The 57,671-nt window shown below is 33.3% G+C and carries 51 protein-coding genes, 1 tRNA gene, 1 other RNA gene and 4 pseudogenes; 15 read left to right on the top strand and 42 right to left on the bottom strand.

Features of this window, described 5'->3' with window-relative positions; translation table 11 throughout:
• Positions 1-916 precede the first annotated feature (916 nt).
• From recR to lip, 10 genes are all read right to left on the bottom strand, one after another.
• Entirely contained in the window at positions 917-1,513 is a 597-nt protein-coding gene (gene recR / locus N9R04_RS10505; RefSeq protein ID WP_262856723.1) for a recombination mediator RecR, read from the bottom strand.
• A 4-nt stretch (positions 1,514-1,517) separates the two neighbouring features.
• Complete coding sequence (locus tag N9R04_RS10500) at positions 1,518-1,835, bottom strand: YbaB/EbfC family nucleoid-associated protein (protein ID WP_262856722.1); 318 nt, start codon at positions 1,833-1,835, stop codon at positions 1,518-1,520.
• A gap of 223 nt (positions 1,836-2,058) precedes the next feature.
• Positions 2,059-3,792 carry a DNA polymerase III subunit gamma/tau gene (dnaX, locus tag N9R04_RS10495; RefSeq protein WP_262856721.1) on the bottom strand — a complete coding sequence of 578 codons (1,734 nt, stop codon included), beginning with the start codon at positions 3,790-3,792 and terminating at the stop codon, positions 2,059-2,061.
• A gap of 54 nt (positions 3,793-3,846) precedes the next feature.
• Entirely contained in the window at positions 3,847-4,377 is a 531-nt protein-coding gene (locus N9R04_RS10490; RefSeq protein WP_262856720.1) for a GNAT family N-acetyltransferase, read from the bottom strand.
• 235 nt (positions 4,378-4,612) lie between these two features.
• An RNA gene (ffs, locus tag N9R04_RS10485) (signal recognition particle sRNA large type) lies at positions 4,613-4,881 on the bottom strand.
• A 1,143-nt stretch (positions 4,882-6,024) separates the two neighbouring features.
• A complete protein-coding gene (locus N9R04_RS11515) occupies positions 6,025-6,753 on the bottom strand; it encodes an ABC transporter permease (protein ID WP_373316353.1) in 729 nt (242 codons plus the stop codon).
• Positions 6,746-7,657, bottom strand: a complete 912-nt coding sequence (locus tag N9R04_RS10480) for an ABC transporter ATP-binding protein (RefSeq protein ID WP_262856719.1) — start codon at positions 7,655-7,657, stop codon at positions 6,746-6,748. Before N9R04_RS10480 ends, N9R04_RS11515 begins: the two co-directional genes overlap by 8 nt.
• 11 nt (positions 7,658-7,668) lie before the next feature.
• A complete protein-coding gene (locus N9R04_RS10475; protein WP_262856718.1) occupies positions 7,669-8,175 on the bottom strand; it encodes a lanthionine synthetase LanC family protein in 507 nt (168 codons plus the stop codon).
• A 134-nt stretch (positions 8,176-8,309) separates the two neighbouring features.
• Positions 8,310-8,633 carry a hypothetical protein gene (locus tag N9R04_RS10470; protein ID WP_262856717.1) on the bottom strand — a complete coding sequence of 108 codons (324 nt, stop codon included), beginning with the start codon at positions 8,631-8,633 and terminating at the stop codon, positions 8,310-8,312.
• Positions 8,634-9,540: 907 nt separating this feature from the next.
• Positions 9,541-11,919 (bottom strand): YSIRK-targeted triacylglycerol lipase, encoded by a 2,379-nt coding sequence (lip, locus tag N9R04_RS10465; protein WP_262856716.1) that lies wholly within the window; start codon positions 11,917-11,919, stop codon positions 9,541-9,543.
• Between the two features lie 333 nt (positions 11,920-12,252).
• Between lip and N9R04_RS10460 the strand changes: the two are divergent.
• Positions 12,253-12,614: pseudogene (locus N9R04_RS10460) on the top strand (helix-turn-helix domain-containing protein); the annotation flags it as partial.
• A gap of 406 nt (positions 12,615-13,020) precedes the next feature.
• Here N9R04_RS10460 and N9R04_RS10455 read toward each other — a convergent pair.
• From N9R04_RS10455 to N9R04_RS10435, 5 genes are all read right to left on the bottom strand, one after another.
• A complete protein-coding gene (locus N9R04_RS10455) occupies positions 13,021-13,458 on the bottom strand; it encodes a hypothetical protein (RefSeq protein ID WP_262856715.1) in 438 nt (145 codons plus the stop codon).
• Positions 13,459-14,131: 673 nt separating this feature from the next.
• Positions 14,132-14,805, bottom strand: a protein-coding gene (locus N9R04_RS10450; RefSeq protein WP_373316352.1) for an IS6 family transposase whose coding sequence is annotated in 2 segments (ribosomal slippage) — positions 14,132-14,652 and positions 14,652-14,805 — 675 coding nt in all. Because the reading frame shifts where the segments join, the coding sequence is not laid out codon by codon here.
• A gap of 157 nt (positions 14,806-14,962) precedes the next feature.
• Entirely contained in the window at positions 14,963-15,592 is a 630-nt protein-coding gene (locus N9R04_RS10445) for an ABC transporter ATP-binding protein (protein ID WP_262856714.1), read from the bottom strand.
• Positions 15,593-15,594: 2 nt separating this feature from the next.
• Positions 15,595-17,637: a DUF1430 domain-containing protein gene (locus tag N9R04_RS10440; RefSeq protein WP_306439868.1), complete on the bottom strand. Its 2,043-nt coding sequence runs from the start codon at positions 17,635-17,637 to the stop codon at positions 15,595-15,597.
• A 93-nt stretch (positions 17,638-17,730) separates the two neighbouring features.
• Positions 17,731-18,123, bottom strand: a complete 393-nt coding sequence (locus tag N9R04_RS10435; RefSeq protein WP_262856712.1) for a lactococcin 972 family bacteriocin — start codon at positions 18,121-18,123, stop codon at positions 17,731-17,733.
• A gap of 203 nt (positions 18,124-18,326) precedes the next feature.
• Between N9R04_RS10435 and N9R04_RS10430 the strand changes: the two are divergent.
• Positions 18,327-18,746 (top strand): annotated as a pseudogene (locus N9R04_RS10430) (DDE-type integrase/transposase/recombinase); the annotation flags it as partial.
• A 542-nt stretch (positions 18,747-19,288) separates the two neighbouring features.
• On the opposite strand, the pseudogene N9R04_RS10425 reads toward N9R04_RS10430, so the two are convergent.
• Positions 19,289-19,455, bottom strand: a pseudogene (locus N9R04_RS10425) (helix-turn-helix domain-containing protein); the annotation flags it as partial.
• A 338-nt stretch (positions 19,456-19,793) separates the two neighbouring features.
• Here N9R04_RS10425 and N9R04_RS10420 point away from each other — a divergent pair.
• Complete coding sequence (locus N9R04_RS10420) at positions 19,794-20,297, top strand: SA0570 family protein (RefSeq protein WP_262856711.1); 504 nt, start codon at positions 19,794-19,796, stop codon at positions 20,295-20,297.
• A gap of 51 nt (positions 20,298-20,348) precedes the next feature.
• Here the strand turns inward: N9R04_RS10420 and N9R04_RS10415 are convergent, their stop codons facing one another.
• From N9R04_RS10415 to N9R04_RS10405, 3 genes are all read right to left on the bottom strand, one after another.
• Complete coding sequence (locus N9R04_RS10415) at positions 20,349-20,819, bottom strand: ABC transporter substrate-binding protein (protein ID WP_262856710.1); 471 nt, start codon at positions 20,817-20,819, stop codon at positions 20,349-20,351.
• Positions 20,732-21,238, bottom strand: coding sequence for a TroA family protein (locus N9R04_RS10410; RefSeq protein WP_262856709.1), 507 nt, complete (start codon positions 21,236-21,238; stop codon positions 20,732-20,734). The genes N9R04_RS10415 and N9R04_RS10410 overlap by 88 nt, the downstream gene beginning before the upstream one ends.
• Positions 21,239-21,763: 525 nt before the next feature.
• Complete coding sequence (locus tag N9R04_RS10405) at positions 21,764-23,770, bottom strand: helix-turn-helix transcriptional regulator (RefSeq protein ID WP_262856708.1); 2,007 nt, start codon at positions 23,768-23,770, stop codon at positions 21,764-21,766.
• A 437-nt stretch (positions 23,771-24,207) separates the two neighbouring features.
• Here N9R04_RS10405 and N9R04_RS10400 point away from each other — a divergent pair, with 437 nt between their 5' ends.
• The 3 genes and pseudogenes from N9R04_RS10400 to N9R04_RS10390 form a co-directional block, all read left to right on the top strand.
• The gene (locus N9R04_RS10400; RefSeq protein WP_262856707.1) at positions 24,208-26,373 is read left to right on the top strand and encodes a fibronectin-binding protein FnbA; all 2,166 of its coding nucleotides are present in this window, start codon (positions 24,208-24,210) and stop codon (positions 26,371-26,373) included.
• 85 nt (positions 26,374-26,458) lie between these two features.
• Positions 26,459-28,093 (top strand): poly(glycerol-phosphate) alpha-glucosyltransferase, encoded by a 1,635-nt coding sequence (locus tag N9R04_RS10395; RefSeq protein WP_262856706.1) that lies wholly within the window; start codon positions 26,459-26,461, stop codon positions 28,091-28,093.
• Positions 28,094-28,254: 161 nt separating this feature from the next.
• Positions 28,255-28,397, top strand: a pseudogene (locus N9R04_RS10390) (replication initiation protein); the annotation flags it as partial.
• A 477-nt stretch (positions 28,398-28,874) separates the two neighbouring features.
• Here N9R04_RS10390 and N9R04_RS10385 read toward each other — a convergent pair.
• The 3 genes from N9R04_RS10385 to N9R04_RS10375 form a co-directional block, all read right to left on the bottom strand.
• Complete coding sequence (locus tag N9R04_RS10385; RefSeq protein WP_373316354.1) at positions 28,875-29,438, bottom strand: DsbA family protein; 564 nt, start codon at positions 29,436-29,438, stop codon at positions 28,875-28,877.
• Between the two features lie 359 nt (positions 29,439-29,797).
• Positions 29,798-30,133 carry a hypothetical protein gene (locus N9R04_RS10380; protein ID WP_262856705.1) on the bottom strand — a complete coding sequence of 112 codons (336 nt, stop codon included), beginning with the start codon at positions 30,131-30,133 and terminating at the stop codon, positions 29,798-29,800.
• Between the two features lie 20 nt (positions 30,134-30,153).
• The gene (locus N9R04_RS10375) at positions 30,154-30,363 is read right to left on the bottom strand and encodes a hypothetical protein (protein ID WP_262856704.1); all 210 of its coding nucleotides are present in this window, start codon (positions 30,361-30,363) and stop codon (positions 30,154-30,156) included.
• A gap of 369 nt (positions 30,364-30,732) precedes the next feature.
• Here N9R04_RS10375 and N9R04_RS10370 point away from each other — a divergent pair, with 369 nt between their 5' ends.
• Positions 30,733-30,918, top strand: coding sequence for a helix-turn-helix transcriptional regulator (locus N9R04_RS10370; protein WP_262856703.1), 186 nt, complete (start codon positions 30,733-30,735; stop codon positions 30,916-30,918).
• 341 nt (positions 30,919-31,259) lie between these two features.
• Here the strand turns inward: N9R04_RS10370 and N9R04_RS10365 are convergent, their stop codons facing one another.
• Positions 31,260-31,760 (bottom strand): MepB family protein, encoded by a 501-nt coding sequence (locus N9R04_RS10365; protein WP_262856702.1) that lies wholly within the window; start codon positions 31,758-31,760, stop codon positions 31,260-31,262.
• Between the two features lie 272 nt (positions 31,761-32,032).
• Positions 32,033-32,125 (bottom strand) — tRNA-Ser (locus N9R04_RS10360).
• 201 nt (positions 32,126-32,326) lie between these two features.
• On the opposite strand from N9R04_RS10360, the gene N9R04_RS10355 reads away from it, so the two are divergent.
• Complete coding sequence (locus N9R04_RS10355) at positions 32,327-33,439, top strand: YibE/F family protein (RefSeq protein ID WP_262856701.1); 1,113 nt, start codon at positions 32,327-32,329, stop codon at positions 33,437-33,439.
• Positions 33,436-34,212 (top strand): YibE/F family protein, encoded by a 777-nt coding sequence (locus N9R04_RS10350; protein ID WP_262856699.1) that lies wholly within the window; start codon positions 33,436-33,438, stop codon positions 34,210-34,212. Before N9R04_RS10355 ends, N9R04_RS10350 begins: the two co-directional genes overlap by 4 nt.
• Before the next feature lie 85 nt (positions 34,213-34,297).
• Here the strand turns inward: N9R04_RS10350 and N9R04_RS10345 are convergent, their stop codons facing one another.
• Positions 34,298-34,762 (bottom strand): GNAT family N-acetyltransferase, encoded by a 465-nt coding sequence (locus N9R04_RS10345; protein WP_262856698.1) that lies wholly within the window; start codon positions 34,760-34,762, stop codon positions 34,298-34,300.
• A 36-nt stretch (positions 34,763-34,798) separates the two neighbouring features.
• On the bottom strand, positions 34,799-35,179 hold the full coding sequence (locus N9R04_RS10340; protein WP_262856697.1) for an NUDIX hydrolase: 381 nt from the start codon (positions 35,177-35,179) through the stop codon (positions 34,799-34,801).
• A gap of 263 nt (positions 35,180-35,442) precedes the next feature.
• On the opposite strand from N9R04_RS10340, the gene N9R04_RS10335 reads away from it, so the two are divergent.
• On the top strand, positions 35,443-35,724 hold the full coding sequence (locus tag N9R04_RS10335) for a hypothetical protein (protein WP_262856696.1): 282 nt from the start codon (positions 35,443-35,445) through the stop codon (positions 35,722-35,724).
• 93 nt (positions 35,725-35,817) lie between these two features.
• On the opposite strand, the gene N9R04_RS10330 is transcribed toward N9R04_RS10335, so the two are convergent.
• Positions 35,818-36,966, bottom strand: coding sequence for a polysaccharide deacetylase family protein (locus N9R04_RS10330; protein WP_262856724.1), 1,149 nt, complete (start codon positions 36,964-36,966; stop codon positions 35,818-35,820).
• Between the two features lie 303 nt (positions 36,967-37,269).
• On the opposite strand from N9R04_RS10330, the gene N9R04_RS10325 reads away from it, so the two are divergent.
• Positions 37,270-38,028, top strand: coding sequence for a TSUP family transporter (locus N9R04_RS10325; RefSeq protein ID WP_262856695.1), 759 nt, complete (start codon positions 37,270-37,272; stop codon positions 38,026-38,028).
• A gap of 210 nt (positions 38,029-38,238) precedes the next feature.
• Here N9R04_RS10325 and N9R04_RS10320 read toward each other — a convergent pair whose 3' ends face one another.
• The 9 genes from N9R04_RS10320 to N9R04_RS10280 all read right to left on the bottom strand — a co-directional run bounded on the left by N9R04_RS10320 (position 38,239) and on the right by N9R04_RS10280 (position 48,018).
• Positions 38,239-38,370 (bottom strand): hypothetical protein, encoded by a 132-nt coding sequence (locus N9R04_RS10320; protein ID WP_262856694.1) that lies wholly within the window; start codon positions 38,368-38,370, stop codon positions 38,239-38,241.
• 52 nt (positions 38,371-38,422) lie between these two features.
• Positions 38,423-39,304, bottom strand: a complete 882-nt coding sequence (locus tag N9R04_RS10315; RefSeq protein ID WP_262856693.1) for a mechanosensitive ion channel family protein — start codon at positions 39,302-39,304, stop codon at positions 38,423-38,425.
• A gap of 387 nt (positions 39,305-39,691) precedes the next feature.
• Complete coding sequence (locus tag N9R04_RS10310) at positions 39,692-40,675, bottom strand: LysM peptidoglycan-binding domain-containing protein (protein WP_262856692.1); 984 nt, start codon at positions 40,673-40,675, stop codon at positions 39,692-39,694.
• Between the two features lie 797 nt (positions 40,676-41,472).
• The gene (locus N9R04_RS10305) at positions 41,473-42,801 is read right to left on the bottom strand and encodes a sodium-dependent transporter (RefSeq protein ID WP_262856691.1); all 1,329 of its coding nucleotides are present in this window, start codon (positions 42,799-42,801) and stop codon (positions 41,473-41,475) included.
• A 722-nt stretch (positions 42,802-43,523) separates the two neighbouring features.
• Positions 43,524-43,742, bottom strand: coding sequence for a hypothetical protein (locus tag N9R04_RS10300; protein WP_262856690.1), 219 nt, complete (start codon positions 43,740-43,742; stop codon positions 43,524-43,526).
• A gap of 100 nt (positions 43,743-43,842) precedes the next feature.
• Positions 43,843-44,586 carry an alpha/beta hydrolase gene (locus tag N9R04_RS10295; protein ID WP_262856689.1) on the bottom strand — a complete coding sequence of 248 codons (744 nt, stop codon included), beginning with the start codon at positions 44,584-44,586 and terminating at the stop codon, positions 43,843-43,845.
• 429 nt (positions 44,587-45,015) lie between these two features.
• Positions 45,016-45,597, bottom strand: a complete 582-nt coding sequence (locus N9R04_RS10290; protein WP_262856688.1) for a PepSY domain-containing protein — start codon at positions 45,595-45,597, stop codon at positions 45,016-45,018.
• Between the two features lie 426 nt (positions 45,598-46,023).
• Positions 46,024-47,247: a CynX/NimT family MFS transporter gene (locus N9R04_RS10285; RefSeq protein WP_262856687.1), complete on the bottom strand. Its 1,224-nt coding sequence runs from the start codon at positions 47,245-47,247 to the stop codon at positions 46,024-46,026.
• Positions 47,248-47,709: 462 nt separating this feature from the next.
• A complete protein-coding gene (locus tag N9R04_RS10280) occupies positions 47,710-48,018 on the bottom strand; it encodes a hypothetical protein (protein ID WP_262856686.1) in 309 nt (102 codons plus the stop codon).
• Positions 48,019-48,317: 299 nt separating this feature from the next.
• Between N9R04_RS10280 and N9R04_RS10275 the strand changes: the two genes are divergently transcribed.
• Together N9R04_RS10275 and N9R04_RS10270 are read left to right on the top strand one after the other, a co-directional pair.
• On the top strand, positions 48,318-49,754 hold the full coding sequence (locus N9R04_RS10275; protein WP_262856685.1) for an MDR family MFS transporter: 1,437 nt from the start codon (positions 48,318-48,320) through the stop codon (positions 49,752-49,754).
• Positions 49,755-49,998: 244 nt separating this feature from the next.
• Complete coding sequence (locus N9R04_RS10270) at positions 49,999-50,493, top strand: DUF805 domain-containing protein (RefSeq protein WP_262856684.1); 495 nt, start codon at positions 49,999-50,001, stop codon at positions 50,491-50,493.
• Positions 50,494-50,569: 76 nt separating this feature from the next.
• Here the strand turns inward: N9R04_RS10270 and N9R04_RS10265 are convergent, their stop codons facing one another.
• The 6 genes from N9R04_RS10265 to N9R04_RS10240 form a co-directional block, all read right to left on the bottom strand.
• The gene (locus N9R04_RS10265; protein WP_262856683.1) at positions 50,570-50,761 is read right to left on the bottom strand and encodes a CsbD family protein; all 192 of its coding nucleotides are present in this window, start codon (positions 50,759-50,761) and stop codon (positions 50,570-50,572) included.
• Between the two features lie 288 nt (positions 50,762-51,049).
• Positions 51,050-51,538, bottom strand: coding sequence for a TspO/MBR family protein (locus tag N9R04_RS10260; RefSeq protein ID WP_262856682.1), 489 nt, complete (start codon positions 51,536-51,538; stop codon positions 51,050-51,052).
• A 15-nt stretch (positions 51,539-51,553) separates the two neighbouring features.
• Positions 51,554-52,036: a pyrimidine dimer DNA glycosylase/endonuclease V gene (locus N9R04_RS10255; protein ID WP_262856681.1), complete on the bottom strand. Its 483-nt coding sequence runs from the start codon at positions 52,034-52,036 to the stop codon at positions 51,554-51,556.
• 249 nt (positions 52,037-52,285) lie between these two features.
• The gene (panD, locus tag N9R04_RS10250; RefSeq protein WP_262856680.1) at positions 52,286-52,666 is read right to left on the bottom strand and encodes an aspartate 1-decarboxylase; all 381 of its coding nucleotides are present in this window, start codon (positions 52,664-52,666) and stop codon (positions 52,286-52,288) included.
• Positions 52,667-52,915: 249 nt separating this feature from the next.
• Positions 52,916-53,098: a VraH family peptide resistance protein gene (locus N9R04_RS10245; RefSeq protein WP_262856679.1), complete on the bottom strand. Its 183-nt coding sequence runs from the start codon at positions 53,096-53,098 to the stop codon at positions 52,916-52,918.
• 64 nt (positions 53,099-53,162) lie between these two features.
• Positions 53,163-53,912, bottom strand: coding sequence for an HAD-IIB family hydrolase (locus tag N9R04_RS10240; RefSeq protein WP_262856678.1), 750 nt, complete (start codon positions 53,910-53,912; stop codon positions 53,163-53,165).
• A gap of 887 nt (positions 53,913-54,799) precedes the next feature.
• Between N9R04_RS10240 and N9R04_RS10235 the strand changes: the two genes are divergently transcribed.
• A complete protein-coding gene (locus N9R04_RS10235) occupies positions 54,800-55,507 on the top strand; it encodes an ATP-binding cassette domain-containing protein (RefSeq protein WP_262856677.1) in 708 nt (235 codons plus the stop codon).
• A 1,424-nt stretch (positions 55,508-56,931) separates the two neighbouring features.
• Positions 56,932-57,219, top strand: a complete 288-nt coding sequence (locus tag N9R04_RS10230; RefSeq protein WP_262856676.1) for a hypothetical protein — start codon at positions 56,932-56,934, stop codon at positions 57,217-57,219.
• The last annotated feature ends 452 nt before the right edge of the window (positions 57,220-57,671 follow it).

Here is a 57,671-nt window from a genome sequence, read left to right as displayed (position 1 = left end):
TTGGAATTAACGTTGACATATTGTCATTTAGTTTTCAATGTTCATTTCTTTCACCGACAAGAGTTAATTATACTCTTATATAACTTTGAAGTCAATAGTAATTTTAAATTAGTTTGCGGTATCGTCTTAACAGAGGTAACATTAACTTCGTCCGACAAGTAAATACTATACATACATTTAAGTGCTTAGACAACAGTAAAATTTACACCCCAATAGCTTTAAACAAGTAGCTCCGACTAAAAAACCAAACGATAAAACAAGTGTATTTCGTCTCGTTCGTCAATAATATTAATTCTACCTTAATATCTCCTCGACAAACCACTTGCTCACTCCAATTTCCAAACTTTAATTTTTCTTAAATCCTTTAAAATCTTTTTACTCTGTAAATAAACTCACTCTATTCTCTACCGTAAAGGTAAAGAGGTCCGTACAAACGCATTTAAGATTTGAGCACGGGGCCCCAACACAAAGAAACTGGTTCATCAGTTTCCACCAGCAATGCGAGTTGGGGTAGGGCCCCAACACAAAGAAACTGGGACTCCAGTTTCCACAAGCACAGCAAGTTGGGGCGGGCCCCAACACAGAGAAACTGGAACATAAACCCCAGCCTCTTCAACATCTCGGCAGTAGATGACTGATTTGAAAATGCGCTTGTATCAAGCTTTTTTCAATTCTAGTCATCCTTGCCGGGGCGGGAGTACGAAATCTTTTTATTCAAATTAGATTTCTGACCCGCTCCCGAATCATGAGAAGTTTCTGTCGAGAATCCTGCTTGTGGGACGACGTTAATCGGTAGTCCAGAATACAGAAACTTTTTGACTCAATCTCGCCTTCTCTCATTACTTACATCATAAAGCTAAACCTCTTTAAAAAAAGCGACGCCAAGCACTAACTTGCGTCACTTCCACTTTAAATATTACATTTCTGTTCTACCCGAAATAGCCTTCGATAAAGTAACTTCATCTGCATATTCTAGATCGCCACCCACCGAAAGTCCTTGAGCGAGTCGAGTTACCTTTATTCCTAAAGGTTTCACTAATCGAGAGATATACATGGAGGTAGATTCGCCTTCTAAGTTTGGATTCATAGCTAAGATAATTTCCTTAACCCCTTCATCCTTAAGGCGTTCCACTAGCCCAGGGATGTTAATGTCTTCAGGACCTATACCATCCATCGGCGAAATTGAACCGTGCAAGACGTGATACAAGCCATCGTACTCTCTCATTTTCTCCATAGCTATAACATCTTTATCATCTTCAACCACGCATATGATAGAGCGATCGCGATGTTTATCCTTACAAATGTAGCAAGGATCCTCTTCTGTGATATGACCACACTCACTGCAATAGGTTAACTCACGTTTCACGTCAACTAGAGCTTTAGCAAACTGAACGACATCATCTTCTTTCATATCTAATACATGAAAGGCCAGACGTTGAGCCGTCTTAGGTCCAATGCCTGGCAATTTCATGAAACTATCAATGAGTTTCGAAATCGGTTCTGGATAATGCATGATATCACATTCCTGGAATGTTTAAACCTTTAGTATGTTTACCTAAACGTTCTTGAGTTAATTCATCGGCTTTATTCATAGCTTCATTAGTAGCTGCAAGAACGAGGTCTTGTAACATTTCAATATCATCTGGATCAACTGCTTCTTCCTTGATCTGAACGTCTATAACTTCCTTATGACCAGATACAGTCACTGTGACCATGCCACCACCAGCTGTACCCTCAACGCGTTCTTCTTTTAGTTTTTCTTGTTCTTGTCCCATTTTCTTTTGCATTTTCTGCATTTGTTTCATCATTTGTTGCATATTTCCGCCACCGCGCATAGCATATATCCTCCTTAATTATTTGTCTTCTATAATTATGCTTTTGTTTCATTATACATGCCTAAATAATGCTTGTCATGTTTCGGTTTTCTCCAAGCACTTGTCATTTTCAGCGCTTTTAAGAAAATGAAGTTCGGCAATCTACAGCAATACCATCATCCCACATATGAGATGGCTCAGATTGATAGCACCATTAACTCAGACTACTATCATTCCTCAGCAATTACTCTTCATCTTCAATAACACGCACCGTATCTTCACCGAATAGATCCTTCGCTTTTTGAGCTACATCGACTTCAGTTTGGTCTGCATCAGGCGTAATCTCTTCTTCCTCACTCACAACTGCAGCCTCTTTGCCTGAACCGTTTTTACGGTTCCGAATGTAATCTGAACGAACTTGCATCCACTGATTCGAAGGCACGCCAACTACGCGCACTTTCTTCTCAATAATATTGCATACCACATCTTCAATACTCGACCGTTTCTCCTCGTCATTATTAACAATTTCACAATGAATTACTTCGTCGAATTGAACCAAGACTTGTTGTTCACTGGCTGCTACTGGTGTAGAATTTTGAAGCAAGCTAACGAGCGCTTTCTGATTATTATTACGAGCATGACTGATGACTTTTTGCCAGTTGTCTTTTAATAATTTGATGTCTTCTTTATTCGCGTTATCTAACACTTTATAAATATTTTGTGTAGAGAAAGGTTTGTTTGAACCGCTTCTTTTACTAGATCTTGAACGTTGAGGTTGTGCAGGCTTGACGTCGTTCGTTACACCTTGTGATTTAAGTGTTTGAAGCTCGTTCTCAAGTTGTTCCATACGCTGCAGAAGCACTTCATTATTGGGTTCCGTCGCCACACTCGTTGTGGCCACATTTTGCACCGCTTGTGGCTGATCTTTAATCATTTCAGCTATTTTCACTAGTAAGACTTCAAAGTGAACATTTTGATTCACACTAAAACGAATCGATACCAGCGTATCGTTAATAACGTCAATCATTTTATACAATGTATCTAAGTCAAAATCAACTAACGCTTCATGTGCAAATTGGGTTTCTGAAGTCTTCGTCATAATGGTATCACGCACGAAATAAATCATATCATTAATGAGACGATTCACTTCTTTACCCTCAGCAACAAAGTGATGATATGTCTCAAAAGCAGCTCGGACGTCACTATTTGCCACGTGTTCAAAGAGCTGGTTGATCGCTGCTTCGTCTACGCTCCCCGTAACATCTAAAGCGTCTTGCAAGGTTAAGTGTTCGTCTCCAAACGCAATCGCTTGATCCATGATACTTAACGCGTCACGCATACCACCTTCAGAAGCTTTGGCTATAAAGTCTAAAGCATTGTCCTCATAATCAATATCTTGAGAGTCGGCCACATAACGTAAGCGATCAACGATTTGATCGTGACTTATCGCTTTGAAATCGAAACGTTGGGCTCGCGAAATAATAGTAGGAGGTATCTTATGAGGTTCTGTTGTCGCAAGAATAAAGACTGCATGCGCTGGTGGTTCCTCCAATGTCTTTAACAAAGCATTGAACGCACCTGTGGTTAACATGTGAACCTCATCGATGATATACACTTTGTACTTGGACTCACTCGGTGCATATTTGACCTTGTCGCGAATATTACGGATTTCATCGACGCCATTATTACTCGCCGCATCGATTTCAATAACGTCTGAATTAGTGCCACGCGTAATCCCTTTACAAATCGCACATTCATTACATGGTTCGCCATCTGTACTATTCTCGCAATTAATGGCTTTAGCAAACACTTTTGCAATACTCGTCTTTCCTGTTCCTCTTGGTCCACTAAATATGTAGGCATGAGATTGTTTACCTTTAGAAATAGCATTTCGCAGCGTTTTGGTCACATGACTTTGTCCTACCACGTCATCGAAACTCTGCGGTCTAAACATTCTGTAAAGCGCTTGATAATCCATTTGGCACCTCCACTCATATTTAAATCTACCTTTCTATTTTACTGCTTTACTATTTTAATTAAAAGAGACCGGAAATACGACTTCTCCCTTTGGATAGATTTCTAGATGTTCCCATAAGAACTTCACCATAAAGTCTTGCGGAGCTATCTTAAAAGGCACCGTAATGCCGTGATTTGCTGCTGTTTCGTAACCTAGTGAGTTATAATAATTTGGATCTCCTAATACGACTATAGTGGTGTAATCTAGCGTCTTCGCTCGCTCCTCAACAGCTTGTACTAACGCCTTTCCTATACCTTGATGTTGATATTCAGGTATTACAGATAGCGGTGCAAGCAAAAGTGCGATATAACTGTCATCCTCATTGTCAATCTTAACTTCTGATAGCATCACATGGCCGATAATAGAACCTTTATGGTCTTTAGCAACCACCTCTAACTCATAATGATATTCTGGAAGACGCCTCAGTTGAGCAACCAGTTTGTGCTCTTCGTGGTTGCCATATTCTACGCTTTCAAATGAACGCTCAATCGTTTCTAAACTCTCTTCATAATCGTTTTCAGTAATAGTACTCAAATATATTTGCATGAAGCCCTCCAATGATCTGGCATAAAATCTCTCCATCTAATACAGAAAGGGTGAATAGTAGGTTAATTACACCGTCCGCAACTACTTCTCACATCATCACCTTTGTGCAATACGTTTGCCTTTATTCTATAATAAAAAAAGAGTGACTGCTATCATTTCCAAAAGCAGCTCACTCTTAACATATCATCTATTCTCATATTTCACTTATATATCAGCATTGGTAAAAATATAAAAACCGTGCACCTTCGTGTCGAGTGTAACTCATAAACGTTACCAAAGTCGTTAGCTAAATCTCGGCTACCCTACGGCACATACGAGGATCCACTTAATGCTGCTTCCGTCAGGACCTGACATGATTCATGGGTTCGTATTGCATAGGACCGAAATCTTCAAACACTACGTATTTTGGGCAGACTTTACAAAGATACACCCTCGACGAAGGGATTAAGTCTTGCGTAAGCGGATTTCAAGTACAGGGAACCGCTACCTCCCCACCTAGCACGGCAAATTTTATCTTACTATATTTTGCTAACTAAATGCAAGCTTAACGTAAAGTTAATTTTCACCAAAAAAAGTTATAAACCGAAACGGATTAGTTACTTATTTATATACTTCTGAAAGTATTGATGTATAGTTTTTGCAGATTATTATTCAAAGTCAAAGGAACTAAGAATAGAGTACAAATACAGAAAATAAATTAATAACAGCCTTCTTAAAGATGTATAATTAACTAAATTAGGCCTCGCGAAATATATTTTTAAGGAAAGGCGAAAATAAACATTTAAATAGCAATTCTATCTATAAAACAATTAGAGAACTTTATAAAAATAAAGCAGGTAGACCTCTCTTTCGCTGTCTATCTGCTTTGCGCAATTTAAAAAGTAAAATTTATGCCATATAACACCAGAACTTACGTATTAATTAAATAGTAAATTATAAAGAACCATTAGCTATATTGTTTTTAAATTTTAAAAATCCTAGATATAAACACACACAAGTATAAACTATCGAGCCTATAAATAAGAATATATTGTTATAACCATTGTATAATGAAAAAATTAGGTAAGAGTAAAAATACATATAACTTAAATATGTGCCCATAACACCCACGAAAAAATTACCAATAATAAGCATAAAACTAATTAGAGCAGGAGATAAAAAGCTGTTAAATATAGTATTCAAAAAGTAAAGAAAGCTTATAATAGGTAAACTCATAATAAGTGATACTATATAAACATAAATATAACTTAAAGTTAGAAAAGACGTATCATATGTAATCATCCCATAGTAAAACGTCAGGAGTAAATAACCGATCGTTATCATTAAAAACCCTAACAATACAAAGAAAATGAAATTTGTAATATAATATTTTTTCAAACTACTAAAATATATTACTGTGTTTTGAAAAGCCTTATTCTTTCTTTCTATTCGAAAAAGAAGACCAATAGTTAACGTCATGGCAAAAGTAAATCCTATTTGAAAGAAAAGTTGCAAACTAGAAACACGGAAAATTTCAAAATTCATTTGTTTACCCAAATAAGAAAGAACAGTAAAAAATGTTACAAATAAAATAGGAGTCAAAAATACAATAGCCTTTATCGATGTTCTCTTAGTTTTAATGCATTGATTTTTTAAATACCACATAATTTAAAAGTCCTTTCTTTTTGTATATAAGCATGTCAGCGCGTTTATAAATAAAAAAACCAATAAACTATATATTGAATATATTATAAAACCAACATCGAACATAGTTATTCTATTTGTATTCAGAATATTCTTTGAATTTATTAAATGTTCGGGTATTTTAAAGGGTATCCAATAAGATTGAACAAGAATATAAAGGATCGATATGACGAGACTAACTCCAATAATATATACTCTATTAGGTATTGCTAATCCTAGGAAAAATTGTATAGATTGCATAGCTAAACTACCAATTAAAAAACTAACTAAAATATAAAGGTAGGATATTAAATTTGGCAAATGACCTACAATAAGCATGCTGAAGATCATATGGACTATCGCGAAAACAATTATTATAACAATGGATAGTATAAGGGCAACTATATACTTGTTAAATACTACTCTGACTTTATTTTGATCACTAACTAATAACACTGACCACATATTATTCTCATACTCTGTAGAGAGAATATACGATGTTAGCACACCAAAAAGTAAGTAAAACACTGGTGTAAACCAAGATATACAATAAATTAAATATATATTTACCGTAGGTGTTGTATTTGAAAATTTTATGTTATAAAAAAAGAGTCCAGTTGCTATAATTTCAGCAATAATTACAGAAAGTATTATTAACGTAAAAACGGACGACTTCGGCAATTTGTAATATTCAGCTTTAAATAACTTAAACATTTTTCTTAGGCTCTTTCTTTTCTGTAAGTTTTAAAAATATATCTTCTAAAGAAGTTTTTTCGTGTGTGATTTCAAAGACATCCATATTATTTGTTACTAAAATTTTATTTATTTTTGGTATTTCTGACAACTGAGTATTAACGTTAAGCTTGTCTCCTCGAATATTAGTATTATAATCTTTTAAAATATTTTTAGCAGTAGTATTATCACTAGTATTAAAGAAAACATTATGTTGTGCGTATTTATTTAATAAACTTTTTAATTCTCCTTGATAAAGGAGGGTTCCTTTATTGATAAGACATACGTAATTACACATATTTTCAATTTCAAATAGGTTATGACTAGAAACAACTATACTAATTCTTTTTCTTTGCGATAGCATTATTAATAATTCTCTCATCTTTTTTATTCCATTAGGATCTAACCCATTGGTTGGTTCATCTAAAATTAATAGTTTAGGATCATTCATCAAAGCTATAGCAATTCCTAATCGTTGTTTCATACCTAAAGAATAATCTTTTACTTTTTTATTCGCTGCCTCAGTTAACTCTACTATTGAAAGAACTTCTTGAATTTTAGTGTCATCACAATTATGTACTAATTGCATTATTTTTAAGTTTTCGAATCCGCTTAAATGCTCGTAAAATGATGGGGAATCTACTAATGCTCCCACATTGCTCAATATCTCGCTTTTATGTGTTTTTAATGACTTATTAAATAATTTAATATCACCTGAAGTTTTTTCAGCAAGACCTAATAGCATCCTAATTGTTGTAGTTTTCCCAGAACCGTTAGGCCCTAGAAACCCACTAATTTCCCCATTTGGAATTGTTAAATTCAAATTATCAACTGCTTTAAACCCCTTAAATTCTTTTGTTAAGTTTTTCGTTTGAATTACGCACATGTAGTAACCTCCTATATTTTTATATCAGAAAGTAATAATATGTCTGGGGTTTTTTCGTTATATAACCTTAACAGGTGATATTCAATACCAACATCACCAGTCATTAGCCCATGCATTCTATTATAAGTTCCTGCTTGCATTTTCCACCAATCTCCATGAAATTCAACTTCATTGTTTAATTTCTTATTAATACTAGTTAATTTTAAGTTGGGTTTTAAGTTTTTTATTTGAATTAACATATCATTAATACCTATATAACCATGACATAGACACGGTTCTATATTGTAATCAAAATTTTCCAATGTACTAAATATCTTACTGAAAAAAAGAGGTTCATTTATACCACTTAACTTTTGTTTTATTGACGCATATACATAATATATACTCAACAAACCCTTACACCACCCAAAATCTTCAGGTCGGAGCTTTTCCCATTCGCTATACAAGTTGTTTAACGTTTCTGTTTCAAAATTCAAAATTTTTCTGATTGTAAAAGTGTACTGGGTAGAAATATACAATTGGCTACAATAATAATAAGCTCCCTGAAAAGGCCTGAATATAAATCAATCCTATATAAAGAATAATATATTTTCTTACAGTATATTTTTATCTAGATTTTCAACTAGTTAATGCTCGTAGCTCATCCTCCTATTTATTTAGACTTACTTAATTTAATTGTTAAACCAGCAAGAGTTATTGTTACAACAGCATAAATAATTGCAGAGACTAAAATAACTGTTGTATTAGGATTAGATAAATTAATAGGCAATGGAGCCAAACTCATATATATATTTTGATCTGTATGTGCTAAAGCTAAAATCATTTTTATCGTACTCCAAGCTGTAATAAGTGTAACTATTCCTAAAATTATTGCAAAAACCTTTTTCATTATATTATTCATCTCCAATATATTTTCAATTTTTCCATTCTTTATATCTTCACATTTACATACTAAAACAACATCTCTTTCACACATTAATATAGTGGTAATCATTATTTAGATTGTAAAAATTATGTGATGTTTTAATCTTCATAGCTTTTATTTTTTTAGAGATTTATCTATTCCAACTTCATCTTAATATTCTGAAACACTTGCAGTTTCATCTAAAATTATACTTTGGAATTTTTATTAAAGACCACGCGCTAGTTAAACTCTGTTTCTGATCGCCAGATATATTTGTTCCAATTTAGATAGAGGTTTATTAACTTCTTATAGTATAGCCATTGTAATAATTAAATTATTCTCATAATCGTAATAAAGAAAAAATCATTGATAATGAATTTATTTCTTATTCTGTTTGACTCATACATGTCAGCAAAGGCCTTTTCTCTTTTTAATAGTTAGTAGTTTTATTCACAATTCTTAAACACTGAAACTGGTTCAACTGCTAAATCTACTCTACTAGTTACCTCAGAACTAACTATAGTTAGTAAAGATACAATACTTCCTATTTCTTATCAGATACATTATCGATTGCTACAAAGCTAATAATTCTATAATTTTACATGTTTATCACTCCTAAATTTTTATCATACTGTATTTCTATTCAGGTAAAATTAATAATTGTAAAGTTACTAACTATATTCATACTATCGTACTTTTACATAAAAGCAACCTTTTTTATATTTTATAAAATTTTGCAACTTGTTTTTTTAAAATTCCGATACTGAGTTAACTATTTTGTATCTTTCATACATAAGAGAGAAAGCTAAGGGGAATTTCCACCAAAAAAAGCAAGGTTCATTTTAAGCCTTTACACTAACTTAAAATGACCTTGCTTCTTAAAGCATCGTACTAAGTCTAATTAACGGAATAATTCCTTAAGTATTCTAAAGAAAGAACTAATGAGTTGGATTACTGTTCCTGACATATTTTTCACCCCTTATTCTTCTGTACGCACTAAGTCTTCAGCTATTTGATGATAGAAATCAAGTAATTCTGAAGAAGTGCGGTTAGTATCTGCATAGTCTTGTCCAACAAAGTCAGCATGATCCCAACCATGTTTGATAGGTGTAACTTGCCATACACCTTTTTTATTCTTCTTAGTCGCTTTTTCATGAGCTTGATTAAATGGATGTAAAGCTGAAATTGTAGAAACGAGACCGTCATTTAATCTCCATTCTTCTTCTTTAGCTTTACCAATCACGTTACCTGTAATCGTCATAGGAATAAACATATTTAAATCTGACTTGTAACGTCCAGTTAAAGATTTGTGAGTAGCTTCTCCTGTATACGTTTTATAATAGATATTTGGGTTCACAGAAGTGTGTTGATTTAAACGGTCTGCACCTTCACGAGATAAATCATATAGCGCGTTATCTTTAGACTTCCATAATTGATCATTCTTTTTCACGCGTTTTAAATATTGAACTAAGCTTTCATTTTTCTTCTGTTTAAGCCCCCACTGACCTAAACCAAGATCTACGCTTGAGTCTTTATTACCTTGGAATTTAGCGTAGTCGTAAGCTATTTGACGTACGAGCGCTTCATTACCGAGCAAATCAGAAGCATGCGTCCCGTTATGCGGTGTAGCAATAGTAGTTATTGAAGAAACCATATTATCATTCTTACCTGTATAAAGCGGAGATATCTCGCCTCCGTGTTTCTTTTGATAATCAATTTCTTCTTGGCTTCCATTTCTTAATAGCTCTTCTAATTGGCGAACAGTTTGGCCACCCATACTATGTCCAACGAGATGCACTTTCTTACCTGGTTTCCAATCTTTGTATACACCTTCATAAGTTTTACCGTAACGAGCATGACCAGTGCGCGCCGCATGTGCAGCTCCATAATCTACTGTGCCACCTTTAAGGTAGTAATAAAGTTCAACAGCTCGATCATAGTTACTACCGAAAGCACTTATACTTGCTTCAAAAGTTTTGTAACCATTCTGTTCTAAATCTTGAGTGATATTTGCTTTATCTCCACCCCAATAGTGAGTGAGTACCTCTGGTTTGATATCATCTGTAAAACCATTGAAGCCAGAAACTAACACGATCGGTTCTTTGTTTTTGTAATGTTGCTGATCGGCTTTTTTATTTAGTTGTTTCTCTACTTTACTTGCATCACGAGCTTGTTCTTCTTTGTTCGTTGTCGTAGCTTCACTGTTGTTCTTAAGTGTTTTTAAACCTTTTTGTTTATCGCGGTCTTCATCTTTATCATCTGATGTTTTAGCTTTTCTCAAATCCTTAGAGTTTACAACCGAGAACTCTGGATCCACATCAGAAGGTTGACTGTTACTTTCTTTTTTAGCTTCAACATTATTATTCTCTGATTTGTTATCTACTTCACGAGTAGGCACTTCATCTGAAGCATCCTGTGTTAGAGTATTGTCCTTTTGTGCCTCATCTCTAGAAGAATCTTCTCCTGTCTTGTTCTCACGGGACGCTTTATTATTCTTACTTTGAGTTTGATTTTTGTCATATGGACTGCGGTTAAACTCGGGATCAATATATGGGTCGTCGCCTTTAGAATTATTATCAGACTTTGCATCTTGACCTTCTGTAGATTGTTTATCGTTTGAATTAACATCTTGATCTTTTGTAGATGGTTTATCATTTGTATTCACTTCAGAAGATCCATCGTTGCCTTCATCTCCTGATGTTCTATCTGACGAAGTTTGAACATGTTCTTTCTGATCAACATCATTGTTAACTGGTGTATTATTATTTTCATGATTATGTGCTAAAGATTCAGTATCATTAGTCGTTTGTTGTTCGGAAGTTGATGGTTTATCTTTACCATCTTCATCTGCGCTTGATGAAATTTCTTTATTTTCATTATCATTAGTGGAAGGTGAGTCTGAAGTGTTACGGTTTTGCTGAGTTGATTTAGAAGTGTCATTTGAGGAAGAAGTATTCTCTTGTGAGTCATTTGCTTCTGAATTTTGAGTATTTTGATTCTCTCTTTCAGTCGCATTATTAGAAGGCTTAGACTGACTTGAGTCATCAGTATCTTGACTCATTTCTTCATTAGTAGGCGTATGTAAGCTATTAGATTGAGGTTGTTTAGAATCCTCACTACCTTGCTCATTATCATTAGGTTCGGTAGATTGAGATGTTTCTGATTGAGTTGCCTCATCAGAAGCATGTTGTTGTTCCCCGTTTGATTGTGAAGTCTCCCCTGCTGAATGATTCCCTTGTGATTGATCTTCTTGAGCAGCGTACGCTGAACCTCCAAAGAATAAGAGTGAAGCAACGACAACTGAAGAAGCGCCAACAGCTAATTTGCGTATGCTAAACTTTTCTTTCCTTTGCTTCATATTCAACACCTCTTTGTTTAATTTTAAACGTACTCTGTTAGATAAAAATGTTTACAATCATTCTCGGAATAAGTTCAAGTATTTTTAAAAAATACGTTTTAACCATATATTCAACCTCCTTTATGATTATAAAAAGACTCACACTCCCAACACTGGTTATGCATAACAATTAATTGCTAAAGCACAATATTTTGTTAAATATTAACCAATTTGCCGCTTTTTATAAAATATTTAATTTAATTATAATGAGTTAGATGATATATATCAACCTCGTATAAGAAAAATTACATATTTTTAATAAAATTTAAGTGATTATTATTACGCTTATCTGCAGATCAAGACGTGCAATTAATGATTACCAGTTTACCTATGATGAATGAAGTGATTGGCAACCCATTATTAGATAAATTTATGAAAGACTTAATTATCCAAATTTTAGCAATGGTTTCAGAACAAGAACGAAATGAAAATAAACGTAGACAAGCACAAGGTATTAAAGTTGCGAAAGAAAAAGGTGTATATAAGGGAGCCCTTTAATCTATTCACCAAATGCGAAAAATCCTCAAAAAAGTATTATCTATCATCGAGTTGTCGAAACGTTAGAAGAAGGCCAAGCACTTAGTAAGATTGCGAAAGAGGTTAATATCACAAGACAGACTGTTTATAGAATTAAACATGATAGGAAATTATCTTGATAAATGGATTGTCAATGCAAATGAGAGACTTTTACAGCGTCCTGACTTTAATGATTTTCAATAATTATATTGATGTTTGGAAAGAGCCCCCCTCATTTTCTCAACTTGTTAACTGAAAATGAAACATATCAATACTTATTAGCATGATTATACTCAAAAATATATAAAAAGAACCGCAGGTCTCTTCAGATCTGCGGAATTTTCGTCGTGTCGCGCAATCAGTCAGATGTTGGTCAGTTAATAGAAAAAATATTTCAAAAGGATAACGAACAATATTTTTCTGACTTTGCAACAGAACCCTATATAGTATCAAAACAAGAAAAAACTCGTTTTCACTCGTTTCTAAAAAAACAAAAACCCACCCATTTCTGAGTGAGTTAAAAACTCTATTTTCAAAAAATCGATATTACCATCCAAAACAAGCTGAACCAACAGCACCTAAAGAGAAAAATTCAACAACTGCTTTTCTAGTCGTTTCCGGAAAAGCCTTCATAGCAACTTTCGCACCAGATCCTAAAGCAGCTGATTTAGATTTCCCAAGAATCCTCTGGTACTTATATGCTGTACTAATTTTTCCAGCTAACTTTTGTATACCTCCAGCAGCTTTAGCTGCTTTTTTAACCTTCAATATCTTAGCCCACGGTATAGCATTTTGTGCAATAGCTGCACCAACAGCAGCGACACAAGCTCCTGCCCCATATGTAGAAATTCCATTTTTATCTTGAACTAATTGTATGTTCCCATTCTTTGCTATAAATTTATATCCTTCATAATCTTCTGTTTTATTTTTATTTAACCAATCAACTCCAGAATCAATACCTTGGTTAGCAACACTTTCTGGCATTTTTTCAATTAATCCTAAATAACTATTAATACCTTCTTCTAAGTTTGCTGATTCATTATTAATTTGAGACTCACCAGGTTTTTCTTGTTGATTTTGTTCATTTGATACTTCGTTTGCCTAAGCATAACTTTCACCAGTAAAACCTAAAAGCAATGCAGCTGCAGACGTAGCAATTACTCCTTTTAAAACAGATTTTTTCATAGAAAATCCTCTCCTTTTTATATTGTTTCATTTATTATATAATTATAATTGAAACAATATAAAAAGGAGTTTAATAAAATATGAATAAACTATACAATCTTTTTACAATTTTATTAGTCATTATTTCTTTGACTATAATAATAACCTCAATATTCGTAAACGATGAACAACTTAAAATTATAATCAATATCAGCATGTTTATCCTAATTATTATTATGGCGATTTCGGCTTTACTATTCAGATTTATACACAACAAAAAAGAGAATAATGAATAACAATATTGCTTTATTCCAATTACTTTATTGACGTTGAGCCTCGGAACCCTTAACAATCCCAAAACTTGTCGAATGGTCGGCTTAATAGCTCACGCTATGCCGACATTCGTCTACAAGTTTAGTTAAGGGTTCTTCTGGGTCTGTTGCAAAGTTATAAAAATAAATCACTAGTGATGGTTTTGATGTATTTTTTGCTATTAACTCGCCAACATGTAATTTATTTCATGACATGGTGAAAAACCGTAGATCTGAAGAGACCTGCGGTTCTTTTTATACAATCCATAAACACATTCAATACCTTTAAGTGTATTTTTAGCTGTATTTATATTTTGATATTTCCCTTTTCTTATCTTAATATGACGATGGTCTTGTTCAATTAAGTTGATGAGATATTTTAACGTACGATGACAATCTTTGATGAGGTTAAAATCTTTAATTGCTTTAGATATCGCTGCCTTTGTTGATGGTGCTTTGTCAGTGATAATCATCTTAGGTTTACTAAATTGTTTAATCAGTCGCTTAATAAATGCATAAGCTGAAACCTGATCGCGTTTTTTACGCAACCAAATATCTAGTGTATGACCATCTGCATCAATCGCACGATATAAGTAGCACCATTGCCCTTTAATTTTGATATACGTTTCGTCTATATGCCACTTATAATAAGCTTTTTTATTCTTTTTCTTCCAAATTTGATACAAAATAGGTGCATATTCTTAAACCCACGATAAACGGTGGAGGGATGAACGTTCACACCACGTTCTCTTAATATTTCAGATATATCACGATAACTCAGTGCGTATCTTAAGTAGTAGCCAACGGCTACGGTTATGATATCTTGGTTAAATTGCTTATATCTGAAATAGTTCATAGAAAATACCTCTTTTTGTTAAAATTATACTACAAAATTAACTTTGCCACAGAACCATTTTTCTTCTGAATTATTGAAGGAATTCAAATCTCAATTATAGTTTTTAAAGCTTTATATTATTACATAATTCGTTTTATAGGTAGTTAGTTTGTATAGGTTATGCATTTTGAACATCTAAATCAATCAATTCTGTACCTATATCAAAAAAGTTTTGACTGTGTGTAGCCATAATGATTGTGACACCTTGTCTATTTAAATATTGGAAAATATTGATAACATCATGAGCGTTTTTTTTATCCAAATTACCCGTGGGTTCATCAGCAAATATAACGGTAGGATTTTTAAGAATCGCTCTTGCAATAGCAATACGTTGTTGCTCTCCACCACTACAAGTATAAACTTTTCGTTTAAGTATCTCTTTCGGTAATCCGACAGATTGAATAATTTCGATAATTTTAGGCATATCTTTTTTAGAAATATTTAATGGTAACATAAGATTTGCTAATACTGTTTTATTTTCTAATAAGCCATAATTTTGATAAATATAGGCAATATCTTCTTTTTTAAACTTTCTAATTTGTGACTTTGAAGCAATAGATTGATTTTTATAAATTATTTGCCCCTCAGTAGGTGCTTCTAATAAACCTAAAATATTTAGCAATGTAGACTTTCCTTGACCACTTTTTCCTTTAATTACAACAAATGCTTTTTCTTTAATAGTAAGGTTTATATTTTTCAAAATATAGATATCTTTAAATGATTTAGATACATTCTTTAATTGGATCATGATTACTCTTTTCCTTTCAAAATAGCATTGTTATTCTTCTGATTGAGTATTAAAAATTCTATAGAGATGACGATCATTTCAAAAATAAGCAAACTAATAAAGATCAATAAACTGGTTATAGGATACTTTTGTAAAAACATACCAAGTAAAAGTATATTAACAAATGCTAATAATAGAAATGCATACTTGTGGTTATTCCAAACGGAATATCCTAGATTATATTTAATAAATATTGCATGCTTCCAATTAACAAAATATAAATGGATAGCTGTAAATATAGCAATAATAAATGAAATTAACGTAATAAGTGCTAGTAGAACATACCTAATAATTTTTTTCTTGATATCGTTAATATCATCGACCTTCGTGTCATAGACCGAATTAATAGAAATTATATCGTCCAGTAAACCATATTTTTTTAATAGTGGTTTCAAAGTATCATAAGGATTATCTTTTTTACTCTCAAAGAAATAGCAGTCATCCATATAATGTGCATTGTTTCTGACATGCGTATTACCTGTTTCAACTATCGCAATAGGAGCCTCTATTTTATTGTTCTTGCCCCCTGCATCACTATTATACGTAGGATACTTTGAACTGTTTTTTACATAAATAATATTAATATGCGCAGGGGTATGATCTTTTCGGATATCATCATATAACGTGCGTTTAAATTTAAAATCTTTTGTAAAGTTCTTTCTAATCTTATGTTCATAACGTTTGAACTTAATAGGTACCAATATATTTCTCGTATATTTATCATGTTGAATGTATCTCAAAACATCTTCACTTTGAGGCGTAACCATATGATGTCGTTTAAGATAATTGGGATCGACGATTATTGTTTTACCATCGGGTTCTATACTGTTATTTTCCTCTTCATTCATTTTATATAATGGAAGTTCTCCGTCTTCACTTGTAAAATTTTCAGTATCTATTAAAAAACCTGGATTTTCTTTACTTTTTAATAAACGATCAAATCTTTTATCCTGTGCTATTTCAATTTCCTTGTTATACACTGCCCCATTGTCTTGAACATTAGGTTGATATACATCTTTCGTATTTTTCCAACCCTTAAGTGAAGGAATTTTAGACTGAAAATCATGACTATTTTTTATGACTTGGTGTGTTGAAGTCGTTAAAAAGACACCCATTACGATGGCAAGTAAAATATAAAGATAGATTATTAGGTTGACATTAGGTTTGACTTGATTTTTATAAAAATTTTTTTGATATATCATTAAAAGAAGGATTGTAATACAACTTAGTGCAATCAATGTTAAAACCATAAAGGAACATACGACAGCTAATAATTGTAAGATATGTAAGTCTTTATAAATCGCTAAGTAAGTGATCAGCGTAGTTCCAATAGATAGTAAAACATAACTTAAAAATATCCATTTCAAATCTCGCATTACAAACATAAAGTGATGAGTTAGGTCATATCCTAAATCTGAAAGCATTTTATAATTATGTTTATTACGTTGTAAGTAGTGACAATAAACGATAACAATTAACAGACTTAATAAGAAAACTAATGCTAAAGTATATTGATCTAAAGTTAAATAAGATAGCAAGCTAGGATTTCCCTGTTTGATCGTGTCCCCCGCATATTTGTTCATGAGTGAAAGCACAGTCGCTTTATCTTTAGGATCCCCTTTTATATAATACATTCCTACTGCAGACAGATGTTTTGTAGTTGTTATATTTTCAACATCGATATGCATTTTACTATCAAATATATGTAACTGATGATGATTATCTCTTTGATTAAGTAATCTTTTTTCATTTGTATTAAAAAGAATACGATTATCGTTGAAATATGTAACTTTAGTTAAACCAACATGATGATTTTTGGCAATTTTATTAAAGTATTGAGGCGCATCCCGAGTATGTTTCTTTTCTTTTCCCGGAACATTATAAACGAAATGATCATGGTCTTTTATGATGGTTTGATAAAAAGAAAGGTTTTTCGCCGAGTTTGCGATGCCTAAACTGAATATCAACGTGATTGAGACCAATAAAAATAATAATAATTTTTTCATATGTATAAATACCTTTCTTAGCATGAATTAAGACAGAAAATTCTCTATAAAACGAATTTTCTGTCTTAATTTCTTGCTTAATTAATAATATGATTATGTGTGATCATAAAAAGCTTTGTTTCCAGACCATGTTTTTTTCACAGAAGATTTAGACCAATGACCCGGCTTCTTCCAGCCGCCACTATTTCCATTTCCACTTCCATTTATAACTGAAGCATGGCCTTTGTGTCTATAATGTTTATGATTTGATTTAACAGTTTTGCTTGTAGTCCCTCTTACCCAGTATCCTCCTGACTTTTTACCTTGTTTTATTGAACGAGTAGAAACATTATTATCATAGGTTTTTGAAGCTTTTAAACCATAAGAGTTATCTACATTTTCAGAACCTCCATGAGCGTCTGTCATAGATGCCTGTGCATAGCCTATAGTTCCTAAGCCACTAATGCCAAGAGTAAGAGCAGAAGCAAGTAAAAATTGTTTCTTCATCAACTTAATCCTTCTTTAAATTCATCACATTTAAAACATATCATAGATATATTTTACTTCAATTAATTTTACAAAATATTAATCGAATAAATAAATTTAATTAAAGATTTAAATACCTAGCGATTTGGCTAGTCTCTTTTACTGTTTCTAATTTGATTGAGCAATAACCGATCATTTTTATAACTCCCAAAATTAATATATAGTGGTGTTATCTGTATCGTGCAATTGATGCAGATGGACATACATTAGAGATTTGGTTGCGCAAAAAACGAGATCATCAATCCGCATATGCGTTTATAAAACGTCTTGTTAAACAATTTGGTAGACCCCAAATAGTAATTACAGATCAAGCACCTTCAACGAAGGTCGCAATGACTAAAGTAATTAAAGAATTTAAGCTTAATCCTAAGTGCCATTGTACAACTAAATATCTCAATAATATCATTGAACAAGATCATCGTCATATTAAGGTACGAAAGACAAGGTATCAAAGTCTCAATACGGCCAAAAATACACTCAAAGGCATTGAATGTATTTACGGATTATATAAAAAGAACCGTAGGTCTCTTCAGATCTACGGATTTTCGCCATGCCATGAAATCAGTCGTATGTTAGCTAGTTAAACGAACATTGAAATGATGAAAAAGGAAATTAGATGTTTTTTCTAACTTTGCAACAGAACCAAAATATAATTATAAAGACTCACCTACAAAATCAATTGAACATTTAAAAAAATATGGTTATGATAACTATAAAGATATACATTCTAAAAAAATATAAATGTTTTAAATACTTATAGAGCTCTCAGTCAACATGGAGGATTATAATGAGAACAAAATTAGCAATATTCAATATAATAGCAATTATAGGTATTATATTGTTTATCTTTACATTAGTTTCAAATATTGCACTTGCAACTAAATTTATTGTGTTTAGCGTGATTTTCGTTTTTCTAGTAATTAATGCTATAATATATTATATGATGACAAGAAAGCGTTGAATATAATTTATTTATATATATTTACATAATTCTTTATTAAAAATTATAGGAAAAGAGATAGCGAATAAGCTCTCTCTTTTTTTATGATTAGAACTTTATAATAGTTTATTAACATGTGTTTTAAGATGCTGTGAGAAACTTTAATTTGCATTAAAAAAGCATTTATTAAGTCAAATTATTATCATGTTTTATTCTATAAACCGTTTGTCTTGTTATATTAACTTCTTTTGAAATCTTAGTAATTGATTCACCCTCTTCTAATATTTCCACACTCGATGATAAATAATACGCTTTTGAAGATTTTTCCCATTAGGTGAGTATAGTAGTGGCCGGGTTCTGTTGCAAAGTTAAAAATCATGTAATATTTATACTGAAAAACGAAAAATAATTAATACTAACAAAACTCTTTACTGTTAAAACAATATTTGCTTTTATAGTTTTGTATAGATGTGCATATAATTTTAACTTTGCAACAGAACCGAATTTATCAATTATGCATTATCATAAACATGGATATTTTAGTTAGAATACAATATTTATAATGATATATTCTATGAACAAAATATACATATCTTCAAATTATGATATTAATTATGCTTAATATCATACATTTATAATGACTCTAATGATATTATCTTTTTGTTAGAAAATTTACTTAAAGGAGAAAATGATGAAAAAATTATTAACTACAGCTATAATTTCTACAATCGCTATTACTGGATTGGGATTATCAGAAGCAAGTGCGAATACAATAAATAATGAAGTAAAGTTAGAACAGGCAAGTACTTATCAGTCATCTTTAGAAGGTATAACTATTGGTATGCCTATCCAATCTGTATTAGATAACAATATTAAACCTATATATTCTTCTAGTGTTGATGGTACAACTCACTATTATAAATTTAGAAAAGACAACGGATTACTTGTTGTAACGGCAGATGGAGAACGAAATAAAGGTTTAGTTACAGGTATATCTATGAGTTATAATGATTTCAATGGTCCTAGCTTTGATGAAGTGAAAGACAGTTTAAATTCAATTACAAACATGAGTAAAAGTAAGGGTGCTAATGGGTACTGGGGATATATTAAGTCGGGTAACGTATCATATCAATTTGGTACAAAATCTCCGGAAGATAAAAATATAAAATTATATCGTATCGATATAAGCAAATAAAAGTAGAAAAATTCCAGTGTGCTATATTGACATACTGGAATTTTTCTACTTTTATTTTTCAAGTTGTTTGAATAAAATCTTTCTTTGTCTTTCTAATGATATTGGATCATTATATTGTGTATCTGATATATCTAGATTCAAAACTTTATTGTGCTTTACAGCTTTCAAGTTTTTCCAACTATTTGTATTTGTGAAATTAGGATGTTCTCCCATGTTAGCAAGAATAATATAGTCTCCAGTATATTTATGGAGGCTTTCTAACGACATATTAACCATATAGGCATTTTTGGTTTCTGCTTTTAATTTCTTTGGTTGTTTCATACCGTAACCATCATAAACAATTTCAGTTCCTCGTCCATAATTCTTTCCAAATGCAGTTATGCCTTTAGGTGTAGATTGTAATACGGCTATAGATTTTCCATTAATTTTATCACTCAGTTTAGCGCGGTCAGCTTTAAGCGTTCTTTCCCATTTTTTAATCCACTTTTCAGCTTTCTCGTCCTCATTGACAATAGATGCCATTTTTTTGTTGTTTCCTTATAGTTAGACTTCATAGCATCTATTTGGATAGTCGGAGAAATTTTTTCAATTTTTTTATAATTTTTATCTTCTTTTGTAGTTATAATAAAATCAGGTTTAAGTTTAGTAATAGCCTCTATATCGTTAGCGTTCATCACTTTTGATGATTTAGTAGCCTCTTTTAATGTTTTGTTCTGATTAACATAATTCGTAACACCCACAGGCGTATGTCTAAATTTTACAAAAGCACCAATGTAAGTTGGATGTAGTACTACTATCCTTTTGGGATTTTTAGGGATTTTAATTTCTGTATTATCATCTTGCTTAAATGCTTTTAAATCACTTTCTTTATCACTATCTTGCTTTCCACAACCAGCTAATATTATTATTAAAGATATGAATATAAAAATCACTTTTTTCATCTATATCACTTTTCTTTTATGATTGATAATGATTTTCAATCATAAAATACCATAACTAGACTAATAAGTAACTGATAATAATAATTTTTTATAACAAAAAACTTATAAATTTTTTATGTTAACTGTGTAGTTGATTATCAAAATTTCAATATGTCCATAGCCACACATTAGCAGTTTGATTTTCTGTAGAAAATAAATAATATAGAGTTAATTTTTAACAGAGTATTTAAAATTAACTCTATGTTATTTACACCACATTATTCAGGTCATTTTTAGGTTTGGGTATGCTCTAAATTATTTTGGTATAATATTTTTATTACTCAAATTTGACCTTTTTATTGTTGGAAATATAAGCATAATAAATAGAGTAACGATACTTCAATATCAAGTATCATTAGAAATATTAAGTGAAATTTAGCATAAGAAATTTAATTTCAGAAATAGAAGTAATGAATATATAGTTCACAGGTATTATAAAACTCAAAAGAGCGGACACTACTATAATTGTATTTAGGTTTGTAGATTCTATAAATATATAGTTAGCATTACAACTGATCTTGGTGGTAATTTCACAGTATAAGAACCTGTTTTTTGATTATACTTATTAACACTCAATTTAGGAGAATTATATTGACTCAATTTATATTTTAAAGAATCTGGAAATATTTTTCTATTTTCAATTTCTGAAGACACAATACCATCAATACTTCCATAATCACTATTTAATAACTCTTCTGAAATAATTACATCATTGGAAATCCTACTATTTTGAAAGTTTATATAAAATACATGTGTGTGCTCATCATTTTCATCTGCTATTTTACTATCAGAGTTGAATAATAAAATATTATATCCATGCATATTTTTCGTTATAATGTAACTTTCTCCATAAAAACATCTGTATTTAGAAAAATTTAATAACATAATACCTATGTGAAAAAATAGTGTCTTGTTTTCTATTTCGTCAAAAATAGAAATTTGATTTTCACTACTTTTATTAAAATGTATACTTGATCCGGCAAGATACTTCTTACTATATAAAGATACTTCTAAAAATTTCCCAATATTTTTTAAGACATCAGAAGGGTATATTTTTTCATAGTTCAAAAAAATGATGTTTTTATATGCCTGTATATTTTCTAAAAACGCGTTAAGATTTCGATGGAACTCATCGAAGTCATCATAGCTTTTCTGCATCCCATTATTGATGCTATCAAAGTTTATATGGTAATAATCAGGGTTCAAAGTGTATATTTGATGTGTAAGAATTTCTTTATTTTTTATATAGCTGTCTGTTATGTCTACAGAAATAAATACCCTTGTTTCATATAAATTTCTTTGTATTTTATTAATATCTAAGTTTTTAATATTATTAGAATCAAGTAACAAAAGGATATTTCCATTCCTTATATTAGATGATGATAAGTGTTCAGATTCTAAAAAATGTAAATCAGCTACTAATTTTTCTATTAATTTTAAACTTTCAAGACTATTAATTTTTAAAGCGATTGAAACTTTGGTTTTTAATAGTTTCCTTAATTTTAAAGATTGTTCCTCACGTTTCTCGGTTATGAAATTGTCAACTGCGTCGTTAATATATATATATGAATCTAGTTTATAGTTATCAAAATTTTTATAATTAAATATTTGTTCATCTAATATTAAGTCTAAATTTTTATATCCACCTATATCTATTAAGTTAAAATATGAGAAACTTGACTGCAGTATTTCTTCATCATTCAGAGATATATGTGTATGCTTATACAAATTTTTCTCTTCAAAATCATAAGTTTGTATAACATTCCAATCTGACTCAACTTCTTTAATCTTTAAAAATCCACTTTCGTTTGGTATCATTCTATATTTTTTAGGTGTAATACCTACGTATTTTTTAAAGTGGATAATATAGTTAGTTGCATTTGAATATCCCCTGTTCAAAGAAATAGTCTCAACATTTAACTTTGTTGTCCTTAAATCACTTATCGATTTAGCGACACGTAGCGAAGTAACATATTCATAGAAGCTTATATGAAAATAATTTTTAAATAAGCTAGATATATTGGAAGTAGAGATATAGAACTGCTTTGAAATATCTTCAAGAGTTATTTTAATATTTAAATATTCTATAATGTATTCTAATATTCCTGAGAGTAATTCATTTGATGCTTTGGTCATTTTCTTTTGATCTTTTAATAAATTATTCATTATATCATTTAATAAATTTATTGCTTTCTGTGTGTCTAAAGCTTGCTTTTTATAATAATCAAACAATGAAATTAGTTGATTTTGCAACAATACCTCACTATTAACTCTCAAATCATTTTTAAAAACATCTATACCTAATTTTTCAAGTATTATAGTACTTGAAAAATAAAACATCACCACATTGGACTCTTGTATTTGAAATAAATTACCTTCATTTATTAATGCAATGCTTATCTCCCTAACTTCTTCACCTTCTCTTATTCTAAATGAATCGTTATTCGAAATTGCTAGTAATACGCCACCATAGCACCGGAGTGGTCTAGTCATCCTATCTTTCAAATAATATATTTTCGGGAACAAGTCAATGACCTCTTTTCCATTATTGATATTTTTGTATAAATAAGATATTTATCCTTCCAGAATAAAGGGTTAATCAAAACAAAAAGATTATTTCCACTATATTTATAAAATTATGAATATACAAATAGTGTGATTTTAAATGCTATTATTTATAAACAATATAATAAAAACAGAACATTTGTTTATCTTACCAAATTATATTATTGTTTCAAATCATATTTTCTAAACTTACTTAATTAAAATATAAACAAAGGGGTGATATTACACAACTTGAAAATTGAAGAGGCGCTTATAATAACAAACGAAGTGCATAAAGTACTTAAGAGAAAGTCTAAACTTTCAACAAAAGAACTATCGCAGTTAGTTTTCCAACAATTAAACAAGTTAAAATGAGGAGAGAAAAAATGAAAAACTATAAAAACTATGACAGAAAAAAGCAGATTTTTGGCATCCGTAAGCGTTCTTTCGGTGTAGGGTCGGTTGTTCTAACTACTTTACTTTTCCTTGGAGCGACGAACTCTGCACAAGCAGCAGAAACTCAAGATACAACACAGCCTAAGACAGAAACTCAAGACACAGCACAGCCTAAAACAGAAACTCAAGATACAGCACAGCCTAAAACAGAAACTCAAGATACAGCACAGCCTAAGACAGAAACTCAAGATACAGCACAGCCTAAAACAGAAACTCAAGATACAGCACAGCCTAAGACAGAAACTCAAGACACAGCACAGCCTAAGACAGAAACTCAAGACACAACACAACCTAAAACAGAAACTCAAGACACAGCACAACCTAAGACAGAAACTCAAGACACAGCACAGCCTAAAACAGAAACTCAAGACACAACACAACCTAAGACAGAAACTCAAGACACAACACAACCTAAGACAGAAACTCAAGACACAGCACAGCCTAAAACAGAAACTCAAGACACAGCACAGCCTAAAACAGAAACTCAAGACACAACACAACCTAAGACAGAAACTCAAGACACAACACAACCTAAGACAGAAACTCAAGACACAGCAATTCGCAAAACATCAACTAATAGTTCGGAAACAACTCGTGGGAATAACGCAGAGTATACAGAAGGTAACAAGGGAGAAGATAGAAGCCCTCTTGCCAATAATGTTCGTCATATTGGTGGAGGTGGAGTTAATGTAACTCCAGGTTGTGCCAAAATCCAAAAAGACGGAAGGGTTAAATATGACTACGAAGTATCACTAAGTCCTGTCAAATCTAGTAATCATATTCAAACTGGCAGTACATTCAATATTACAGTTCCTAAATTTGCAGAAAATGTAAGGTTTAAACTAATAGGAACACGAGAAGAAAAAAATCATACGCCTCACGATGTCGAACTAGATTTGGGTCAAATTACGGAAGAAGATTATAATAACCTAGAATTTGATAAGAATGAAGCTATAGGGTTCAATAATATACCAACATATGAGAAATATTTAGAACTCCAAAAAGAAGGAGTTGATAATTTACCTAATTCAATTGTCAAGCTCTCGACTACCCCTTACGATGGGTCAGATAAAAGACAAACGTACGCATTAAATACACTTGTATCGGGACCTATTGGAATAAAAGTAGAGTTTGATATTTCAAAAGATCAATATGAAAAAACACCATATCTACCGTTAGATGCTAGGCTTGCATGGCGATCATTTGACGAGATAAACGGTATAAATAATTATAATTCGGGATCGCAATCTTTAGATGACTTTCGTTCGAACACACAATATGGTGATAATGAAGAAACGCAATACTTATATATAGAACACCCTGAACTAATAAAATTAGGTGATTTTGATGAGCATGGCCTTTATACCGAACCAAGTATAGGCGTAACCCGTAATACAGGAGATTGGTCAACAATTGGTAGTGACATAACAACAGGTGATCTTGATTATGTAAGTACATTTAATTTACACTCCAACATAGCTATCGCTTATTTGGCTCCTAGTCATGAAGATTTAGCTGATATTGCTGTAGTAACACTATGTGATTTAGACGACGATACTGATGCTGACGCTGATGCCGATGCTGATGCCGATGCTGATGCCGATGCTGATGCCGATGCTGACGCTGATGCCGACGCTGATGCCGATGCTGATGCTGACGCTGATGCCGATGCTGATGCCGATGCTGATGCCGATGCTGATGCCGATGCTGATGCCGATGCTGATGCCGATGCTGATGCCGATGCTGACGCTGATGCCGACGCTGATGCCGATGCTGATGCTGACGCTGATGCCGATGCTGATGCCGATGCTGACGCTGATGCCGATGCTGATGCCGATGCTGATGCCGATGCTGATGCCGATGCTGACGCTGATGCCGATGCTGATGCCGATGCTGACGCTGATGCCGATGCTGACGCTGATGCCGACGCTGATGCCGATGCTGACGCTGATGCTGATGCTGATGCTGATGCCGATGCTGGAGAATTACCAGATACTGGACAAAATGATAATAACGGTATCTTACTGTACAGTTCTTTATTTGCTGGATTAGGATCATTATTACTTGTTGGATTTAGACGTAGAGAAAACAAATAGGTGAAGTAAAGTCGGGTAACATCCCGACTTTATTTTTATCATTTTAGTTTGCTATATAGAATCATTTTTTATTAAGGGGAGAAATATGAATATATTAGAGTCAAAGATAAATGAACTATTGTCTTATATTGAGAATGACTCAAATCTAACAGATAGGGTGTTCATTAGTATGGGGTCTTCGCATACCAAGGCAAAAGTGTTACTTATAAAAAAATCAAAATCTCTTTTGAAAAATATACTTAAAAATTGTCAGAATTTCAAAAGAAAACATCTATCATATCCTACTTGGATCAAAATAGATATTGTTACAGATGAAACAGTATTACCTTTTACTGACATAAAGCATAAATTGTTAAATACACGCAGAAATTATGTGGATTTCGGAATCTCATTTGACAAATACTGGTACCTATCATTCTTGCCAGAAGAAATAAATTCAAATGCTTTTATAAGGCCTTCCAAAGATAAAAAGCGTTTTATTTTGTCTGAGAATAATATTAATAACTATTTAAGAAAATATACATCTTATAAAAAGAAATTTCGAGCGAAAGATTTTGATAAGCGTGATGTTATTCAGTTCCATACCGAAAGTTATATACTTGATGATTCTAATATCATTAAACTAGAAAAAAATGGTAGTCATAAACAACCTCTTAGGAAGATTGAAGATTTACATGCTGAAATAGATAGTATGATTGACAAGGGAGTTCATTTTCTTAAAGATATGCTGGAAGATTCAGGGAAATATATTTATGGATATTTTCCTCATTTTGATAAAAAGATTAACTTTTATAATATTCTTAGACATTCTTCCTCGAGTTATGCTTTAATCGAAGGTTTAACATATATAGATGAGGACATAAGTTTTATGAAAAAAGCCATAGATTATGTAATAGACAATCATATAATCTCCACAGATGATGTGAGCTATGTCTTTGATAATACTAATAATATTAATGAAATTAAATTGGGACAAAACGCTTCTTTTATTTTTATGGTTTGCGAATATTTGAAAGCATATCCTGATGATATAAATTATTTGAAAATTGCTCAAAATGTTGCCAGAGGCATCCTAAGTATGATTGATATTGAAACTGGTAATACAACTCACGTTTTAAATTACCCTTCTTTAACTGTTAAAGAAAGTTTTAGAATCGTATACTATGATGGAGAAGCTGCATTAGCATTACTAAGACTATACAAAATTGATAACAATGAAAACTGGTTAAACACAGTGCAGAAGCTATTTGAACACTTTATAAACGAAAAATACTGGCGTTATCATGATCATTGGCTTGCATATTGCACAAATGAGCTATCACAAATAATACCGAGCGAACGTTATTATAAGTTTGGTATTTTAAATGCTAGTACTCATCTAAAATACATTAAAGATAGGGAAACAACTTATCCTACATTTTTAGAAATGCTAGTAGCAACCTATAGACTAATTCAAAATGCAAAAGAGAACGGCTATCATGATCTAGTAAGTAGTTTAATAGATGAAGATGAGTTAGTTGATACAATTCATAATCGAGCAGATTATCAACGAACAGGACACTTCTATCCAGAATATGCAATGTATTTTAAACTACCTCACCGTATATTAGGTAGTTTCTTTATAAAACACCATGGATATCGAGTTAGAATAGATGATATTGAACACTATATATCAGGATATATTCAGTATCAAAAGGAGTTTAAAAACAAAAGCAGTTAGTATATATATGGTTCTGTTGCAAAGTTAAAAATCATGTAATATTTATACTGAAAAACGAAAAATAATTAATAATAACAAAACTCTTTACTGTTAAAACAATATTTGCTTTTATAGTTTTGTATAGATGTGCATATAATTTTAACTTTGCAACAGAACCGTCACGACAATATATCAGTCGTAAAAAACGCCAAAATGGTTGGAAGATCGCACATATGAAAAACCAACACAAAATGAGTATGACCCGCAATTAGAAAAAGAACGAGAGGCATTTTTAAAACAACTTCAAGTTGATTGGGAAGAATAGAAAAGTTTACAAAAGATAGTATGAAAGATATACTTAAAGTAACAAATGAATTGCGAACTAGCATATACAAAAACCCCCACAGCCTGCCAAAGCTTTGTGGGGGTTTTAATTTTATCTATTCAGTTTGTGTGAAATATAGTTCGCAACTATACTAGCTATAACTGATACGATAAAACTTGCAACAAATGAAATCGCGACTAGCATATACAACACCTCCTTTGTGCACGGAAGTGCTTCCCAATTATAACAAAACCCCTCTAATCTGTATGCAACACTTAGACATTGAGAACTGAATAAAGATACAAAAGTTCACTTGATGAAAAAGTATGAAAACGCGTGAGATCAATGATGTATAAAACCTGCATAAACGATAATTATAAGGAAAAGGCTTAAACGCTGTGAAATCAACGTTTAAGCCTTTATTACAAGTTGACATAATTAGTTATTATGGGTAGTACTTTTGTATAGGTTATTCATTTATTTTAAGTATTTTTTATATTCTTTATAATTGTATGGATTTTTTAACTTTTTACCATTTACATAAACGGTCGGTGCCTCTTTAACGCCTTTACTTTTATATTGTTCTTGATCTTTTTGCGCATCTTTCCATGATTGACTATTTTTTGTCTTATAGTCTTTCTTTATTTCTTGCGTCCTACTGTCACTTAATTTTAGTTTGTCTATTTGTTTATCAATTAATGTTTCCGTAATCCATTTATTTTCATGATTAGGTTGTTGCGAAAACATCAATTTCTGGAACATTAAATATTTACTAGGTGCTATATTTTTAACAGCATGACCCGCACGAGAACCTAAAATCGAATCTTTACCTAAAAATGCCATATTTACAAATTGATAACTTGCTTTACCTTGATCAAGATAGTCTTTTTGTAGTTTAGGCATAACGTTAGTTTCTACTTTTTTACAGTAAGGACATTTGTAGTCTCCATATTCTATAATTTCATTTTTATTAGGTTGTTCACTTTTGGCTGAACAACCTAATAAAAAAATTACAAAAATTATTAATAAAGTTACACTAATTTTTTCATATTTTCCTTTCCCTAAATATATGGCACATCAAATAATATTTATTCGATGTGCCATAATTCTGTCTTTATTCGAATATATTCAAAGAATGAATACATAAAATATAATAATTACTATTATATTAATAGGTACTAATGAATAGCATAATTTTTTTGCTTTTTCTTGTAAGGAATATTTTTTGTTTAACTTACTTTCAATAAAAAAAGTGCTTCCTACTATAACTACAAATAAAAGACAATAAAACCAAAGACTTTTAGTGAATAAATCTGTTATTGGAAATGCAAAAATTATTAAAATTGTTGCATAAGTTATAGTAAAAAAATACTCATTTAATAATTTTTTCATACTTTCACCTACGCATGATTACAAGCAATAGATCCACCTGCATATAGAGCTGCCATTCCAGTACCTACTCCCCAGCCAACAGGTCCACTAACTCCTAAAGCTGCCATCGCTCCTGTTGTAGCTGCAGTATGACCGAATCCTGCTACTGTCAAAGCATCACAAGCATCTCTATTACTTGTACTATTCTGTTGTTGTTGCTTTTCTACTTCTTTATTAAAAGCTACTAAATCTTTCTTAGCTTTTTCACCGTTTTCACCTTTCATAGTTTCATTATATCGATTCATATAATTTTCAATATCTTTAATATTAATATCTGTCCCTAATTCATTTAATTCCTTTTTCAAATTCTCTTTATCAATTATTTTTAATTCACCATTTTGATTTTTTCAAGATTAGTATAAATAATATTTGCTACATTTTGATCAATTTCATAATTTTCTTGATTAGAACCTGTGTTAGTTTGTGTTGACTCAGCATTAGCCATATTATCTCCAATAGCTACCGGAGAAATCACTAGTCCAGATACCATTAAAATACTACCTAAACCTTTAATAAATTTTGATGAATTCAACATAAATTAACCTTCTATAGTATTTGCATTATATAATAACATAATTTTTTGTATATTATAAATAATTCATAACTGTTAAAGTAAATAAAAATCTAGAAAATTAATGATTCTGTTGCAAAGTTAAAAATCATGTAATATTTATACTAAAAAACGAAAAATAATTAATACTAACAAAACTCTTTACTGTTAAAACAATATTTGCTTTTATAGTTTTGTATAGATGTGCATATAATTTTAACTTTGCAACAGAACCTATTGAAGGATCTTGGTTTTCTCAATATCCAGAAATTTTCTTTATAATTGTAGCACTATTTCTTATGATGTTTAATTACTATACTACAAATAAAAAATATACATCTAAAGATTAAATTAATGAAAAATAGAATTAGAGAATATAGAAAACAAAAAGGAATTTCTCAAGAAATTTTAAGTAAAGAATTAAATGTATCTAGGCAAACTATTAATGCAATAGAAAACAATAAATATGATCCTACATTGACATTAGCATTTAAGTTGGCAAGATTTTTTGATACAACTGTAGATGAATTATTTTCTTAACCATTCATTTATCATAAAAAGAGGGTGCGAAGTCGCCCTCTCTTTTTAAGTAGTAGTCTATTAAATTTTGTCTCAATAAAGAATATTTTTGCACACAAAATACAATAGAATTTTACGATTGATAAATAATTGGGAATACTTAACTATTTAAATTTATAAAACTGATCTTTTATATGGAATTTTAGGAAAATGACCAACTACTTCAAACTAAATATTTGGCGAATGAAGAAGATAATTAAAATTTGTATAAATAAAAAGTGTACATACTGGTGTATTAAATGGATGTAAATCAGTTTTAATAGTTACTCTCTTAATAAAAGCTTAAAATATTTTGTTAATTATCACCTAAAATATAAAGGATACAATTTTTCTTGGTTAAAGTCATTTGATAGGTCAACAAAGTATTTCGTTTGCCATCTTTGCGTACCTTTAGCAGTAGTGTTTAAATTTGATACCCAACTCGGATAAACACGCATTGCCATTTTACCTTTAGATTTATTTGACGTTATAACGCCCTTCTCTTTCAAAATATTTTTAGGAAATATAAATTGACCTATTTTTTCATTGTCTATAATATTTATAATTAATTTATCTTCTATTGTATCGTAATCAAACGGAATATTCTCATTAGACTCATTTTTTTGCCAAAAAGCAACAAAATAGCCTTTCTTTTTTGGGGTTTTTTTGGCTAATCTACTTTTAAAAGTTAATTTATCTAGCTCAAAAGTAAACCCTTCGTAATCAAAATTCAAGTTATCAATTTTAAAATTCGTTAAAGCCAAGTTACTTATTGTATTTATAGTAGAGCTTACTAATTTCTTTGATATGTAAGTGTTATTCATAATATTTAATCCTTTCTATTGAAATTCTTATAATTTAATATATCTTTTATTGCAATTTCCTTAAATCGAGTAGAAGGGAGCGAGACAGAAATCTAATTTGAATAAAAAGATTTCGTAGTCCCGCCCCGGCAAGGATGACTAGAATTGAAAAAAAGCTTGATACAAGCGCTTTTTCAATTCAGTCATCTACTGCCAAGATGCTGAAAGAGGCTGAGACATTACATTATGTCTCAGCCTCTTCTATATCAATTAGTCTTGGAATTTAATAATAATGGCGGAGGAAGAGGGATTCGAACCCCCGCGAGCCGTTAAGCTCCTGTCGGTTTTCAAGACCGATCCCTTCAGCCGGACTTGGGTATTCCTCCAATTGAACACAACCTATTATATGCTGACCCGCTATAAAAGTCAATCATCTTTTTAACAAGTTAAGTCGTGAAAAGCTCTACAGATCAGCATTACGTTTCGGTTGTTAAACTCTTAATGAAAACCTCCAAATTTTTGAATTCACTTACTTACAAGCGTATAATCACAGTGTCTCATCCATGTAGAAAAAGCGAGGTATGAATATGCATAACAGAACTATATTTAAGCAACCTTTTACTTGGGTGTTTAGTATATTCACTTTAGTATTTATCATCTTGATCATCTTTACTTTAGTAAATGATAAATTCTATTCTATTCCAATTGCTAAAGTAACAGACGTAGAACAAGTGGCGTGCAAACAAGTTACTGATGAGCACCACAACCGAGATACGAAACATACGCAAAAGCTTACTCTCAAGATGTTAAATGGTCAATTTGAAGGGCAAACTACAACAATAAATAATACATATTCAGCATCTCAAGCCGATAGTGAAAAATACTCTAAAAACAATAAATTACTTTTACACGTAGGAGAATCATTAAAGCGTCCATACGTACTTGAGAAGAAACGCGATACTTTAGTCGTCACTATGACAGGCATATTCCTACTCACTATTTTATGGGTAGGTAAGCGCATAGGGCTCTATTCTATCTTATCTTTAATCCTCACTACTTTAGCAGTGCTCTCAGCCATAGCCATTCACAATATCAAACCCGAGATCAACCTTTTCGCCATGATGGCTTTAGCAGTGATCATTGCTACAGTATCAACGCTCGTATTAGTGCTCGGCTGGAATACTCGGACGTGGGTAACTATAGGAGGTACATTGCTCGGCACATTTCTATGCGTCGGTATAATGTATATAGTCATTCAAACCAATGATGGTAACGGTCTGAAATTCGAAACAATGGGCTTCTTAACCTTACCGCCTAAAGAGATCTTCTTGGCCTCGGTGATGATAGGAACACTTGGAGCTGTTATGGATGTTGCAATTACGATTTCAAGTGGTATGGCTGAAATACTGCGTCGCAACCCTACTATTACACTTTCACGTTGGGCATTGGCCGGAAGACGTATCGGTCAGGATATCATGGGTACCATGACTAATATCCTCCTTTTCTCATACTTATCAGGCGCTTTACCGATGTTCTTAATCTATTTAAAAAATGCCAACACTATTACTTATTCAATTTCAATGAACTGGTCATTAGAGATTTCCCGGGCAATAACTGGAGGTATTGGTATCGTCTTAACTATTCCAATAACCATACTACTTATGCAACTATGGTGGCGTATGGGAGGGGCTAAACGATGAGTGTAACAACTATATTAGGAATTCTTCTCCTCATTTTGATGATTATCTTTGGTGGTAAAAAGGGGCTCGTATCATTCGCTACATTATTTTTAAACTTCATTATTTTAGTTATAACGATTATCGTCATTATATTCGGTGCACCGATTTATCTAGTAACACTCATATTTTGTGTGGCGATTGCTGCTATCAACTTATTTGTACTTGATAGTTATAATACGAAGACACAAGCAGCCTTCCTGTCCACCATAATTACTACACTCATACTGGTCATCGCTATATTTCTCTGTATATCTGTAGGCCATCTTCAAGGCTTTACAACTGAACAACAAGATGAAACGTATGTCTTTTCGATGAATATTGGCATCGATATGGTGAAATTTGGAGTGTTCACAACTATTCTCGCAGTGATCGCTGCAGTGATCGACCTAGCGATTACGATCAGTTCACCTATGTATGAACTGTACGAAACTAAACCTGATCTATCTCGTTCAGATCTAATACATTCTGGCATGCGAGTAGGCCGTGAAATCTTAGCTACCTCTGCAAACACGATTTATCTCGCTTATTTCGGTGGCCAACTCACTATTTTCTTCTGGTTCTTTAAACTAAAATATTCATTTGCACACATCATAAACTCTAAGTTATTTGCACAGGAGTTTATTTCCATTTTACTCGGAGGTATAGCGGTGGCTATGAGCATACCTATTACAGCTTGGATTACTGCATGGTTAATCAAACGCAAACAGTCTAAAGGCATCTCAACCAAAACATAAGACAAATTAAGGAAACCCATCTGAATGCTACGCAATCAACAGTCGTTAAACAATGTTTGAAGCGGCATGTCAGATGGGTTATTTCTTAAATTTCTTTGCGCATTAAGTAATTTGGCCTACCTTCAACTGTGACGTTACCTACGCGCTCATACTTCAGCTGATAATACAACTTTTGCGCTACTTCATTATCATCATTCACAGTTAAATAAATTTCGTTTATACGTGGAAAGTTTTGATAAATAAATTGGGGCAGCAACCGTAACACCTTTTTACCTAAACCCTTACCACGGTAACGCTTATCTATACTAAACGAACGAAAGAATATGGCGTGAGAATTCCGAGTATATACCGAGACACCTCGACCTACATGTAATGTAAAGAAACCGATGCATTGCCCATGATCGTATACAAGTATCGGGTAGCGCTCTGCATCTTTCTGTGCTAACTCAATATTATGTAATGGCGTGCGCGTGAACTTTCTATCCCCATCAGAGACTTCAATCTGAGCTACCTCGTTATATAATTCAGGTTGATAGTGCTTTAACTCCATTCCAGACGCCCTCCTTTAAATCAGCCTTAAACGATTTTAAGTCGTTTCATCTATCCACTGTAATACCGCTGGGGCAATTCGGGTTGCTTCGCTTTTATCAAACCATCTTAAGTCGGTAATTTCACCATGTGGTTTCACATCATCCCATTGGATTTCCTTAGTGGTTCGATAACAGTTCAACTCTGTGAGCGTGTTAGGCTGTGGGTAAGCAGCTCCTACCACAGTATTGATATATGTAAGCTCTGATGGCGCGATATCTAAATTTAGCTCTTCTTGTATCTCTCGTGAAAGCGCCTCGGTATGATTCTCATCATGATCAATCTTACCTCCAACAAAGTAATATTTATCTCGATGGTGCGCCTGAGCTAATAAGACTTGATCTCCTCGCTCAATCACTAAGCATACACACTTGATCATTTGATCCCTCCTACAGTTCTGCTAAATCAAATAATTTATCAGATGTTCAATACTTATGTTACTATTTTTCTAGTCAAAATCATATTCAGAGACTGTAGGCAATATTTTTTGAGCTAACGGAGGCGATAAACACATCGTAGCCCTCGATGTTCTAACTGGCTTCGCGCTAACAAGTATATTTTCTAGTAATACAAACAGAATATATATCAAATACTACTAAAGTGCTATAATGCTAATATAACTAAGATATATGGAGGTATATCATGGCTAAAACATCTAAACTCAGTCGCCTTTCCGGTTTATTAAATATGGCGACTATTGCAATTGATACTTACAATAATGTAGCACATCGTAAACAGAATACTAAGTTAAGCTATGCGAGTATAGCTGTCTCAACATTTGGCTCTATTCTCGATTTATACCTAGCTTTCAAGTCTCCACGCAAAATAACGAAGCTATTATCCCTCGCTACTTCAGCTACAGCTGTCGTTCGCAATGTGAGATATTTACTTCAACTTAGACAACACACTAAAACAAACGCTTAAGATCAGATAAAAGCCCGAGAGGTGAACTGCTACGATTAGTACAAATTAGAGTTCTCCTCCGGGCTTTCTATATTTTTTAGTACTTACTTCATCCTACTGTTCATAATACTTATTTCCTTTGAAATATTTACGGTCATCTTTATCGTACACCTTATCAGGATTAACTATACCTTTAAGTTTACTTCTAAATTGGTACAGGTTTAATCCATCAATAGCAACTCGATCTTGATAAACGTCATCTTTAGAAACTGTAGTAAAGTTGTTAGGTCCTACGCCTGCGATATATTTGAATCCTTCCTTATCGGTTAAATACTTATAAGATTCAGATCCTCTATCTTGAGCCCCATGAGGGAAGAAGAATAAATCCGTCTTTCCGATAATCGGCTCTACTTCGTCCTTCCAACGACGCGTATCTTTAACGATTTGATCATATGAGCTATCTTCAAAGTTAATATGGCCATAAGAATGACTACCGAATGACCAACCATCTCTCTTCATTGCATTCGCAACTTTTTTAGCTTGAGCCTTACGGTGTTTATAGTGTTTATTATGTAATTCGTTTGTGCGATAACCTAGTACGCCTTCGTATCCTGTGAGCGCAACTACGCCTTTTTGACCTTTAAATGAGAAATCTGGATGTTTATGGACATAATCATTTAAGATCGGTACGATATCGTTTGATTTAGAGTAGCTCTTATGTCCCTCTTTATCTTTGGTTTCTGAGACCACCTGATGATCTTTATTTAAAGTTAAACGATCCGCGTAACCATGTCCACGCATATAACTATAATAATTCATATCATCTATAGAAAGAATAAGCGGTTTCTTACCTTTTGGAAGTTTTAACTTTTTGCGCTTCACAGGATGGGAGTGTAAAGCATACGCATCATGCGGATCAATGATAATGTAATTACGTTTATGTAATTCTTTTAAAGCCTTCTTGAACTCAGAAGTCGTAACCATCCAATCGTTATTCCCTTTAGCAGATTGTTTATCCCCAGTAAAAGCTTTCTTCGGATTCGCTATAATTGGATGGAAGAAGACATGTTTAATTTCACCTTTATACGTAACTAAATTCTTCTCTTTAGGATGGTGACTTTTAGCATATTCGTTCCTTGTATTTGCTTTAGAGTGATTATGTTCCTCATGACCGTTCTTTTTATCCGTACTTTGTTGACAACCACTTATGAGAGCAAGGCCTAAAGTAAGTACGACGAAAAAATACAGCACTTTCTTCATAATTACTAAGTCCCCTTTTTATATATGATTGAATCAATACTTTATAGTAGCCAATCCACATCTTATCACAATTGAATAATTATTGTTATATTATTAACGAAATATTTACAGTTAATATTAAAATTATCTAATAGTTAAATTTTTATTATATGTCTGAAGATAGTAGTTATAATTATCTTTTAAATCGAATTATCCTCTGAAACTCCCTGCTTAATAGTTTAATTTCAAATCACTAGAATTATCTTATTTTTTTGAATATTCATTGGAAGTTTTTGCTATAATGTTAATATTCTAGGAGGACTTGATATGGACTTAATGACGACCTTAATAATAAGCTTTTTTGGGTTTTTAGCCTCATTTATAGATGCCGTAGTAGGTGGCGGCGGACTTATATCCATTCCTGCTTTAATGGCTGTTGGTTTGCCTCCTGCAACTGCTTTAGGTACAAATAAATTAGCGAGTTCTTTCGGATCTTTAACAGCCGCTATATCTTTCATTAGAGCAAAACAAGTAAACCTTAAATTAATGACCAAAATAGCCCCTTTTGTGTTTCTTGCCTCTATTATGGGAGCTTGGATTGCCACTATAATTCCAGCTCAGTATTTTAAGCCGTTAGCGATTATAATGCTATTTATAGTATTCATTTATACCCTCTTTAAAAAAAGTTGGGATAGTAATACCTTACTAAGTGAAACTTCTAAATTAAAATGGTTTATCGTTGGGTCCGTATTAATATTAATTGGTTTCTATGACGGATTCTTAGGTGGCGGAACAGGTAGCTTCTTTATATTTATTTTATTATTCTTAGGGTTAGACTTCTTAAAAGCTGCAGGTAATGCTAAGGTTTTAAACTTTGCAAGTAATGTAGGTGCTTTACTTTTATTTATATTATTCAATAAAATAGATTATTTATTAGGATTCAGTATGGCTTTGTCTATGATCATTGGAAGTTATGTTGGTAGCTCTTTCGCAGTTAAAAAAGGAGTGTCATATGTCAAATTATTATTTGTAATGGTTACTTTACTTTTGTTAATAAAAAACTTGTATGATTATATATTTCGATGAGTCTAAGAGTTAGTTATCTCAGTAAATGAAAACTTCGATGGGAACGGGACAGAAATCTAATTTGAACAAAAAGATTTCGTAGTCCCGCCCCGGCAAGGATGACTAGAATTGAAAAAGCTTGATACAAGCGCGTTTTCAATTCAGTCATCTACTGCCGAGATGTTAAAGAGGCTGAGACATTACATTATGTCCCAGCCTCTTTCTCTCTAGTCAAAGACCATTATGTCCCAGTCTCGCTTGTGGAAATTGATATCTCAGTTTCTTTGTGTTGGGGCCCGCCCCAACTTCCTTTGCTTGTGGAAACTGTCTATCCAGTTTCTCTTTGTTGGGGCCCCACCCCAACTTCCATTGCTTGCGGAAACTGATGTCTCAGTTTCTCTTTGTTGGGGCCCCTTTATTCACCTTCTGAGGGCTCATACTTCACTAATGTTGGTTTAGGTACCTCAATTCCTTCTTCATCTAAGAAACGTTTAACTTCTTTACGCAATTGACGTTCTCCTGGGAAATGCATACCAGGCTTCACATGTGCGAGAAGTTTAATGACCATTTCATTTCCATCAACACTATCAAGCCCTAGCAATTCAGGTGCTTTTACAAATTCTTCGTGCTTATCTGTCAGTGTTGGCAAGAAATTGACTAGTTTTTGTTCAATCTTGTCATAATCTTCATGAGGAGATACCGGAATCATAACGAGTGACGCTACATTAGTAGCAGAGTAATTGACTATTTCACTGATGGCCCCGTTGGGAATGGTATAAATCTCTCCAGTATCAGATTGGATTCGTGTAGAACGCAGTCCGATCGTACGCACAGTTCCTTCAGCAATCGTTACGCCTGACGTATTGATCTTCACATAATCACTCACATCGAATTGGCCTTCAAATATAATAAAGAAACCTGTAAGCAAATCTTTAACGATAGTTTGAGCACCAAATCCTACTGCCAAGCCTACGACTCCCGCCCCTGCTAGGATAGCTGAAATCTTAACACCGAAGTGCGAAAGGATAGTGGTTACTACAATGAACCAGACAATATAACTAATCACATTTTGAACGAGAGTAGATAAGGTTTCACTTCGCTTAATTTTGTAATGTGATTTTTTCTTAGCATTTGCTTTAAAGAACTTTTCAACTAAACGTCTTGAAATAGCGATGACGATAATTGCTAGAATAATATATATCGCTGCAATTAGTAACTTAGTTAAGATGTTTTGATAAAAGTCTACGTGCATGAGCGGATCAGCGAGATCCCTCAAAACTTTTTTAATTTGACTCACTGACTTAACCCTCCTTATATAAAGGTCTGAATCATATATTTTAATAAAAGCTACACGATGATCAGGCTTTCAAACTTTCACAGATCACGAGTTGAGATCGTAATCGCCTCCAACAAGTGAGTTAACTTCTCAGCCCACAATTTCCACTTTCATTTCAAACATGGTCACTATAACATATTTTTATTATATTGTGTTAATACTGTTATGAATAAAATATGAGATTATACAGAATAATGATGTAATTCAAATGAAGATTAAGATTATAACTATTGATTACATTTTACTCTAAAACAAGTTGCTCCCCCTCTTTTTACCTAATATAAAAAGACTTCACATTGAACTTGCTAAATGACAAGCTTTCAATGTAAAGTCATCAACTGTAGTTACTTAGTGAATATATTTAAAGCTAGATACTTGGTAAGCAGGGATTGTGCGGTATGTCGTAATACCTGGAGCAGCACTATAATTCATTTCTGAAACCAGGAGGCTTCCGTCACCGTTTATGCGTTCCACAAAGGCAACATGCCCGTAATAACCTAAATCAGATTGTAGAATAGAACCTACTGTTGCTCGATGATCCACAACATAGCCGTCTCTTAGAGCTGCGTCATCCCAGTTATTCGCGTTCCACCAATATGTACTTATACCTTTACCAATTTGGGCGCGGCGATTAAATGCATGCCACGTGCATTGACCCCAATCATATAGATTTGCATGATTGAATACAGGCGTACGGTAAGAGCTTTCTTGACTACTACTATGACTCGTTGTAGATGGCGATCCTGAAACTCTTAAGGATTGTCCTGGGTAAATAAAGTAATTATTTAAATGGTTGAGCGCCATAATTTGAGTATAAGTAGTCCCATATTTATAAGCGATCGAAGACAGAGAATCGCCTGACTGAACAGTGTAAACTGTGCTTGAGTTAGATGACGTGGATCGCTTATTATTGCTTGAACTTGTAGCACCATTTCCTCTTAAAACAATCTTTTGTCCTGGATAAATAATGGTATTTGAAAAGCGGTTGAGCCTCATGATTTGAGAATAGCTCACACCTGCTCGGTTAGCAATCCCATACAACGTATCTCCCGACTTCACAGTATACGTGTATGTCGAACTTGAATTAGAATTTCCACTGTTTGTAGGGGTAGATTGAGAACTTGATACATGTAACGTTTGATTTGGAAAAATCATATTTGAATTTAAATTATTCAGCGATTTTAATTTAGCTACGGATAAATTGTATTTACTAGCGATGGACCATAGCGAGTCACCACTTTTCACCGTGTAAGTTGCAGCTTCTGCACTCGCGCTCGCAATTGCTGCTATTGCACTTGTACCTACAACTGACGCTACTATTTTCTTCCGCATGTCGTCAGCCTCCCTTTCTATTTTTCTTATCGCCAACAGATGATTGCTTCTATATTATACACCTATAAAAAGAAAGAGAATATTTCATTATGATTACATTTTAGTAAAAGGATATATTTTACAAATATAAATTTAAGAAAATCTATTTTTATTAATAATAGTTATCGTAAAACTTAGATTTCTGAGAAAATTAACACTTTCGAGTGCGTTTCTGTCTTTCTCTACAAAAAATTATCACACTTTTGAAAGAAATATCACAACTTAGGGATTTTTAACCATGAAAGATACCATTCGTATTATATTAGAGTTACAAATTAAAAGCGAGGTGACGAAAATGAGTGCAATCATCGACATCATCAAGCAAATTGTTAAAGCTATCAAAAACAGCACTAAATAAGTTTAGTGATCATTAAAAATAAGTCGGTCTATCAGACAACACCTCAAGCATATGTTCTCTTAGTTGTCTGGGACCGACTTTTTTGTGTGCTAAATTTTATGAGTCATCTCGTTTATAGCTCTACTCCATTCTGTAAGGAACATATCTCCTCTTTTGCTCACTTAATTTTAAACAATCGCGATTTATGGGAGCGGGACAGAAATCTAATTTGAATAAAAAGATTTCGTCGTCCCGCCCCGGCAAGGATGACTAGAATTGAAAAAAGCTTGATACAAGCGCGTTTTCAAATCAGTCATCTACTGCCGAAATGTTGAAGAGGCTGGGATTTATGTCCCAACCTCTTTCTCTCTAGTCAAAGACTATTATCTCCCAGTCTCTTTATGCTACAATATTAAATTTACTAAATGAGTTGCATAATAAAGACGATAATAATCACTAGCGGTAAGATATATTTCACAAGGTAATACCATGGACGAAATAAGTTAAACCGATCCTTTCCAAAGCTTACCTTTAACGCATCTTTGTCTAGTAACTGACCGACCACTAACGTTGTGCCTAATGCGCCGAGCGGCATAAGAATGTTCGATACTACGAAATCCATACAATCGAACAGCGTTAGACCAAATATGCGAAAGCCGTTTAAACTTCCAAACGATAGTGTTGCTGGTATGCTGATTAGAAATACTAATATACTTGCAATGATTGCGACGGGTTTGCGGTGGTCATTATTATTTTTAGTAAAGTTAGACACATTAAGTTCCAACAAGGAAATTGAGGACGTTAAGGCTGCAAATAAGAATAAAATTAAAAAGATAAAGTAAAACACACTTCCTAAAGACATTTGGTTAAACACTTGCGGAAGGACTTTAAAGAGTAAACCAGGTCCATCAGTAGGTTTGAAACCGAATGCTTCGGTAGCTGGAAAGATGGCCAAACCAGCCAATAATGAAACTATAATATTCATCACTACTATGCTCAGTGCTGACGTCTTGATTGTCATTTCTTTAGAAGCATAACTCGCATAAGTAATCATACCTGTAGTCCCCAAAGATAACGTGAAGAACGATTGCCCTAGCGCAAATAGCGTCCCTTTCACAGATATATCTTTAACTCGGGGTTCTAAAATATAGCGAAGACCGCTCATCGCTCCTTCTAGAGTTAAAGACTTCGCCACGATGATGATTAGAAAAATAAATAATAAAGGCATCATTATCTTCGAGGCCTTCTCTAGCCCCTTTTCTACTCCTAACATCACGATACCCATGGTGATAAAGATAAATAGACCTTGGCCTATAATAGTAAGGGCGGGATCGGTGATGACCTCTTCAAACTTAATGTGGTCAAGACCAGGTGGTTTAATCCCTATGAGCTGTTGAAAAACTTCAACCATGTAGATGATGATCCAGCCACCAATGACACTGTAGAAGCCGAACAAAATAAAAACGGCTAAGTTACCATTCCAGCCTATGACATTTAACCACTTTTTATTAGTAAGTTTGCCATAAATTCTCGTAGTATACGTCTGTCCCATCTTCCCCACAGCAAATTCCATAATAAGAAGCGGCAATCCTACTATGATAGTAAAGAGTAAAAACATAATAAGAAAGGCCCCTCCGCCATATATGCCAGCCATGTACGGGAATTTCCACATTGCTCCGAGCCCAATTGCAGAACCTGCGCTCGCTAATATAAAGCCTGTCGATGATTTCCATTGCGATTGGTTATCCATTAATATTACATCCTCTAAATATTTACTTGAACACTTCGACGCGTTAAAGCGTTTAATTATTATAGTAACCACTATAACACGCTTGTTATAGAATTACAATCGTGTTTTTTTACAATAATAAAGTTACAGGTAATATAATGACTCGCAGATTAAGAGTTATAAAGGTCTACATGACCGGTGAAACTTAAGCCCACTCTCCACTCCTTTGTTTAGCAAATTGATAACAACGTTGATGAACTGAATCTTACCGAGTGAATCGACGCGTTCAATATAATTTTAAAAAATTGAACCCTGCAGTAAATTAAAACTTAACCTATGTATAGCCATCGCGGTACTTTTATCATAAGTATCAGTAAAGTCAAAATTCATAGTCAATTACGCTTGGAGTGAAAGCAAGTTGAGAGGTTATAGAGGTGCTGCAGTACTCTCATGCTAAGAAATTCAGTCGCATGAGCTGAAATGAACTTTAAGGTGATGAGGGATAGCATTGTTTTAATATTGAGGTAGAGGTTGAGACATAAATCCCAGAAAAAATAGCACTCAGATGATTTAATTCATTTAATCTGAGTGTTTCTTCTTGGGAACGGGACAGAAATCTAATTTGAATAAAAAAGATTTCGTAGTCCCGCCCCGGCAAGGATGACTAGAATTGAAAAAAGCTTGATGCAAGCGCATTTTCAAATCAGTCATCTACTGCCAAGATGCTGAAAGAGGCTGAGACATTACATTATGTCCCAGCCTCCGGCTTCGCTTTTATAGGGCCTCCCCAACTCGCTGTGCTTGTAGAAACTGATATACCAGTTTCTCTGTGTTGGGGCCCCGCCAACTCGCTGTGCTTGTAGAAACTGATGTACCAGTTTCTCTGTGTGGGGGCCACCCCAACTTGCTGTGCTTGTTGAAACTGGTTTACCAGTTTCTCTTTGTTGGAGCCCCTCGCTCAAATCCTAAACGCTTTTGTCTCGACCTCGCTACAGTAAGATTACTTTTACTTGTAACAACATGAAGGGTGTTAAATGTGTTGTATAAACTATATAGATGGCATTAATCGTGTATAGAGTTAAGAAAAGCGAGGATATTATCTTCTACCTCACGATGTGCTTTTCCTTGCGTCATTAGATGACCCGCTTCAGCATAACTCTGTAAGGTCTTATTCTCATGAGGCACATGATCATAAATGAATTGCGCGCTACGTTCATACGATGCTTCATCTCTTTCTCCGTATTTCACAGCAATCGGAGCTTGAATCTGGTTTAAATGACTCATGATCGTTTCTATCATATCTTGAAAGAGATCTAAGCTCTCTTCATACATCTCAATCTCACTTAATTGCTGATCTATTACATTGCTTTCTAGTCCCACGAGTTCTCCCATTCGCTGACCATAGTGCGCTAAGCGACGCTTCAGTCCTGCATGATCTTTACTATTCGGAGTAGACATGACAACTACTGAATCTACTTGATGATTCTCGGCTAATCTTAAAGATAGTAGTCCGCCTAATGAGACCCCCATAACATGTATACGCTGATAGCCTTTATTTCTTAGAAAATGGTATGCTTTCTCAACGTCTTCCCACCAATCATCTGTATCATAGGCGATCAAATCTGGAAGTAATAAGCCGTGTCCGCGATATGATGGAACGAGGCACGTATACCCCGCCTTATGCAATTTCGTTGCAAGTAATTTAACATCACGTACAGTGCCGGTAAATGAATGCAGTAATAGCACTGCTGAGTCAGAATTGTCATTCTCTAAATAGATAGGATTTGGTGATTTTACATTTATCATCTAAGTCACTCCAGTCAATATAAACCTTCCATATTGTAACTGATTTTGCATTATTTACTAGACTAGCGCATAACATCGAACAAGGAAGGAAGAGGCAAACTGTAGAAATTTCAAGGCTTGTCACGATTGAAATATTATTTCTCACTTTCTTCAATAATAGTATAACCTTAATGGAAAACTTCAAATAACTCTTTTTTTAATCTAGATTATTTAAGAGCTAAACTAATTTAGAGCGAAACAGAAACCTCATTTATAAAGAAGATTTCATAGTTTCGCTCCGATATTCTAGAAATTTATATTCAGTTAGTTACTGTATTTAATGGCTTCGCAATCATCATTCACTAGCCATCAGCTATATTAGGTTTGAAGTCAATTGGTATAATTTATTAAAGATTAGCCTAACTATCTTCGCACTATAGTTAGTAGCGATTAATCGTCTCGTTCATCACTTAATACTTCTCCAGTTTTAGCATCAACTGAAATCTCATGTTTTTCTTTACCTTTTTTCAAGTCCATATCGTAAACGAGTTGATTGCGTTTATCGTCTTTAGACAATGACCATTCTTTAATGTCACCATTAAATTTCTTTTGTCCCGCTTTGATAGCGTCTTTGTAGCTTTTGACGTCTTCATATTTAAATGCTTTATCTGAGCTATTGGACTCATGTTTTTCTTGTTCTTTAGATACGATCTTTTTGTCTTTATCACGAATTACTACCTCTGATTCTTCGCGTTTATTGGAGTTTTGTTGATCTATTTTGTAAACCCATTCACCATGTTCTTTTTCAAACGAAACTTCTTTAACGTTTTCATCCTTATAGGTTTGTTGCGCTTTATCAATAGCCTCCTGTGGGTCTGTCTTAATATCATTTAAAGCAATAGTATCTTTACTTTCACTTTGTTGGTGTGAATGGTTGCTGTCTTTACTATGACTCTCTGTAGAGTTGTTACTACCGCATGCGCCTAGTACTAGTGCTGACGATAATGCTAATGCCGTTACTTTTAATTTCATATTGGTCACTCTCCTCGTAAGGAATATCTGATTTAGTTAATACAAGTAGGTATTTTGTATCACAATCTAAATGTATTAACTTAGTAATAGTGTTAGCACATAATATTTAAAATGTAAAATAATTGTGTCTTCTTAACTTTGTAACTAAGTTAAAATTTAAGACATCCCGCAGACTTCCCTCGTATAGTAAAAGAGAACATCCACGAGATGTTACTTAGTTCGGGTTCATCAACTCCGCTTTTCAGTAGAAATACGAGGAGACTAAAAACGTAACTATCGCACTCTACTTAACACTGCAACCCCCGCACCTGCACAGTAGCTGTCTGATTGATTCTTATAGAAACGATTTTAGGTTTCTCATTTACCTCGCAGATCAACATACCAAATTCTAGTTTCCTTCCAACTTCCTAGCTGGGTTTTCAACTTCTAATTATCTTCAATCACTTCATTCGAAGCAGCTTTAACCCCAAACACTAAACAACCTAATGCCATTACTAGAAACGCAATGATCGCCGTAGTCCAGGCGTGCGTCATATCATGTAAGACCCCGATTATTAGCGGACCTATAGCCGCGACAATATAACCTACTGATTGACCGAAGCCTGACAAGGAAACACTGCCATCGTGAGTACGCGCCCTCATTGAGAACAATGCCATGCATAAACTAAAGCAAGCGCCGGTCGCAGCACCCACAAGTACGATCCCTACAATAAGTAATGTGTATACGTGTGAGAAGAACATGCTAAAACCTATCAAGTAGAGAACACAAATGGTATATATTAAATGACGTTGATTCTTTACCCGGCCAGCTAATATAGGAAAGATCAAAGTCATCGGTACTTGGCAAAATTGATTGAGCATGAGTAAGTACCCTGCTGAAGATGGAGAGATTCCTCGGGATACGAGTATTGAGGGAAGCCAAGTTACGAGGGTATAGAATATCATCGATTGAAAACCCATAAGCAATGCCACTGACCAGGCTAATTTAGATTTCAAAATTTGAACCTGAGCTTCCTCTTTAATTGAAGCAGTATCTGTTGATTGAGTAGTAGTTCTATTACTTTCCCTTTTACCACCTGAAATATAGATAAGCCATAATACTATAGCTATAATGCCAAAGCATCCCCAGAAAATGAGTGAAAACCGAAAGCCGAACTGAGTAAGGCGAGATAGCGGGTAACTCAAACCTCCACCTAAGCCAGCAGTTAAATTCATAGTGGCTGTGTACAAGCCCGTCACTAGTCCAATTTGCAAAGGGAACATCCATTTAACAAAGCTTGGCATGAGCACATTACCTATCGCTATAGCGATACCCATAAGAATGGTGCCCATAATAAATAACGGCGCCCCGCCTAACACGCGCAGTATCAAAGCAAGAACGAGTAACAACATAGCCCACAAGACTGTACGTGGTATAGTAAACCGCTTCGCTATACGTGAAACAAAAGGTGAAACGACCGCAAAGATTAATAAAGGTATGGTTGTAAGCGAACCCGCTAAACTATTATTTAATGATAACGCTGATTTAATCTGATCTATTACTGGGCCGACTGCAGTAAGGGGCGCTCTCAAAGTAGATGCTACGAAAATAATCGCAAAGAGTATACCCCATCGCCCAGACAATGTTCTACTATACATATCATTCGTCATGGTATTTCGCCTCTTTTCTATCTCTAAAAATATATAATATAGATTTCAGCAGCGCTCTGTACTTGTTAAATAAACGGATTATACAGTAGCTAACTGAATATCTAATGCTAGTACAACTCTCTCGCTGCTCTAATAAACTATGTAAAGCGGTTGAGACAGAAAGTTTCAGTGCTCTAGAAAACCGGTTAACGGCGTCCCAAAAGCAGGGTTTTCAACAGACACTTTCACGATTCGGGAGCGGGACAGAAATCTAATTTGAATAAAATGATTTCGTAGTCCCGCCCCGGCAAGGATGACTAGAATTGAAAAAAGCTTGATACAAGCGCATTTTCAAATCAGTCATCTACTGCCAAGATGCTGAAAGAGGGAGCGGGACAGAAATCTAATTTAAATAAAAAGATTTCGTAGTCCCGCCCCGGCAAGGATGGCTAGAATTGAAAAAAGCTTGATACAAGCGCGTTTTCAAATCAGCCATCTACTGCCGAGATGTTGAAGAGGCTGGGGTTTATGTCCCAGCTTCTCTTTGTTGGGGCCCGACCCCAACTCGCATTGCTGGTGGAAACTGATGAACCAGTTTCTCCGTGTTGGGGCCCCCCAACTCGCATTGCTGGTGGAAACTGATGAACCAGTTTCTCCGTGTTGGGGCCCCACCCCAACTCGCTGTGCTTGTTGAAACTGGTTTACAGTTTCTCTGTGTTGGGGCCCACCCCAACTCGCTGTGCTTGTTGAAACTGGTTTACCAGTTTCTCTGTGTTGGGGCCCCGGGCTCAAATCTTAAACGCTTTGTCCCGACCTCTTTATCTCATTTCTTTGCATGTCCTTCATTCTACCATAGCTCAGGGAGTGTAACGAGAGGCATTAGAATAAGTATGTATAAAGTTGAGATTGATATGATGCATTTGATATAGGTCTTTATTCCTTAGTTTAGCAAAGATCCTACTCATCCTACTTACTCTACTCCACACATCTTAATATTAAATAATATTAATTTTATAAACCGAATGATTTGCTTTGCTAACTATCTCTGATTAAAATTAAGCATTGGGATGTTTAAAAAGAGAGGTAAGCTTATGAGGGACATTTCACTTAAAAAGAGAAACGCAATCATTATAGTTATGCTTAGCAGCGCTTTCGTTGCGTTACTTAACCAAACTTTATTAAACACAGCCTTACCTGCGATTATCACAGGTTTAGAAATCACAGAAACTACAGCGCAGTGGTTGATCACTGGGTTTATGTTAGTTAATGGGATTATGATCCCACTAACCGCATATCTTATGGATCATTATCATACACGACCTTTATATATTTTCTCGATGAGCGCTTTCTTAATCGGCTCTATCATTGCTGCGCTGTCTCCATCGTTTGGTTTATTGATGGTCGCGCGTGTCATACAAGCGATCGGTGCTGGTATTCTCATGCCGCTAATGCAATTTACAGTCTTTACACTGTTCCCGTCCGAGAAACGGGGCTTTGCGATGGGGCTAACAGGTATCGTAGCACAAGCAGCACCTGCGATTGGACCGACCCTTACCGGTTTATTAATCGATACTTTCGGTTGGCGCGCTCCATTCATAGTGGTCGCTGCTATTGCGGTAATAGCATTTCTCGTCGGCATTGTCTTTGTAGATAGCCATAACGAAACTAAACCTAATCGCTTAGACAAAGCTTCTATCGTATATTCAACACTAGGTTTCGGTTTAATGCTATATGGATTCAGTAGTGCGGGTAACTTAGGATTCTCATCTCCTATCGTTATACTATCACTCATCATAGGTATGATTATTGTAGCGGTATTTGTTACACGACAAATTAAACTCGATACTCCGCTATTGAATATGCGTGTATTCGCCAACCGGACTTTCGCACTTGCTGCATTCGGTTCAATGTTGCTCTTTATCGGTATAGTCGGCCCAGCTCTACTCATTCCGATGTACATTCAAACCGGACTAGGACTTTCAGCCATACTCTCTGGGCTCGTCATCTTACCAGGAGCAGTAGTTAACGCGATTATGTCCGTTTACACAGGTAAGATTTATGATAAATATGGTCTTAAAATTTTAGCTATTCCTGGCTTCATACTTTTAACAATAATGACGATACTTCATTGTTTCTTAACTGCAGAGACACCTTATTGGTATGTCGTTATTATCTATGCAATACGGATGTTTGCGGTAGCACTTATCATCATGCCATTAAATACAATAGGGATTAATGCTTTAGAACCACACAATATTTCACATGGAACAGCCATAATCAACTCGTTACGTATTATCGCAGGCGCTATGGGCACGGCGATTATGATTACTATCATTGCAATTGTACGCACGTCGTATCATGGTTCCGGTAGTGAATCTAAGGCAGCTATGATCAAACACTCAACTATTCTTGGTGTAGATGCTGCCTTCGCCTTTACAACAATATTGATTATCATAGGGTTTATTCTCACTCTGTTGATCAGAACTAAACAAACTAAAGAACACGATAATACAAGAGAAATTTCATGATCATAAGATGGGAGCGGGACAGAAATCTAATTTGAACAAAAAGATTTCTGTCCCGCTCCCTATGTGTAACGTCTTAAATCGAATGCACTTTCAAAAATTTTACTTCTTACTTTACCTTTTAGTAGGTAAACGCTCATTCTTACAAAAGTGTAATTGAAATAGCTAGCATTTTACTATATGCTTAAAATTGATAATGAAGAAAGACGACCATAGTATTACATCACAGAAAAGGAAGAGGCGTAACATGTTGCGTAGTTATATACGGTTTTGGAGCAAAGCATTTAATTACACTGATAGGGCAAGTCGCCGAGATTTCTGGGTGCCGACAATCATCCACTTTATATTATACGTATTACTCGTAATTCTGCTAGAAACGAGTATGACGAACTACGGGGTTGAAACAATTATCGTGTTCATCGTCAAGTGGGTACTCTATATCCCTCATCTCGCTTTAATGGTACGGCGTTACCACGATGTTAATCGAGCGATGACTTTCCCGTTAATTCTATTTATATTTTTCTTATTTATAGATATTAATGGTTTCATAGATGAATTATTTTACCGCAATGATCCAGCAATTGATTTTACTGATATTCTTGCCTATATACTAACTATAATTTATTATTTACTGCTTCTTTATTCTCTTGTGATATGTTTATTAAAAGGCTCAAGAGAAGAGAATAGCTATGGCCAGCCTCCTCATAAGAAGATTGAACCAGCGGACGAAGAGGAGAGCTAAAAAACTGAGATATAAAAAAAGGAGCGGGACAGAAATCTAATTTGAATAAAAAATTTCTGTCCCGCTCCCTTTTGTCTTATTTACTAAATTTGTCTTTTACTTTATCAATTGCTTCAGTTGCTTTGTCTTTAGCTTTTTCAACTGTTTCTTTTGCTTTACCTTCGCCTTTATCGGCATTACCTTCATCTTTTAAGTTTTGATCGTCTGCTACTTCTCCTGCTTTTTTCTTAACGTCGCCTTTTACTTGATCAAATTTACCTTCAGCCATATTAAATACCTCCGTTTAAGTTGTGCTGTACGAGATTGAATGCAACTGCTTACAGATTCAATCTCTTTAATAATTAGTCTTCAAAAAGACATTACGTCTTCTTAATAAGTTATATCCCTTTCCTTCTACATTAAACATAAATATTAAATTTTTATAAAAAAGTAGCGCAGGACTGAGCTATGAAAGTCTGAGAGTAAACATGATTGAAATTAAATATGCAAAATTAGGTGCCCATTCAGATAATATAAAATCGAAAATTTCGGACGTCTATTTTCTCACCCTTCATCGTTAAGCTCGACCCATGTATTCAGGGTTTTCCTTATTTAAGAGGTAGTTTCCTGTTGTTAAATAACTTGCATAAAGCGACCATACTACATAAGGTAATAATAACATTCCAGCAAGAGGACGTTTGTTGAAGAAGATAATTGTACTCATCACAACTGCTATGAATAATAAGAAGCTGTCTACTAGCGCGAATCTTCTAGCTTTGACTTTGAAGTATAGTAAAGACCACGCAAAGTTTAAGCTCAGCTGTGTATAATGGGCGACTGTTTCAGCTTTGTGATCCTCTCCTTTTACTTTAACTAATACATAAGAAATACCCATTAATAAATAAAGTATTGGCCAAACGATAGGAAAAGCAATTTTAGGAGGTGAGAAAGGTGGTGATTTAAATTTCTCAAAGTCTTTAGGTGCTTCCTTCGCAGTTACCTTACCAATTATATTCCCTCCAATAAAGGGTGTAAATAACTCAACACTTCTTCTAATGATATTCATAGCATCACGTCCTCTTCAAATTTCCCGGGAAATATTTTTAATTCCGCACCTCGGCGGCACCTTATCTTGAGCCCACTTAGAATACAGCAATTCTAAGTATTTAGTGTAAGCTTGGTCGCCGTAAATTTTCTCCTCTTTAAAGACATAAAATGGTGGTATAGCATCCGTAGAAAATAAATGCCTGTAGTTGGTAACCGTGTCTTCAAGCTGAGCTAAATCTTCTCGAAATTGCGCAGACCGCTTTCCTCCACGTTGTCGATGCTCTTCATCCATACAATGCAACATATATAATGCGTCGTGAAGATAGGACTCTCCCTCATTATATACATGCTTTACAATAGGATGTGACAAATAACGCGAATTACCTTCTATAATATCCATTTCAACTAAACATACTCTGATAATTTGATAGAGCTCTAATACTTGCTTAGATAGCCGTCGATTATCTAAAAATGCCGCACTCACTTTGTGATCTGGGCTTACTCTAAAAATTTGCATACAGCTAACTCCACTTCTTCTTTGTAGTACTATACCACCTTATCTGTCCAACTATGCTCTGAGTCTTAGGGAAGAGGCTGGGACATAATGTAATGTCTCAGCTTCTTTCAGCATCTCGGCAGTAGATGACTGATTTGAAAATGCGCTTGTATCAAGCTTTTTTCAATTCTAGTCATTCTTGCCGGGGCGGAACTACGAAATCTTTTTATTCAAATTAGATTTCTGTCCCGCTCCCCATCTGTTCAAACTTTATCTTACGCTCATACTTTCCTTTTCTAATATCATTTCCTCAATTTCGTTTCTATCATTTAACACTGCTACTTTAGGTGCATGTTGCTCAATTTCTGCTTGTTCAAGTTGTACGAAACTCATAATTATAACTACGTCTCCCACTTGGACGAGTCGCGCTGCAGCTCCATTTAAACAAATCTTACCGCTTCCTCTTTCTCCAGCTATGACATATGTTTCAAAGCGTGCCCCATTATTATTGACTATAGAAACCTTTTCATTAGGCAATAGATCTACCGCCTCTAATATATCTAAGTCAATTGTTATACTACCTACGTAGTTAAGATCAGATTCAGTTACTCGCGCACGGTGAATCTTAGAATTCATCATCGTTCTATACATATCAAAACTCCTATTATTTTTTAAATAACAATTAAATTACGTGTTTAGTTTATCAATATTTAGAAATTTAATAAAGTTTATATCTAATAACATTAATTTTTTAAAAAGCTTTTAATTCACAATATCAATATCTTCGTACTACACTAACTACTGTTAAGAAACCTATAAACACGAGTTATTTTATGACAAGAAGATGGAATGTATGGATTATGACATTTATATCTACACATCGCAGACGTAAGTAAGATACTAATGATCTCTATCTTTAAAATCTTTATCTATGCAATAAAGATAGAAAATTGCTCCAGCCGGCACACCAATGATAGGAGTAATAACCATACTACCGACGACCATGCTCAGAATAAACCAGACAAGCTCATCCGTTTCCCATTGCTTATTCATCAAATAGTAGTACATTTCTTTAAAGTTCATATTACCATTCCTTTTTTATTTAGTATTGTTAATCACTCAATTTTCTAATTCACAATAGATAAACCTACGTTAAATAAGTTGTCAAAGCCTCCGCAACAGCGTGAGCATCGCTCTTCACTCTCTCTATCCCACCTAATGAGCTATCTATTTCATGTTCTCCAATAATATAAGCTTTTTTAGCATGCTTAAGTAACTCATAATCATTTATATCGTTACCAAATGCGATGTAATCCTCAGTATCGATCACCTTTCTTAAAGTCGTGTACTTGTTTACGTCTTTCGCAGTAATATCAATATTATTGTCATCCTCATGATAATTTATAGATAAATTATCTTTTAGATTCTCTACATTGCTCTTTACATAATCAAACATTTCGTCTGTTAAATTAACTAGAATGACCTTGATAGGTTCCGTTATGTCTTCGATGTTAACGTTGTTAGCTAAAGCATCTGGGTCTAACTGTTTATATATTTTATTATCAGGCGTAACTTTTGCTGAATAATCAAATGATCCGTCGATGATATATTCTAAATTATTCTCAAGAATCAACTTTTTTATCGCTTCAAACTCATGAGTAGATATACTTTTGATCACAGATACTTCTTTATTCTGAGATATAATTGCACCATTTCCACCTATTAATGTTAGATTTTCAAAACTTTTTACCACGGGCACTAAATCTCTGATGGGTCTTGCTGAAGCAAAAATTAGGCGGTGCTCTCTACTTAGTCTTTCTAATTCATTATGTAACACGTCTTCTATAAACCTACCATTAAAACAAATTGTTCCATCAACATCTATAACGAAAATCATTTAAAATCCCCTTCAATTTCACTTCTAAACCATTATATACTAAAGGCACTTTTACCTGCATCTATTCACAGTATGCCCCTATATGTTCCCCGCATATACTGCTAGGTTATATGGGAGCGGGACAGAAATCTAATTTGACTAAAAAGATTTCGTAGTCCCGCCCCGGCAAAGATGACTAGAATTGAAAAAGCCTGATACAAGCGCATTTTCAAATCAGTCTTCTACTGCCAAGATGAGGCTGGGACATTACATCATATCTTAGCCTCAACAGTTATAATTATAATACTATTCTTTATTACCCCAAAGATGGATCAATGACATTAATGGTTGTAGTAAATGACTTGTTGTGGTTGAGCCTTTGAACTCTTAACAACCCTAAAGCTTGTCGAATCGCCGGCTTAAAAAGCTCACGCCAAGCCGAATTCATATGCAGGCTTATTTATGCGTTTTCACAACATCAACAAATTCCTACCCAGCTGTCATAGCTACTCAAATAAATGAGTTAAAGAAATAGGTGCGAAATATTGATAATCCCACTCATTATATATTGCTATTAAAAAAGTAGTGAGTGTTTTTATGAATTTGTTTAATATAGCGATTATATTATTAGTCTTATTATTTAGCAGAGGACTTTATGAAGAAATGCTTTTCATTTGTAGGAATTAGTTTTTTATTAGGCCTTGTTTTTAGTGTTCCTGGTCAACCTCTAGAAGATTCAATAGGACGTAAAACAATTACTAAAATTATTAAAACAAAAAAGTTAAATCGACTAAAATTTTATCACATTATACTCTAATATAAATAAATTGGACTTTGCATAGTATTATATTACAATAATAATCCTAACAAAGTTTTTGTACTTAAACGTGAACTTGGAGGACTTAAATATGTTAAGTATTGAAAATGTTTCATTTAAATATGATGGTTCCCAATATGAAGTTTTGAAAAATATTACTTGTGATATACATTATGGAGATTTTATAGCTTTAATAGGCCCTAACGGATCTGGTAAAACTACACTAATAAAGTTAATAACAAATACGTTAAATTTAAACCAAGGAACTATATCACTTGATAATTTAAATAATAAAAATCCTTCTTTCAATAAACATGTTCTTTATCTTCCAAGCGATGATTTGTTGCCTGGATTTATGTCTGGTCACGAATACATAAAATTAATGCATAATCTTTATAATAAAAAATTACAAGAAGATACACTAAATAAATTATCAAAAAAATTATCATTTAGAGGAGCGTTAGATTCTTTAATAGATGATTACTCAACAGGTATGAAAAAGAAGTTGCAAGTTATTCTAAGTCTGTTAATTGATCCTGATTTACTTATAATTGATGAAACTCTAAATGGTATGGATATTGAATCTGTTGAAATAACAAAAAAGCTATATAAAAAAATTGCTAATGATCAAACTATAATTATCATGTGTTCACATGATTTAAACCTATTGGAAGATTTATGTAATAAATGTTTAATACTTTATTCTGGAAAGTTATGTTTGTATAAATCTATTAAGGAATTAAACGACAATTTAACTAATACTTTCAAAAAATTCATAAATAGTGAAAAGGAAGCGTAGGTTTATGTCTATACGAACAATAATTGAATTGAACAAGATTTATTGGCTTTATTTAACGAGGAGATTATTAAACTTCGGAATATTAAAATCAACCACATTAAAAATTGCTCTGCTTATTGTGTTTATCGCGTTACTTAGTATAGTTACAACATCTGGATATCTATTTATTTCTCAAGTATCTACTAATGAAAAATCGCTTCTCTTAATGATTAAAGCCTTTACAGCTTCAACAGTTATGTGGACAACACTAGTTGTACTAGCATTAAAAGTAATTTTTTCTAAAAGTCAGGATTTTTTTAAGATTATGGAAAATTTTCCTATAACTAATAAAAGTAAGAATTTGTCTATATTCATCTTTGAGTCAATATGTTCATTACTCGTTATATTTTTCATATCTTTTGCGTTTACTATTTCAATTATACTAAACAGTCCAGCAGAGTACTTAGGTTCATTAGTTGTAAATATATTTTATGTTAGTATAGTAACTTATTTATTTCTACAAATACTAAGTAAAATAGTATCTATAATCTGTTCTCTTTTTAAAATCGAAAAAATTTATTCGCTGGTTAATATAACCATATTAGTAATAATGTTTATTATCACATATAAAAGAACAGAGTCTTTAACAAATACTTTAATAGATGATTATATTAATAACGAAAATAAAGCTAGAAGTATATTACTATTATTTAACAATAGCTATCAAAATTTAGGATTTTTGTTAACTACCCTTATTTTCTTAGTCATAGTTAGTATTAGTCTTCTTATTATGTTTTTGTTACCGGACAATTCATATTATGTACATTCAAAATTCATTAACTCTTTTAAAAATATTAAAAAACCGAATATTTTTAAGACGTATATACTAGCTATTATAAGGGATAAAAACATGATAAGTAATATAATTGGTGCTTATGTTTTTGCCATTTTACTTTTATCTATACATTTAGATAAATATATATTATTTACTTTACTTTTAGTCGTATTTAATAGTTTTTATTGTTTCGTTCAAACTCTAAAAATAAGACTTATAAGTTATTCACTAAACTATTCTTCTATTAAAGACTATTTGTATTTAGTATTATCTCAATTGGCAGTAACGTATATCTCGTCTATTCCTTTATTGATATTGTTTTTATGTTTAAACGAGCCTAGTTTAAATATCCTGATTCCTTATTATGCGATCACAATAGGGACTTTCATCCTAGTTATGGGCGGAATACTATTCCCTCCTTACAATGATAATCCGTTTTCAATAATTACAAGCTTTGTGATAGTATCAATACCATTCTTATTTATTTTAGTATTTATAGCATTACTAAATTTAACTTTAATATTCGATATTCTTGTCTTTATTATTATGCTTATGTTTGTAATATACTTTAGTATACTAGCCTTAAAATACACAGAAAAGAGGTATAGAAATGAAAAATTTACTTTATTTAACCAATAGCTTTTTTGCTTCTTTAATAATTACTACCATAATTTTAACTGCTAGTTTTCTAATAATGCTTTTTAGCAGTGGAGGAACCGGATATAGAACAGCTTATTTTGGTAGTTTGTTTTTTAACAGCAGAGAGAAGGGGTCTGGTACATTAGGAATGGAGTTAGGAGTGTCTAACTTTTGGCCAATAGTTTTAACGATACTTATTCTAACTATTTTAATTTACTTTTTAACAAGGTTATTTATAAAAAGGATTCATTCACAATGAAGTTTTCTTATGAAATCAAAAAGTTTCATTTAACCAAACATTGTTATAGTTTGTAAAAGTTTTCTATTAATACCCATTATCTCTTTTCATCACACTGTCATAGATGTCGATATTAGTATAATTTTTAATATTATGTTTGAAAGTAAAAACATTACTTTACCGGAACTGTTGTACTACGTGAATTTATCTATATGTTTTTCAAAAAGGATTATGGACATGCTAACTTAACCTTTGATTGGAATGAACTTTAGCTCCATTTATAGACCCTCGCCTCTATCTTACATACAAAATTTTAATTTTATCATCATGTTTTGTAAATAAAAATGGGTCTATACTAAATAGGACTGGTGACCCAACCGGTCCTATTTTTTAATACAAAAAGAGCGCAATTATCTCTATAATTAAAAGTATACGCCCACTTAAAATTAAGGAGATAATGCGCTTATGTTTAA

Origin of the sequence: Staphylococcus marylandisciuri (genome assembly GCF_025519785.1) — a bacterium.
GTDB classification, from domain to species: Bacteria; Bacillota; Bacilli; order Staphylococcales; family Staphylococcaceae; genus Staphylococcus; species Staphylococcus marylandisciuri.
This window is presented reverse-complemented; position numbering and strand designations above follow the sequence as displayed.

What these genes read in the sequence shown, in the direction of transcription:
- N9R04_RS10365 (WP_262856702.1), bottom strand. Translation starts at nt 31,760, where the DNA reads ATGAATAACACTTACATATCAAAGAAATTAGTAAGCTCTACTATAAAT.
- N9R04_RS10435 (WP_262856712.1), bottom strand. Translation starts at nt 18,123, where the DNA reads ATGAAGAAACAATTTTTACTTGCTTCTGCTCTTACTCTTGGCATTAGT.
- N9R04_RS10255 (WP_262856681.1), bottom strand. Translation starts at nt 52,036, where the DNA reads ATGCAAATTTTTAGAGTAAGCCCAGATCACAAAGTGAGTGCGGCATTT.
- N9R04_RS10325 (WP_262856695.1), top strand. Translation starts at nt 37,270, where the DNA reads ATGGACTTAATGACGACCTTAATAATAAGCTTTTTTGGGTTTTTAGCC.
- recR (WP_262856723.1), bottom strand. Translation starts at nt 1,513, where the DNA reads ATGCATTATCCAGAACCGATTTCGAAACTCATTGATAGTTTCATGAAA.
- N9R04_RS10245 (WP_262856679.1), bottom strand. Translation starts at nt 53,098, where the DNA reads ATGAACTTTAAAGAAATGTACTACTATTTGATGAATAAGCAATGGGAA.
- N9R04_RS10290 (WP_262856688.1), bottom strand. Translation starts at nt 45,597, where the DNA reads ATGAAATTAAAAGTAACGGCATTAGCATTATCGTCAGCACTAGTACTA.
- N9R04_RS10240 (WP_262856678.1), bottom strand. Translation starts at nt 53,912, where the DNA reads ATGATTTTCGTTATAGATGTTGATGGAACAATTTGTTTTAATGGTAGG.
- N9R04_RS10350 (WP_262856699.1), top strand. Translation starts at nt 33,436, where the DNA reads ATGAGTGTAACAACTATATTAGGAATTCTTCTCCTCATTTTGATGATT.
- N9R04_RS10445 (WP_262856714.1), bottom strand. Translation starts at nt 15,592, where the DNA reads ATGATCCAATTAAAGAATGTATCTAAATCATTTAAAGATATCTATATT.
- lip (WP_262856716.1), bottom strand. Translation starts at nt 11,919, where the DNA reads ATGAAGCAAAGGAAAGAAAAGTTTAGCATACGCAAATTAGCTGTTGGC.
- N9R04_RS10410 (WP_262856709.1), bottom strand. Translation starts at nt 21,238, where the DNA reads ATGAAAAAAGTGATTTTTATATTCATATCTTTAATAATAATATTAGCT.
- N9R04_RS10480 (WP_262856719.1), bottom strand. Translation starts at nt 7,657, where the DNA reads ATGTGCGTAATTCAAACGAAAAACTTAACAAAAGAATTTAAGGGGTTT.
- N9R04_RS10260 (WP_262856682.1), bottom strand. Translation starts at nt 51,538, where the DNA reads ATGAATATCATTAGAAGAAGTGTTGAGTTATTTACACCCTTTATTGGA.
- N9R04_RS10370 (WP_262856703.1), top strand. Translation starts at nt 30,733, where the DNA reads ATGAAAAATAGAATTAGAGAATATAGAAAACAAAAAGGAATTTCTCAA.
- N9R04_RS10230 (WP_262856676.1), top strand. Translation starts at nt 56,932, where the DNA reads ATGAAAAATTTACTTTATTTAACCAATAGCTTTTTTGCTTCTTTAATA.
- N9R04_RS10500 (WP_262856722.1), bottom strand. Translation starts at nt 1,835, where the DNA reads ATGCGCGGTGGCGGAAATATGCAACAAATGATGAAACAAATGCAGAAA.
- N9R04_RS10470 (WP_262856717.1), bottom strand. Translation starts at nt 8,633, where the DNA reads ATGTGTGAAAGAGATGTTGTTTTAGTATGTAAATGTGAAGATATAAAG.
- N9R04_RS10455 (WP_262856715.1), bottom strand. Translation starts at nt 13,458, where the DNA reads ATGCCAGAAAGTGTTGCTAACCAAGGTATTGATTCTGGAGTTGATTGG.
- N9R04_RS10340 (WP_262856697.1), bottom strand. Translation starts at nt 35,179, where the DNA reads ATGATCAAGTGTGTATGCTTAGTGATTGAGCGAGGAGATCAAGTCTTA.
- N9R04_RS10270 (WP_262856684.1), top strand. Translation starts at nt 49,999, where the DNA reads ATGTTGCGTAGTTATATACGGTTTTGGAGCAAAGCATTTAATTACACT.
- N9R04_RS10490 (WP_262856720.1), bottom strand. Translation starts at nt 4,377, where the DNA reads ATGCAAATATATTTGAGTACTATTACTGAAAACGATTATGAAGAGAGT.
- N9R04_RS10375 (WP_262856704.1), bottom strand. Translation starts at nt 30,363, where the DNA reads ATGTTGAATTCATCAAAATTTATTAAAGGTTTAGGTAGTATTTTAATG.
- N9R04_RS10355 (WP_262856701.1), top strand. Translation starts at nt 32,327, where the DNA reads ATGCATAACAGAACTATATTTAAGCAACCTTTTACTTGGGTGTTTAGT.
- N9R04_RS10295 (WP_262856689.1), bottom strand. Translation starts at nt 44,586, where the DNA reads ATGATAAATGTAAAATCACCAAATCCTATCTATTTAGAGAATGACAAT.
- N9R04_RS10285 (WP_262856687.1), bottom strand. Translation starts at nt 47,247, where the DNA reads ATGACGAATGATATGTATAGTAGAACATTGTCTGGGCGATGGGGTATA.
- N9R04_RS10275 (WP_262856685.1), top strand. Translation starts at nt 48,318, where the DNA reads ATGAGGGACATTTCACTTAAAAAGAGAAACGCAATCATTATAGTTATG.
- N9R04_RS10395 (WP_262856706.1), top strand. Translation starts at nt 26,459, where the DNA reads ATGAATATATTAGAGTCAAAGATAAATGAACTATTGTCTTATATTGAG.
- N9R04_RS10305 (WP_262856691.1), bottom strand. Translation starts at nt 42,801, where the DNA reads ATGGATAACCAATCGCAATGGAAATCATCGACAGGCTTTATATTAGCG.
- dnaX (WP_262856721.1), bottom strand. Translation starts at nt 3,792, where the DNA reads ATGGATTATCAAGCGCTTTACAGAATGTTTAGACCGCAGAGTTTCGAT.
- N9R04_RS10405 (WP_262856708.1), bottom strand. Translation starts at nt 23,770, where the DNA reads ATGACTAGACCACTCCGGTGCTATGGTGGCGTATTACTAGCAATTTCG.
- N9R04_RS10440 (WP_306439868.1), bottom strand. Translation starts at nt 17,637, where the DNA reads ATGAAAAAATTATTATTATTTTTATTGGTCTCAATCACGTTGATATTC.
- N9R04_RS11515 (WP_373316353.1), bottom strand. Translation starts at nt 6,753, where the DNA reads ATGTTTAAGTTATTTAAAGCTGAATATTACAAATTGCCGAAGTCGTCC.
- N9R04_RS10400 (WP_262856707.1), top strand. Translation starts at nt 24,208, where the DNA reads ATGAAAAACTATAAAAACTATGACAGAAAAAAGCAGATTTTTGGCATC.
- N9R04_RS10335 (WP_262856696.1), top strand. Translation starts at nt 35,443, where the DNA reads ATGGCTAAAACATCTAAACTCAGTCGCCTTTCCGGTTTATTAAATATG.
- N9R04_RS10420 (WP_262856711.1), top strand. Translation starts at nt 19,794, where the DNA reads ATGAAAAAATTATTAACTACAGCTATAATTTCTACAATCGCTATTACT.
- panD (WP_262856680.1), bottom strand. Translation starts at nt 52,666, where the DNA reads ATGTATAGAACGATGATGAATTCTAAGATTCACCGTGCGCGAGTAACT.
- N9R04_RS10415 (WP_262856710.1), bottom strand. Translation starts at nt 20,819, where the DNA reads ATGGCATCTATTGTCAATGAGGACGAGAAAGCTGAAAAGTGGATTAAA.
- N9R04_RS10310 (WP_262856692.1), bottom strand. Translation starts at nt 40,675, where the DNA reads ATGCGGAAGAAAATAGTAGCGTCAGTTGTAGGTACAAGTGCAATAGCA.
- N9R04_RS10235 (WP_262856677.1), top strand. Translation starts at nt 54,800, where the DNA reads ATGTTAAGTATTGAAAATGTTTCATTTAAATATGATGGTTCCCAATAT.
- N9R04_RS10345 (WP_262856698.1), bottom strand. Translation starts at nt 34,762, where the DNA reads ATGGAGTTAAAGCACTATCAACCTGAATTATATAACGAGGTAGCTCAG.
- N9R04_RS10265 (WP_262856683.1), bottom strand. Translation starts at nt 50,761, where the DNA reads ATGGCTGAAGGTAAATTTGATCAAGTAAAAGGCGACGTTAAGAAAAAA.